49 protein-coding genes, 1 pseudogene and 1 riboswitch (1 of these 51 running past the window's edge) are annotated in these 57,671 nt (G+C 60.6%); of the genes and pseudogenes, 24 read left to right on the forward strand and 26 right to left on the reverse strand.

What is annotated here, in order from left to right; genetic code table 11:
* Positions 1–916: the 5' portion of a LacI family DNA-binding transcriptional regulator gene (locus tag PO860_RS17920; RefSeq protein WP_183609405.1), read on the reverse strand. 110 nt of this gene lie to the left of the window's left edge; only the first 916 of its 1,026 coding nucleotides appear in the window; the start codon lies at positions 914–916; the stop codon falls past the left edge of the window.
* A 96-nt stretch (positions 917–1,012) separates the two neighbouring features.
* On the opposite strand from PO860_RS17920, the gene PO860_RS17925 reads away from it, so the two are divergent.
* From PO860_RS17925 to PO860_RS17935, 3 genes are all read left to right on the forward strand, one after another.
* Positions 1,013–2,200, forward strand: a complete 1,188-nt coding sequence (locus tag PO860_RS17925; protein ID WP_273885706.1) for a phytanoyl-CoA dioxygenase family protein — start codon at positions 1,013–1,015, stop codon at positions 2,198–2,200.
* Between the two features lie 88 nt (positions 2,201–2,288).
* Positions 2,289–3,110, forward strand: coding sequence for an SDR family oxidoreductase (locus tag PO860_RS17930; RefSeq protein WP_273885705.1), 822 nt, complete (start codon positions 2,289–2,291; stop codon positions 3,108–3,110).
* Positions 3,111–3,202: 92 nt separating this feature from the next.
* The gene (locus tag PO860_RS17935; RefSeq protein ID WP_273885704.1) at positions 3,203–4,114 is read left to right on the forward strand and encodes an SMP-30/gluconolactonase/LRE family protein; all 912 of its coding nucleotides are present in this window, start codon (positions 3,203–3,205) and stop codon (positions 4,112–4,114) included.
* A 1-nt stretch (position 4,115) separates the two neighbouring features.
* Here the strand turns inward: PO860_RS17935 and PO860_RS17940 are convergent, their stop codons facing one another.
* The 5 genes from PO860_RS17940 to PO860_RS17960 all read right to left on the reverse strand — a co-directional run bounded on the left by PO860_RS17940 (position 4,116) and on the right by PO860_RS17960 (position 9,200).
* Positions 4,116–4,865: a ThuA domain-containing protein gene (locus PO860_RS17940; protein WP_273885703.1), complete on the reverse strand. Its 750-nt coding sequence runs from the start codon at positions 4,863–4,865 to the stop codon at positions 4,116–4,118.
* Positions 4,866–4,908: 43 nt separating this feature from the next.
* Positions 4,909–5,991, reverse strand: a complete 1,083-nt coding sequence (locus PO860_RS17945; RefSeq protein WP_183609400.1) for an ABC transporter ATP-binding protein — start codon at positions 5,989–5,991, stop codon at positions 4,909–4,911.
* A gap of 19 nt (positions 5,992–6,010) precedes the next feature.
* Positions 6,011–6,922 (reverse strand): carbohydrate ABC transporter permease, encoded by a 912-nt coding sequence (locus PO860_RS17950; protein ID WP_183609399.1) that lies wholly within the window; start codon positions 6,920–6,922, stop codon positions 6,011–6,013.
* A 1-nt stretch (position 6,923) separates the two neighbouring features.
* A complete protein-coding gene (locus PO860_RS17955; protein WP_183609398.1) occupies positions 6,924–7,811 on the reverse strand; it encodes a carbohydrate ABC transporter permease in 888 nt (295 codons plus the stop codon).
* A gap of 96 nt (positions 7,812–7,907) precedes the next feature.
* Positions 7,908–9,200 (reverse strand): ABC transporter substrate-binding protein, encoded by a 1,293-nt coding sequence (locus tag PO860_RS17960; RefSeq protein ID WP_183609397.1) that lies wholly within the window; start codon positions 9,198–9,200, stop codon positions 7,908–7,910.
* Positions 9,201–9,403: 203 nt separating this feature from the next.
* On the opposite strand from PO860_RS17960, the gene PO860_RS17965 reads away from it, so the two are divergent.
* From PO860_RS17965 to PO860_RS17975, 3 genes are all read left to right on the forward strand, one after another.
* The gene (locus PO860_RS17965; protein WP_183609396.1) at positions 9,404–10,408 is read left to right on the forward strand and encodes a Gfo/Idh/MocA family protein; all 1,005 of its coding nucleotides are present in this window, start codon (positions 9,404–9,406) and stop codon (positions 10,406–10,408) included.
* Positions 10,409–10,420: 12 nt separating this feature from the next.
* Complete coding sequence (locus tag PO860_RS17970) at positions 10,421–11,419, forward strand: LacI family DNA-binding transcriptional regulator (RefSeq protein WP_183609395.1); 999 nt, start codon at positions 10,421–10,423, stop codon at positions 11,417–11,419.
* Between the two features lie 101 nt (positions 11,420–11,520).
* Positions 11,521–13,764: a glycoside hydrolase family 2 protein gene (locus tag PO860_RS17975; protein WP_183609394.1), complete on the forward strand. Its 2,244-nt coding sequence runs from the start codon at positions 11,521–11,523 to the stop codon at positions 13,762–13,764.
* A 6-nt stretch (positions 13,765–13,770) separates the two neighbouring features.
* Here PO860_RS17975 and PO860_RS17980 read toward each other — a convergent pair whose 3' ends face one another.
* The 4 genes from PO860_RS17980 to PO860_RS17995 all read right to left on the reverse strand — a co-directional run bounded on the left by PO860_RS17980 (position 13,771) and on the right by PO860_RS17995 (position 18,176).
* Positions 13,771–14,886 carry an ABC transporter ATP-binding protein gene (locus PO860_RS17980; protein ID WP_275037923.1) on the reverse strand — a complete coding sequence of 372 codons (1,116 nt, stop codon included), beginning with the start codon at positions 14,884–14,886 and terminating at the stop codon, positions 13,771–13,773.
* Positions 14,887–14,889: 3 nt separating this feature from the next.
* On the reverse strand, positions 14,890–15,870 hold the full coding sequence (locus PO860_RS17985) for a carbohydrate ABC transporter permease (protein ID WP_272785006.1): 981 nt from the start codon (positions 15,868–15,870) through the stop codon (positions 14,890–14,892).
* The gene (locus PO860_RS17990) at positions 15,867–16,820 is read right to left on the reverse strand and encodes a carbohydrate ABC transporter permease (protein WP_275037924.1); all 954 of its coding nucleotides are present in this window, start codon (positions 16,818–16,820) and stop codon (positions 15,867–15,869) included. Before PO860_RS17990 ends, PO860_RS17985 begins: the two co-directional genes overlap by 4 nt.
* Positions 16,821–16,916: 96 nt before the next feature.
* Positions 16,917–18,176, reverse strand: a complete 1,260-nt coding sequence (locus PO860_RS17995; RefSeq protein WP_275037925.1) for an ABC transporter substrate-binding protein — start codon at positions 18,174–18,176, stop codon at positions 16,917–16,919.
* Between the two features lie 305 nt (positions 18,177–18,481).
* On the opposite strand from PO860_RS17995, the gene PO860_RS18000 reads away from it, so the two are divergent.
* The 4 genes from PO860_RS18000 (at position 18,482) to queE (ending at position 21,435) form a co-directional block, all read left to right on the forward strand.
* Positions 18,482–19,534 carry a LacI family transcriptional regulator gene (locus PO860_RS18000; protein ID WP_183610633.1) on the forward strand — a complete coding sequence of 351 codons (1,053 nt, stop codon included), beginning with the start codon at positions 18,482–18,484 and terminating at the stop codon, positions 19,532–19,534.
* Between the two features lie 109 nt (positions 19,535–19,643).
* Entirely contained in the window at positions 19,644–20,354 is a 711-nt protein-coding gene (gene queC / locus PO860_RS18005) for a 7-cyano-7-deazaguanine synthase QueC (protein WP_183610632.1), read from the forward strand.
* Entirely contained in the window at positions 20,354–20,710 is a 357-nt protein-coding gene (gene queD / locus PO860_RS18010; RefSeq protein ID WP_183610631.1) for a 6-carboxytetrahydropterin synthase QueD, read from the forward strand. Before queC ends, queD begins: the two co-directional genes overlap by 1 nt.
* Complete coding sequence (queE, locus tag PO860_RS18015; RefSeq protein ID WP_183610630.1) at positions 20,707–21,435, forward strand: 7-carboxy-7-deazaguanine synthase QueE; 729 nt, start codon at positions 20,707–20,709, stop codon at positions 21,433–21,435. Before queD ends, queE begins: the two co-directional genes overlap by 4 nt.
* Positions 21,436–21,511: 76 nt before the next feature.
* Here queE and PO860_RS18020 read toward each other — a convergent pair whose 3' ends face one another.
* From PO860_RS18020 to PO860_RS18075, 12 genes are all read right to left on the reverse strand, one after another.
* Positions 21,512–22,753, reverse strand: coding sequence for an adenylate/guanylate cyclase domain-containing protein (locus PO860_RS18020; protein ID WP_183610629.1), 1,242 nt, complete (start codon positions 22,751–22,753; stop codon positions 21,512–21,514).
* A 548-nt stretch (positions 22,754–23,301) separates the two neighbouring features.
* Positions 23,302–25,176 (reverse strand): ATP-dependent DNA helicase, encoded by a 1,875-nt coding sequence (locus PO860_RS18025; protein ID WP_275037926.1) that lies wholly within the window; start codon positions 25,174–25,176, stop codon positions 23,302–23,304.
* Complete coding sequence (locus PO860_RS18030; protein ID WP_275037927.1) at positions 25,173–25,556, reverse strand: hypothetical protein; 384 nt, start codon at positions 25,554–25,556, stop codon at positions 25,173–25,175. The genes PO860_RS18025 and PO860_RS18030 overlap by 4 nt, the downstream gene beginning before the upstream one ends.
* Entirely contained in the window at positions 25,553–25,981 is a 429-nt protein-coding gene (locus tag PO860_RS18035; RefSeq protein ID WP_275037928.1) for a hypothetical protein, read from the reverse strand. Before PO860_RS18035 ends, PO860_RS18030 begins: the two co-directional genes overlap by 4 nt.
* A 2-nt stretch (positions 25,982–25,983) precedes the next feature.
* The gene (locus tag PO860_RS18040) at positions 25,984–28,086 is read right to left on the reverse strand and encodes a hypothetical protein (RefSeq protein ID WP_275037929.1); all 2,103 of its coding nucleotides are present in this window, start codon (positions 28,084–28,086) and stop codon (positions 25,984–25,986) included.
* The gene (locus tag PO860_RS18045; protein WP_275037930.1) at positions 28,079–29,590 is read right to left on the reverse strand and encodes a site-specific integrase; all 1,512 of its coding nucleotides are present in this window, start codon (positions 29,588–29,590) and stop codon (positions 28,079–28,081) included. The genes PO860_RS18040 and PO860_RS18045 overlap by 8 nt, the downstream gene beginning before the upstream one ends.
* 1 nt (position 29,591) lies before the next feature.
* Positions 29,592–30,848: a tyrosine-type recombinase/integrase gene (locus PO860_RS18050; protein ID WP_275037931.1), complete on the reverse strand. Its 1,257-nt coding sequence runs from the start codon at positions 30,846–30,848 to the stop codon at positions 29,592–29,594.
* A 120-nt stretch (positions 30,849–30,968) separates the two neighbouring features.
* A complete protein-coding gene (gene nrdF / locus PO860_RS18055) occupies positions 30,969–31,946 on the reverse strand; it encodes a class 1b ribonucleoside-diphosphate reductase subunit beta (protein WP_275037932.1) in 978 nt (325 codons plus the stop codon).
* A gap of 154 nt (positions 31,947–32,100) precedes the next feature.
* Positions 32,101–34,305, reverse strand: coding sequence for a class 1b ribonucleoside-diphosphate reductase subunit alpha (nrdE, locus tag PO860_RS18060; protein WP_275037933.1), 2,205 nt, complete (start codon positions 34,303–34,305; stop codon positions 32,101–32,103).
* Complete coding sequence (gene nrdI, locus PO860_RS18065) at positions 34,284–34,688, reverse strand: class Ib ribonucleoside-diphosphate reductase assembly flavoprotein NrdI (protein WP_183610626.1); 405 nt, start codon at positions 34,686–34,688, stop codon at positions 34,284–34,286. Before nrdI ends, nrdE begins: the two co-directional genes overlap by 22 nt.
* An 11-nt stretch (positions 34,689–34,699) precedes the next feature.
* Positions 34,700–34,921 (reverse strand): glutaredoxin-like protein NrdH, encoded by a 222-nt coding sequence (gene nrdH / locus PO860_RS18070; protein WP_018243700.1) that lies wholly within the window; start codon positions 34,919–34,921, stop codon positions 34,700–34,702.
* A 281-nt stretch (positions 34,922–35,202) separates the two neighbouring features.
* Positions 35,203–35,425: riboswitch (cobalamin riboswitch) on the reverse strand.
* A 216-nt stretch (positions 35,426–35,641) separates the two neighbouring features.
* Positions 35,642–37,903: a heavy metal translocating P-type ATPase gene (locus PO860_RS18075; RefSeq protein WP_275038338.1), complete on the reverse strand. Its 2,262-nt coding sequence runs from the start codon at positions 37,901–37,903 to the stop codon at positions 35,642–35,644.
* Positions 37,904–37,974: 71 nt separating this feature from the next.
* Between PO860_RS18075 and PO860_RS18080 the strand changes: the two genes are divergently transcribed.
* From PO860_RS18080 to PO860_RS18135, 12 genes are all read left to right on the forward strand, one after another.
* The gene (locus PO860_RS18080; protein ID WP_183610624.1) at positions 37,975–38,397 is read left to right on the forward strand and encodes a MerR family transcriptional regulator; all 423 of its coding nucleotides are present in this window, start codon (positions 37,975–37,977) and stop codon (positions 38,395–38,397) included.
* Positions 38,398–38,465: 68 nt separating this feature from the next.
* Positions 38,466–39,674 carry a TIGR03862 family flavoprotein gene (locus tag PO860_RS18085; RefSeq protein WP_275037934.1) on the forward strand — a complete coding sequence of 403 codons (1,209 nt, stop codon included), beginning with the start codon at positions 38,466–38,468 and terminating at the stop codon, positions 39,672–39,674.
* Between the two features lie 115 nt (positions 39,675–39,789).
* Positions 39,790–40,749, forward strand: coding sequence for a helix-turn-helix domain-containing protein (locus PO860_RS18090; protein ID WP_183610622.1), 960 nt, complete (start codon positions 39,790–39,792; stop codon positions 40,747–40,749).
* 166 nt (positions 40,750–40,915) lie between these two features.
* Positions 40,916–42,424, forward strand: a complete 1,509-nt coding sequence (gene adh, locus PO860_RS18095) for an aldehyde dehydrogenase (RefSeq protein ID WP_183610621.1) — start codon at positions 40,916–40,918, stop codon at positions 42,422–42,424.
* A 165-nt stretch (positions 42,425–42,589) separates the two neighbouring features.
* Entirely contained in the window at positions 42,590–42,982 is a 393-nt protein-coding gene (locus tag PO860_RS18100) for a DUF779 domain-containing protein (protein ID WP_183610620.1), read from the forward strand.
* A gap of 106 nt (positions 42,983–43,088) precedes the next feature.
* Entirely contained in the window at positions 43,089–43,685 is a 597-nt protein-coding gene (locus tag PO860_RS18105) for a DJ-1/PfpI family protein (RefSeq protein ID WP_020051778.1), read from the forward strand.
* Positions 43,686–43,709: 24 nt separating this feature from the next.
* Positions 43,710–44,060, forward strand: a complete 351-nt coding sequence (locus tag PO860_RS18110; RefSeq protein WP_105007475.1) for a ribbon-helix-helix domain-containing protein — start codon at positions 43,710–43,712, stop codon at positions 44,058–44,060.
* A 177-nt stretch (positions 44,061–44,237) separates the two neighbouring features.
* Entirely contained in the window at positions 44,238–44,945 is a 708-nt protein-coding gene (locus PO860_RS18115) for an SDR family NAD(P)-dependent oxidoreductase (RefSeq protein WP_183610577.1), read from the forward strand.
* A gap of 295 nt (positions 44,946–45,240) precedes the next feature.
* Positions 45,241–46,374: a calcium:cation antiporter gene (locus tag PO860_RS18120; protein WP_183610578.1), complete on the forward strand. Its 1,134-nt coding sequence runs from the start codon at positions 45,241–45,243 to the stop codon at positions 46,372–46,374.
* Between the two features lie 131 nt (positions 46,375–46,505).
* Complete coding sequence (locus PO860_RS18125; RefSeq protein WP_272784983.1) at positions 46,506–47,270, forward strand: bestrophin-like domain; 765 nt, start codon at positions 46,506–46,508, stop codon at positions 47,268–47,270.
* 288 nt (positions 47,271–47,558) lie between these two features.
* Entirely contained in the window at positions 47,559–48,755 is a 1,197-nt protein-coding gene (locus tag PO860_RS18130) for an efflux RND transporter periplasmic adaptor subunit (protein WP_275037935.1), read from the forward strand.
* A gap of 41 nt (positions 48,756–48,796) precedes the next feature.
* Complete coding sequence (locus PO860_RS18135; protein WP_275037936.1) at positions 48,797–51,979, forward strand: efflux RND transporter permease subunit; 3,183 nt, start codon at positions 48,797–48,799, stop codon at positions 51,977–51,979.
* A 13-nt stretch (positions 51,980–51,992) separates the two neighbouring features.
* Here the strand turns inward: PO860_RS18135 and PO860_RS18140 are convergent, their stop codons facing one another.
* From PO860_RS18140 to PO860_RS18150, 3 genes are all read right to left on the reverse strand, one after another.
* Complete coding sequence (locus PO860_RS18140) at positions 51,993–52,322, reverse strand: hypothetical protein (protein WP_273885826.1); 330 nt, start codon at positions 52,320–52,322, stop codon at positions 51,993–51,995.
* A complete protein-coding gene (locus PO860_RS18145) occupies positions 52,319–53,107 on the reverse strand; it encodes a DUF2092 domain-containing protein (RefSeq protein WP_275035614.1) in 789 nt (262 codons plus the stop codon). Before PO860_RS18145 ends, PO860_RS18140 begins: the two co-directional genes overlap by 4 nt.
* Before the next feature lie 204 nt (positions 53,108–53,311).
* Positions 53,312–54,106: a RodZ family helix-turn-helix domain-containing protein gene (locus tag PO860_RS18150; protein ID WP_273885860.1), complete on the reverse strand. Its 795-nt coding sequence runs from the start codon at positions 54,104–54,106 to the stop codon at positions 53,312–53,314.
* 618 nt (positions 54,107–54,724) lie between these two features.
* On the opposite strand from PO860_RS18150, the pseudogene PO860_RS18155 reads away from it, so the two are divergent.
* A pseudogene (locus tag PO860_RS18155) lies at positions 54,725–54,951 on the forward strand (SMP-30/gluconolactonase/LRE family protein); the annotation flags it as partial.
* Between the two features lie 274 nt (positions 54,952–55,225).
* The gene (locus PO860_RS18160; RefSeq protein WP_273885861.1) at positions 55,226–55,573 is read left to right on the forward strand and encodes a hypothetical protein; all 348 of its coding nucleotides are present in this window, start codon (positions 55,226–55,228) and stop codon (positions 55,571–55,573) included.
* 73 nt (positions 55,574–55,646) lie between these two features.
* On the opposite strand, the gene htpG is transcribed toward PO860_RS18160, so the two are convergent.
* The gene (htpG, locus tag PO860_RS18165; protein WP_272784979.1) at positions 55,647–57,533 is read right to left on the reverse strand and encodes a molecular chaperone HtpG; all 1,887 of its coding nucleotides are present in this window, start codon (positions 57,531–57,533) and stop codon (positions 55,647–55,649) included.
* Between the last annotated feature and the right edge of the window lie 138 nt (positions 57,534–57,671).

The raw sequence follows: 57,671 nt of genomic DNA on the forward strand, positions 1-57,671 counted from the left end.
AGCGCGCATCGGTTCTGAGATCGTGATGCAGCACGAAGCCGATCCGGCGCGCCGCAAGCAGGGCACGATTATCTGCATCGAGATCATGGGCGACGAAGACGCCGACGGCACGTTTGGCCGCATCGAAGGCCGCAAGCACCGCCCGGTTGCCGCCGCCGATCGAATAGACCGCGTTGATGGCCGGATCGGCGGCAAGCGCTGCCGACGCAAGCGTTCCCGTCGCGGCATCCGTGCCGTGCCCCTCGCTGATTTCGGTGATGCCGATGTTGGGATACTGAGCGCGAATGCTGCGGCGAAAGCCGATTTCGCGCTCCTCCTCGCCGCGGAACCGGCCGCTCGACAACGTCACCAGCACCTTGCCGCCATGGTCCCCAAGGAATTCGCCGATCAGATAGGCGGCGGTCTCTCCGGCCGCCCGGTTGTCGGCGCCGGCATAGGCGATGCGCGCCGAATTCGGCAGGTCGGTCACCAGCGTCACCACGGGAATGCCGGCCGCATCCGCCCGCGCAACCGCCGCCGCCACCTCGGCAACGTCAGGCGCCTTGAGCACGATGCCGTGCGTGCCGCGCAGCCGGATGCGATCGAGAAGCTGCACCAGTTCGGCCGGCTTCATCACCTCGGCGAAATGAAACCGGCAGCGGAAGATCCCGGGCAGGAAGGTCGCCATCTCAGCCTCGAAGGCGGCGCGCACCGCGTCGCTGAAACGCTGTGGCGTCTCCATGACGATATCGATCGCCAGCACCCGCCCGCTGCCCATCGCCCCCGCCTGCTGCTTCTCCAGCTCCGCGATTGCCGCCTTCACCCGCATCTCGGTTTGCCGGCGCACGCCCGGCCTGCCGTTCAGCACCCGGTCGACGGTCGCGGTGCTGAGCCCCGCCTGGAAGGCGATGTCCTTGACGAGAAAGAGATGTGCCATGGGGCTCGAGCTGATGGTTTTTTGATGGTTTCCTGATCTATATCACTCGGCATCGCGGCGTATAGTGCCTCCATCGGAATGAGGGAGGAGCCCGCCATGAAAACCGACAACTGGCAGAAACTGCGTGCCGACCGCGTCTGGCTGAGCGAAGAGGCCTGCGATCTCGACGATTTCCGCAGGCTTGCGGAAAAAACGACTGCGCTTGCCGATTATCCCTCGGCGTCTGCGGTCGAAAAAAACGTGCTGATCTATGACAGCCGTAAGGTGATGGCGGCGGCCGCAACGCCGGAAGGCCGGCGCGCCGTGCTGGCGGAAATCTGCGAAGCCTTCGGCGAAGGTCCCGGTGTCGTCGTCTTCAAGCACGCTTACGAAGACCCCCGCACCATCGATCGCGCCAGCGCGATCTTCGACGCGATCATCGAGGAACAGCACCGCACCGCGACCGGCGGCGGCGATCACTTCGCCAAGCCTGGCGCCAACGACCGCATCTGGAATTCGCTGGAGAAGCATTGTCTCGCCGATCCGGCAAATTTCGCCGAATATTACGGCAACGCCATTATCGCGCTGGCCAGCGAAGCTTGGCTCGGTCCGAGCTACCAGATGACGGCGCAGGTCAACCGCGTCAATCCGGGCGGCGCGGCGCAGTCGGCCCACCGCGATTACCATCTCGGCTTCCAATCGTCAGAGGTGATCGAACAGTTCCCGGCGCATGTGCACCGGCTCTCGCCGGTGCTGACGCTCCAGGGCGCGGTCGCCCATTGCGACATGCCGCTCGAAAGCGGCCCGACACTCTTCCTGCCGCACAGCCAGACCTATGTGCCTGGCTATCTCGCGCTGAAACGGCAGGAGTTCCGGGATTATTTCGAGAAGAACCATGTCCAGCTGCCGCTCGAAAAAGGCGACGTCGTCTTTTTCAATCCCGCCCTCTTCCATGCCGCCGGCACCAACCGCTCGGCCGGCATCAAGCGTGTCGCCAACCTCCTGCAAGTCTCCTCCGCCTTCGGCCGGGCGATGGAAACCGTCAACCGCGAGAAGATGAGCGCCAGATTGTTTCCCGCACTAAAGACGTTGCGGGGCAGGCTCTCACCAGCCGAAATCGCCAACGCCGTCGCCGCCTGCGCCGAAGGTTATTCGTTCCCGACCAATCTCGACCGCGACCCGCCGCTCGGCGGACTGGCGCCGAAGACCCAGGCGCAACTGATGCACGAGGCGCTGAAGGAAGGCTGGAGCGACGAGGCCTTTACGGCAGCACTTGCGGAGCAGGCGCAGAAGAAGCTGAGCTGATTGGAAGCGTAAGTCTTCTCGTATCCGCACTGACACAAGCCTCCCGCACCCGCGGGAGGCCATTCGCACATCACCAAGGAGGAACCACATGAGCACAGACCACGGCCGCCTCGACGGCAAGATCGCCATCGTCACCGGCGGCACGCAAGGATTAGGTGCCACCATCGCCCGTCTCTTCGCCGAGCGCGGTGCAAAGGGCATCGTCATCTGCGGCCGCAACGAAGCCAAGGGTAAGGCGAAGGCCGCGGAGATTTCGGACGTGACCGGCGCCAGGGTCGTTTATGTGAAGGCCGACCTCGGCAAGGTCGAGGAGGCGCAGAATGTCGTGCGCGCCTGCGACGAGATCTTCGGCCGTGTCGACGCGCTGGTCAATGCCGCCGCCATCACCGATCGCGGCACCATTCTCGATACCAGCCCGGAGCTCTTCGACGCCATGTTCGCCGTCAATGTGCGCGCGCCGTTTTTCCTGATGCAGGAGGCGGTAAAGGTCATGCGCCGCGAAAAGATCGAGGGTACCATCGTCAACATCGGCTCGATGTCGGCCAAAGCAGGTCAGCCCTTCATCGCCGCCTATTGCGCCTCCAAAGGCGCGTTGGAAACGCTGACGAAGAACACCGCTTATGCGCTCCTGCGCAACCGCATCCGCGTCAATGGCCTTAACATCGGCTGGATGGCCTCCGAAGGTGAGGATCGCATCCAGCGCGAATATCACCATGCGCCTGCCGACTGGCTGGAGAAGGCGGCGGCAAGCCAGCCCTTCGGCCGCCTCGTCGATCCGCACGAGGTGGCGCGCGCCTGCGCTTACCTATCCTCTTCCGAATCCGGCCTGATGACCGGCTCGGTCATCTGCTTCGATCAGTCGATCTGGGGCGCTTATGACGGCTCGCCGCATCCTGTCGCAGCCCTCTGAAAGGCGGAGCCCGGCAATTCTTCGCCGGGCTCTGGCACCTCCAGGTTTTTGCCGCTAGGAAAAGAACGGCAGCATTCAGGGAGGAAACTGGCATGGGCGACAATCCGATTTATGAGATCCGCGACGAACGCTTCGGTGCAATGATCATCGGCAGCGCCGCCCTCGAGGAGCTTCATTCCGGCTGCCGCTGGACGGAAGGTCCGGTCTGGTTTTCCGATCTGAACTGCCTTCTCTGGAGCGATATCCCGAATGAACGCATGATGCGCTGGACGCCCGATGGGACGGTCTCCGTCTTCCGCTCACCGTCCAACTACGTCAACGGCAACACCCGTGACCGGCAGGGCCGGCTGGTCTCCTGCGAACATGGCGGCCGCCGCGTCACCCGCACCGAGACGGACGGCACGATCACCGTTCTCGCCGACAGCTACCAGGGCAAGCGGCTGAACTCGCCGAACGACGTCGTTGTGCACTCCGACGGCGGAGTCTGGTTCACCGATCCGACTTACGGCATCCTGTCGGATTACGAGGGTCATAAGGCCGAGCCCGAGCAGCCCAAGCGCAACGTCTACCGGATCGATCCGGCAAGCGGCGCGATCGACGCCGTCGTCGAAGATTTCATCCAGCCGAACGGCCTTGCCTTCTCGCCCGATGAGACGAAGCTTTATATTGCCGATTCCGGCTCCGCAAAACACGACGTGCCGCGCCATATCCGCGTTTTCGACGTCATCAACGGCAGGGCGCTTGCCAACAGCCGCTATTTCTGCAGCCTCGATGTCGGCCATCCCGATGGCTTCCGCTTCGATATCGCCGGCAATCTCTGGACGAGTGCCTCCGACGGCGTGCACTGCTTTTCGCCCGAGGGAACCTTGCTCGGCAAGATCAGGGTGCCGCAGACGGTGTCCAACCTCACCTTCGGCGGCCCCAAGAAAAACCGGCTCTTCATCACCGCAACGCGTTCGGTCTATTCGATCTATCTCAAGACGACCGGCGCACAATATCCATAGATCAGGCCTTCGGTCTATCGGAGCGGCCGTGCAGCGGCTCGGCCCGATGCCAGTTTTCCAGGATGCGGCCGTCGATATGTTTCTGCTGTGCCCAGCGGATGCCGTTCGAGATCACCTTGTGCACGGTCTTGTCGTGATAGATCGGGTAGGTCTCGTGGCCGGGGCTGAAGAAGAAGATGCGCCCGCGCCCGCGCTGGAAGGTGCAGCCGCTGCGGAACACCTCGCCGCCGGAATACCAGGAGATGAAGACAAGCTCGTCCGGCTGCGGAATATCGAAGGGCTCGCCGTACATTTCCGAGGCATTGACCTCGAAATAGGGCGGCAGCCCCTCGGCGATCGGATGCGAAGGATTGACCACCCAGACACGCTCTAGATCGCCATCCGGCGTCTCACGCCAGGAGAGGTTGGCATTGGTGCCCATCAGCCGCCGGAAGAGCTTGGAATGGTGGCCGGAATGCAGCACCAGCAGGCCCATGCCCTTCAGCACGCGCTGCTGCACGCGGTCGATCAGCCCGTCGCTGACCTCGTCATGCGCCATATGTCCCCACCAGAGCAGCACGTCGGTATCATCGAGCACGCTGTTCGGCAGGCCTTCATCAGGATCATCCAGCGTGCCGCGGCGGATTTCGAAATCCGGATGGGCGATGCCTGACGCGATCGCTCCGTCGATACGATCAGGATAGATCTCCTGAACCTCCTTATGGAGCTGCTCGTGGCGTCCCTCGTTCCAGATGGTGACCTTGATTGTCATGGCATTCCTCGATGTCTAGGCTTTGATGTTTCAGGCGAAATTGTCAGGCGGTTGCCGGACGGATCACCCGGCCGGCGGAATCGAACAGATGGCAGGCGGCGGGATCGGCCGTCAGCGCCACGCGGTCACCCGGGCGCACGGCGATATCGCCCTCGGCGCGCACGACGATCGGCTGCTGCTGCGAGCCGACGGTCAGGTAGGTCTCGACGCCGAGGCGCTCGACGATGACGACTTCGGCCGTAAAGTGGTCCTGGCCCGCGGCGGCGATCTTCAGATGCTCCGGCCGGATGCCGAGCTTGGCATCGCCCTGCGGCATCGCGCCGTTGGCATCGGCGAGATCAAGCGAAAGCCCGATCGGGCTGTTGAGATGCACCTTGCCGGCCGCCGGCCGCGTTATAGTGACGGGAATGACGTTCATCTTCGGCGAGCCGATGAAGGTCGCGACGAATTCGTTGTCCGGCTCATGATAGAGCGACATCGGCGCACCCTCCTGCGCCACCACACCCTTGTTCAGCACGACGATGCGGTCGGCCATCGTCATCGCTTCCACCTGGTCGTGAGTGACGTAGACGACCGTCGCCTTCAGCTCGCGGTGCAGGCGTTGCAGCTCAGCGCGCATCTGCACGCGCAGCGCCGAATCGAGGTTCGACAGCGGCTCGTCGAACAGGATCAGCGCCGGCTTCTTGATGATGGCGCGGCCAATCGCGACGCGCTGGCGCTGGCCGCCGGAAAGAGCGGCCGGGCGGCGGTCGAGATAGTCGGTGAGCTGCAGGATCTCGGCGACAGCTTCGACCTGCCGGCGGATTTCCGCCTCCGGCACTTTCTTCAGGCTGAGCGAGAAACCGATATTTTCGGCAACGCTCATATGCGGATAGAGCGCATAGGACTGGAACACCATGGCGATGCCACGTTTGTCCGGCGGCACATCGTTGATGCGCTTGCCGTTGAGGATGAGGTCGCCCTCGTCGATGCCTTCGAGGCCGGCGATCATCCGCAGCAGCGTCGACTTGCCGCAGCCGGACGGGCCGACGAAGACCGCGAATTCGCCGTCTTCGACGGTGATGTCGACGCCCTTGATGACCTCGAGCGCACCGTAGAACTTGCGAACGTTTCTGAGATTGATCATCTGTTTCTCTTTCTTGATCTCAGCCCTTCACGCCGCCCGAGAATGTCTGGACGAGGAAGCGCCGCGCAAAGCCGAAAGCGACGACGGCAGGCAGCAGGTAGATGAAGGCCAGCGCTGTCAGCAGGCCGTAATCGATCTCGTTGATGCGCAGGAAGGCGCGGAAGAGACCGAGCGGCAGCGTCTGCAGCTCCGGTGACGACAGGAAGATCAGTGGCAGGAGAAAGTCACCCCAGGCCGACATGAACGCGAAGAGCCCGGCGGCCGCAAGCCCCGGCAGCGCCAGCGGTATCAGCACCCGGCGGATGCGCTGGATGAGTGTCGCCCCATCCATCAGCGCCGCCTCCTCGTAGTCCCGCGGCAGCCCATCGAAGAAGGTCTTCATGATCCAGAGCGCCAGCGGCAATTGCATCGTCGCCAGCACCAGGATTAGCCCAAGATAACCGTCGATGAAGCCGGTCCAGCGCATGATGTCGCGGGCATAGCTGCCGAAGATCGGCCTGAGCACCGCCGCCTCCGCATTGTTCAGCGTCAGCAGGAACTTGTAGAGCGGCACGACCAGCGCCGTCGGCGGCAGCACCCGGATGAGCAGGATCGCGTAGAGGAAGGGCAGCTTCCACCAGGCCCGGGTGCGCGACAGCGCATAACCACCAAGCCCGGAAAGCACCATGACGAGCAGCGTGGCGCCGCCGACCACGAAAAGCGAGTTGAACAGCCACTTCGCCCCGTCCTCCTTGGTGAAGACCCTGATGTAATTGGCGAAAGTCCACTGCTCCGGCCAGTGCAGGAAGAGCTGCGCATTGCCGTCGAACGAGGCGAGCAGCACCCAGAAGAAAGGCACGGCGCAGAAGATCGAAATCAGCGACAGCGTCGCATAGGCGATGAGGTCGGAGCGCACCTTGTTTGCGGTCTCGCTCGGGGAAACGACGGCCATGTCAGACCTCCACCTTCATCGCTCGGACATAGGCGATGCCCAACATCAGCGAGATGACGAGTGCGACGACGGCGACCGCAGCACCATAGCCCAGCTGGAACGCCGTGAAGGACTGGTTGTAGATATAGATGCTGACCACCTCCGTCGCCCCGCCCGGCCCGCCACGCGTCAGCGCATAGACGAGGCCGAACACGGCGATGGTGGAGACGGCCGAGATCAACATATAGAGCAGGATCGTCGGCATCATCAGCGGCAGGGTGATGCGGCGGAACATCTGCGATGGAGTGGCGCCGTCCATGCGCGCTGCCTCATAAATCTCCGCCGGAATGGTACTGAGGCCGGCCGTCAACAGGATCATCGCCGTGGCGATGCCGCGCCAGGTGTTGACGACAATGATCATCGACAGCGGGAAGACCTGCAGCCAGTCGGCCGGCGTGATGCCGAAGAAGCTGACGATGCGGCTGAGTGTGGCATTGTCGCCACCCGCCAGCATCGATATCCACATGAAACCGGCGACGACTTCAGGGGCTGCGTTCGGCAACAGGATGATCGACGAGAACACCCGCCGAAAGCGGATCGGGCGGCGCAGCGCAATTGCCGAGATCAGGCCGAGCACGAACTGGCCGATCACCGCCGAACCGATGACGAAAACGAAGGTGACGAACAGCGAATTCCAGAACTTCGCGTCGTTGAAGAGCCTGACATAGTTCCTGAAGCCAACGAAGCGGGGCCGAAGGGCCGCCGCCCCGGTCAGCGCCTCGTTGGTGAAGCTCAGATAGATGGAATAGAGGGCCGGATAGATGACGAAGGCCAGAAGCAACACCAGCGAGGGCAGCAGGATCAGCAGCCATTGCCGCTCGGCGCGCTTTTCATGAGAGTTTCGGGCCATGGAAGCTCACAACCTTATCGGCTTATCGAATGAAAGCGGGAAGACGCGGGCGATGGTGCCGCGTCCCCGTCCTGGCGGAAGAGCGGGTGTCGGCGCTTACTTGACCATGTCGTCGCCGAGCGTTTCCTTGACATAGTCGACGAGGATCTTCTGGGCGCCGGCGGCATCGGTTTCCTTGCGCAGCAGCGCTTCGGTGGCCCGCGCCACACCTTCCGAAACCGTGCCGAAACCGGAGGCCTGTTTCAGGAACACGCCGTTTCCGGCCGCTGCATGGATCGGAACCAGTTCCGTTAGCTTCTGGAAGTCAGCATTGTCAGCCGCATCCTTGCTGGCCGGGATGTTGCCAATGCGGGCGGCGTAGGAAACCTGTGTCTCGATCGAGCCGATCTCCATCAGCGCCTTGATCGCCAGCTCGGTATTGGCCGACTTGGAATTGACCGCCCACGGTGCGGCGAGGTTGGCCAGCACATACTGGCCGCTGCTCTGACCCGGAACGGTCCAGGTGCCGACCACCTTCGTCACGTCAGGGATCGGGTTCTTGCTTTCACGGCCCCAGTCGAAAATATAACACCAGGAGCCGCAGGTGGTGGCGACGAGCTTGCCGGCCGGGAACATCTGATACTTCGGCACGACCCAGGGCTCGGGCCCGAGCAGCGGTTGGGTCGGCATCAGATCCTTGTCGATCAATTCCTTGTAAACGTTGAAGACATCCTTGATGCCTTCGCCATTGAGGTCGAGCTTGCCGTCGGCATCGACAAGCTGCGGCGTCTTGGAACCGACGAGCAGGTGTTGGAAGCCTTCATCGAAGGCACCGCTTCCCCAGGAAACGCCGGCCGGGAACAGCAGGCCGTAAGCGCCGGTCTTCTGTTTGATCTCGGCCGCACGATCGAGAAGCTCCTGCCAGGTCTTCGGCTGTTCGGTGGAGATGCCGGCTTTTTCGAGAACGTCCTTACGGTAATAGATTTCCTGGATGCCGAGCATGAACGGCATCACATAGGTTTCACCATCCGGGCTGACGGCAAGTTCCTTGGCGACCTCATAAAGGTTGGCGTAGCCATCCCAGGCCTTGAACTCCTTGGTAACAGGCGCGAGATAGCCGGCTTCCACCATGTCGGCGACGGCGGCCGTCGTCGGAATGGAGAACAGGTCGGGCGCGTTGCCGGCGCCGAGCTCGGTCAGGAGCTTGGTCAGGTAATCCTTGTCGGGTGCCGGATATTCGATGACCTCGACGGTGACGCCATATTTCTTTTCGATCCGCTCGACCGTCGACTTCATCGCGTCGATGCCGGCCTGACCATGATTTGCAATTCGGATTGTTTCTGCCTGCGCCAGCGTCGAAACCGCGCCGAGCAGAACGGCGCACAGGCCGCCAAGAATCATCTTCTTCAACGGAAGTCCTCCCTTTTGTAGAGACACGGCGCCCTCCAGCACCGGCTGCGAAAATGTACACGCATTCCTAACGCTGACAAGGCGGTTTTTGAAAGGATTTATATGTGAGTTTTAATATACTGATATTGCTTATCTATTTAGACATTGCCATCACCAAACCGTTTGTGTAATCGTGTGCACAATACATTCAGGGAGGAAATTTCATGACTGGGAAATTACGCCTTGGCGTCATCGGCGCCGGCTTGAAGGCGGCAGAATATGCCGAGAGCTGGGTCAAGATGCCGGAGATCGAATTTGCTGCACTCGCCGACACCACGGCGGCTTCGCGCCAGCGCCTGATCGACGTCTGCCTCGCCGCCGGCGCACCAGAACCGAAGAGCTTCGAGGATTATCGCCAGATGCTCGCGGAATGCCGGGGCGATCTCGACATCGTCTACGTCTCCACCCCGCATGCCTTCCATGCCGAGCAGGCAACCGCCGTTGCCGAGGCCGGCCTCGACCTCTTCCTGGAAAAGCCGATGGTGACGACGGTCGACGAGGCCGAGAGGCTGATCGCCGCGCAGAAAAAGAGCGGCGTCACCATCGTTACCGCCTTCCAGGGCGGCCTCTCGCCGCTGGTGCTCGACACACGCCGGCGGACTCTCGCCGGCGAATTCGGCGAGTTGATCGTCATATCCGGCATGATCTGGGAAAGCTGGTCGTCCAACTACGACGGCCATTGGAAGCAGCAGCCTGAGATATCAGGAGGCGGCTTCATGTTCGATACCGGCGCCCACATGATGAACACCGTCTGCCTGCTCGCCAATTCCGATTTCGACAGTGTTTCGGCCTATATGGCCAATCATGGCAAAAAGGTCGACATCGCCACCGCCGTCTCAGCGCGGCTGAAGAACGGCGCGCTGGCGACATTGACGGCCGCCGGCGAAGGCCCTCCGGGCTGCGCCTCCTACATCACCTTCTTCTATTCGAAGGCGATCGTGCGCATCGACGCCTGGGGCGGCTGGCGCGAGATCAGCGTCGGGCGCACCGCCGAGCCGCGCGAGGAGGCCGAGATTCTCGGCAATCCGATGAAGAATTTCCTCGCCATTCGCGAGGGAAAGATGGAAAACTCCGGCTCCGTTGAAATGGGCCTCAGATTCGCTAGGCTATGGGATGCAATCAAGGAATCGGCAGCGGCCGACGGCGCTTCCGTCAGGATCGTCGCCTAACAGGCGCTGAAGATGAGCGGTATGAGCAGACGGCGGATCACCTCGAAGGAACTGGCGAAACTCGCCGGCGTCTCCTCCGCCACCATTTCCCGCGCCTTTTCGCCGGATTCGCGCATCGGCAGCGCCACGCGCGACCGCATCCTCGCCGTCGCCCGTGAACATGGCTACCAGCCGAACGCGATCGCCCGCTCGCTGAACAACCAGCGCTCGCGCCTCGTCGCCCTTGTTGTCAATGCGATCGGCAACCCCTGCGAGGCCGAGGAGCAGCAGCTTCTCGTCCACCGCCTGCAGGCAAGACAATTGCTGCCGATCATCCTCTGCTGCGCCGATCATTCCGACCGGCTGCAGCTGATGCGCCTTGCCTCCACCTATCAGGTCGATCACGTCGTCGTCTTCTCCGACATGGTGTCGATGCAGGATGCCGTCGACATCTTCCACACGACCAAGCCGATCATCGTCTCCTTCGAGCCGCTCGACAACGGAAACGTCTCCAGCATCCGCATCGACGGCTCTGAGGCCGCCGACGAGATCATCGACAAGATCGTCCGTGACGGCAAGAAGCGTTTCGCCTACCTCTCCGGCACCAATTCCAGCTGGATCGACAAGCTCAGGCGCAAATGGTTCGCCGATGCGCTGGCCAAGCGCGGCCTCGCCTTCGAGGCGCAAGCCGTCGGCGATTATTCCTATGATTCCGGCTTCAAGGAAGCCGTGCTCCTGCTGCATCGAGACAAGGTCGACGCCGTCATCTGCGGCAACGACGTGATGGCGATCGGTGCGCGCGATGCCGCCCGCCGGGTGCTCGGCAAGAACACACCGGATGATATCGCCATCGTCGGTCAGGACGGCATCGCCATGGCTGCCTGGGACTGCAACGACCTCACCACGCTGAGCCTCGACCACGTCGCCTTCATCGATGCCGTCGTCGAACTGATCGAACGCCATGACGCCGAGATCGAAGGCCCGCACAGCATCACACTCACCTGCACCGCCCGCTGGGGCTCGACCGCATAGCGGCACACATCCATTGCATCGAGGAGGAATACCGATGACCAGATTTTCACGCGCTGAAAGGCGCCGCAGCGTTTCTGACGCCCTTGCCGGAGGAGCCTGAAATGCGTTCCGTCGTCTCCTTCAACGAAGGCTGGAGTTTCCATGAGGGCTTCGGCCAGCGATTGCTCGAAACTTTCGATGCCGCCAAGTCAGTCAGCCTGCCGCATACCGCCGTCGAATTGCCCTTCAACTATTTCGATGAGACCAGCTATCAGCGCGCCTTCACCTATCAGAAGATGCTGCGTTGGCTGCCGGAATTCGAGGGGCGCGAGGTCTCGCTCGTCTTCGACGCCGCCATGGCCGACAGCGTCGTCTATTTGAACGGCGAAGAGATCATCGCTCATAAGGACGGCTACACCCCTTTCGAGGCCCGCCTCACCGGCAGGCTCCTCAAGGGCGAGAATCTCGTCACCGTCAAGATCGACGGCAGCGAAAACCCCGCCATTCCGCCCTTCGGCGGCCGCATCGATTATCTCACCTATGCCGGCATCTACCGCGACGTCTGGCTGAAGGTCACCGACCCGGTGTCGATCGGCAATCTCAAGATCGAAACCACAGACGTTCTTCGTCCGGAAAAATCGGCGAGCGTGCGCGTCGACGTCGCCAATCCCGAGAGCCGTAGCTTCTCGGCGACCGTCACCGCCACGCTGAAGCAGGCAGACGGCACGGTGGTGGCCACCGCCGCCACCGAAACGATCGGCAGCCGCACGACCCTCTCCTTCGGCAGCCTTACCGGCATTGCCCTTTGGGACATCACCGATCCCACGCTCTACGAAGTCGCCGTCGAGCTCCGGACCGAACACGGCTCCGACCGTCTCTCCGCCCGCTTCGGCTTCCGCACCGCCGAGTTCACGCCGGAAGGCTTCCTCTTGAACGGCAAGCCGCTGAAGCTGCGTGGCCTCAACCGTCACCAGGCCTTCCCCTATGTCGGTTATGCCGCCGGCCGCTCCGCGCAGGAGCGCGACGCCGACATCATGAAGTCGGTGCTGAAATGCAATATCGTCCGCACCTCGCACTATCCGCAGTCGAAATGGTTCCTCGACCGCTGCGATGCGATCGGCCTGCTGGTTTTCGAGGAGATTCCCGGCTGGCAGCATATCGGCGATGCCGACTGGCAGCAGGAATCGATCGAAAACGTCCGCCGCATGATCGAGCGCGACTGGAACCATCCCTCGATCATCATCTGGGGCGTGCGCATCAACGAATCGCAGGACAATCACGATTTCTACGCCGAGACCAACCGGCTGGCTCGTGAACTCGACAGCACCCGCCAGACCGGCGGCGTGCGTTATATCACCGAGAGCGAGCTGCTCGAAGACGTCTATACGATGAACGACTTCATCCTCGGCAATGAAGAACTGCCGGGCGCCAACCGCCCGCGCACGGCGCTGCGCGCCCAGCTGGAAAACACCGGCCTGTCGCGCAAGGTGCCGTACCTCATCACCGAGTTCAACGGCCACATGCACCCGACGAAGATCTACGACCAGGAACAGCGCCAGGCCGAGCATGTGCGCCGGCACCTGGATGTGCTGAACGCCGCCTATGGCGACCCCGATATATCGGGCGCCATCGGCTGGTGCATGTTCGATTACAACACCCATAAGGATTTCGGCTCGGGCGATCGCATCTGCTATCACGGTGTCATGGACATGTTCCGCGAGCCGAAATTCGCGGCCTATGCCTATATCAGCCAGTGCGATCCGTCCGACGAGATCGTCATGAAGCCGGCAACCTTCTGGGCGCGCGGCGAACGCAATATCGGCGGCGTGCTGCCGCTGATCATCCTCACCAACTGCGACGAGGTGGAGCTGCGATATGGCGCGCTTTCGAAGCGCATCGGTCCGGACCGCGAGAATTATCCGCATTTGCCGCATCCGCCCGTCGTGCTCGACCATCGACACTTCACCGCCGACGAACTTGGCACCTGGGGTCTCGAATGGATCGACGGCACCTTGACCGGCTATATCGACGGCCAGCCGGTGACGAGCCTGACGCTGGCGGCCGATCCCTTGCCGACGACGCTGGAAATCATCGCCGACAGCTCGACGCTGAAAGCCCGCGAACGCGACAGCACCCGTGTCGTCATCCGCGCCCTCGATCAGTGCGGCCAGCGCCTGCCCTTCATGAATGACAGCATATCGCTGAAGGTGCATGGCCCGGCGAAAGTCATCGGCCCGACCAATGTACCCTTGCAGGGTGGCACGGCCGGTTTCTGGCTGGAGGCGACGGGGTTCACTGGCGAGATCACCGTCGAAGCGGTCTCCTCGCGTTTCCCTCCGGTGACAACAATCGTGACGGCCGCCTAACGGCCGTCACCCGATCCGCGCCTGGCTCTCGGGATCGAAGAAGACGGCCTTGTCGAGATTGAAGGCGAGGCGGGTGTTTTGTCCTGGAGCGATGCCGGTATCGGCGCGCAGGCGGGCGATGACGGATTTGCCGCCGAGCTTGGTGACGGCGAAGGTGTCGGAGCCGGCCGGTTCGACCACCTCGATCAGGCAGTCGCCCTCGCTCAGCATGCGCGCCTTGCGGTCGGCGCCATCGGGATCGGTCAGCGCCTCCGGCCGGATGCCGAAGATCACCTGCCTGCCGGTATAGCCGCTCAGGCCATTATTGCCCGAGATGACCGGGAGCCTCAGCGGGGCGGCATTCGGCCGCTCCAGCGAGACCTCAAGCCCGCCGGCGCCGGTCTCGACGGTGGCGGTGAGCAGGTTCATCGCCGGCGAGCCCATGAAGTCGGCGACGAAGATATTGGCGGGGCTGTTATAGATCTCGGCCGGCGTGCCGAACTGCTGCAGCACGCCGTCCTTCAGCACGGCGATCTTGGTCGCCAGCGTCATCGCCTCGATCTGGTCATGGGTGACATAGACGAAGGTGGTGCCCATGCGCTGGTGCAGCCGCTTGATCTCGGTGCGCATGTCGACGCGCAGCTTGGCATCGAGATTGGAGAGCGGCTCGTCGAACAGGAAGACCTGCGGATTGCGCACCAAGGCTCTCCCCATGGCGACACGCTGGCGCTGGCCGCCCGACAGCTGGCTCGGCTTGCGGTCGAGCAGATGGCCGATCTGCAGCATGTCGGAGACCTGTTTGATCGCCTTTTCCCGTTCCTCCTTGGGAACGCCGCGGATCTCCATGCCGAAAGCGATGTTTCCCGCCACCGTCATGTTCGGATAGAGCGCATAGGACTGGAACACCATGGCGATGTCGCGCTTGGAGGGGTGCAGACCGCTGATGTCGCGCCCGTCGATCCTGATATCGCCAGAGGTGATCGTCTCCAGCCCGGCAATGGTGTTGAGCAGGGTCGACTTGCCGCAGCCGGACGGGCCGACCAGCACGAGAAAGCCGCCCTTGTCGAGTTCGAGGTCGATCCCCTTGAGAATGTCGACGGCGCCGAAGCGTTTTTTAAGACCGGAGATTTCGAGGAAGGCCATGGATTACCCTTTGACAGCGCCCGCCATCAGGCCACGCACGAAGTAGCGGCCGGCGAGGATATAGACGATGAGCGTCGGCACGGCGGCGATCATCGCCGCCGCCATGTTGACATTGTATTCGACCACCCCGGTCGAGGTGTTGACGACATTGTTGAGCGCCACCGTCATCGGCATGGAGTCACCGGTGCCGGCGTAAGCCGAGGCAAACAGGAAGTCGTTCCAGATATTGGTGAACTGGTAGATGACGGTGACGACGATGATCGGCAGCGAGTTCGGCAGCATGATGCGGCGGAAGATCTGGAAGAAGCTGGCGCCATCGACCTGGGCGGCCCGCACCAGTTCGGTCGGGAAGGCCTCGTAGAAATTGCGGAAGAACAGGGTGGTGAAGCCCAAGCCATAGACGACATGGACGAAGACCAGATTGACCGTCGGATTGCCGAAGCCGAAGTTCCAGCCGGTGGCATTCTGCAGCGTCATGCCGAAGCGGCCGAGGCTGCCGAGGATCGTCGCCATCGGCAGCAGCACCGACTGGAACGGGATGAAGCAGGCAAACAGCATCAGCCCGAACACCAGCGTGTGGCCGGGAAAGCGCCATTTGGTCAGGATATAGCCGTTCAGCGCCCCCATGATGGTGGAGATCGCGACAGCCGGCACCACCATCTTGATCGAGTTCCAGAAGTAGCCCTTGATGCCGGCGCAGGTGAGCCCCACACAGGTCTCGCCCCAGGCCTTGATCCAGGGGTCGAAGGTCGGCGCCTGCGGCAGCGCCAGCATGTTGCCGTTCTGGATCTCGTCCATGGTCTTGAACGAGGTCGTCAGCATGACGAAAAGCGGCATCAGGTAGAGGATCGCGAAGATCACCAGCAGGCCGTAGATGACGATGCGGCCGATCCAGCGGGCATTATTGTTGCTGTCGTTCCTGTCGTCGCTGGCCTGCGAAAGCGTTGCTGCCGAGGTTACTGTTGAAGAGGTCAGACTGCTCATCGGGCCTTCTCCTTCAGTTCGGAATAGAGATAGGGAACGATGATTGCCGAGATGGTCATCAGCATGATGATGGCGCTGGCCGAGCCGACGGCCATCTCGTTGCGCTTGAAAGTGTATTCGTACATGAAGTTGGACGGCAGCCAGGCCGAGCCGCCGGGGCCGCCCGAGGTCAGCGCCACCACCAGGTCATAAGACTTGATCGCCATATGGGCGAGCACGATGAAGGCGGAGAGAAAGATCGGCCGCAACAGCGGAATGACGATGCGGCGGTAGAGCTGGAAGGGCGAGGCGCCGTCGATCTGGGCGGCCTTCATGATCTCACCGTCGATGCCGCGCAGGCCCGCCAGGAACATCGCCATGACGAAGCCCGACGCCTGCCAGACGCCGGCGATGACGACGGTGTAGATGACGAAGTCCTTGTTCTTGATCCAGTCGAAGTGGAAGCTCGTCCAGCCGAAGTGGTGCAGCGTCTGTTCCAGCCCGAGGCCGGGATCGAGGAACCATTTCCAGGCAACCCCGGTGACGATGAAGGAGAGCGCCATCGGATAGAGGAAGATCGGCCTGAGCAGCCCCTCGCCGCGGATCTTCTGGTCGAGCAGGATGGCAAGCAGCAGGCCGAGGCCTAAGCAGGCGCCGACATAGAGGAAGCCGAAGATCGCCATATTGGTGATCGAGGTGTACCAGGAGGACGGCGGATCGCTCTCGAAGGTCCAGCGCCACAGCCGCTGATAGGCGCGCGCGCCCGTCAGCGCATAAGACGGAAAGGTCTTGGAATTGGTGAACGACAGATAGGCCGTCCAGACGATGAAGCCGTAGACGAAGATGATGGTGATGACGAAGCTCGGCGCCAAGACGATCTTCGGCAGCGCATCCTGCAGTCGGCCCCGCAGCGAGATCCCCGTCGATTGCCGCGGCGTCAGAACCGGATCGGTGGTCGCAACTGTGCTCATGGAATGTCATCTCCCCTACATTCTCGGCCCCACATGATCGGCGCGGCGCCTGAAGCTTCCCCGCGACGATGCGGGGAAGCGTTTGTCACAATGGTCTCAGCGGGCGTCGTCGATCGCCTGGACGAGCTGCTTGACGGCCTCGTCGGAGGTCTTGATCTGGCCGTGGACGAACTTCGAGACGACATCCTTATAGGCATTGGCGATGGCCGGAGGAGCGCCGTAGCCTTGCGCCAACGAGCCGAACAGCGTGCCGCCCTCATTGGCGGCCTTCAGGTCGGCGATGCCCTTCTTGCCGCAGGCGTCGAAGTCGGTGTCGGGAACGTCGGTACGAGCCGGCACCGAACCCTTGACGACGTTGAAGGCCGACTGGAAGCTCTTCGACAGCGTCGCCGTCGCCAGCGCCACCTGCGCCGCCTTGCGGTCGTCGGGGACGTTGAACATGCCGAACATGTCGGAGTTGTAGATCACGCTGCCGTCGGTGCCGGGGAAGCGGTAGCACAGGAAGTCGGTGTCCGGCGTCTTCTTGGCGGCGACGAATTCGCCCTTGGCCCAGTCGCCCATCACCTGCACCAGCGCGTCACCCTTGATGACCATGGCGGTGGCGAGGTTCCAGTCGCGGCCCGAGAAGTTCGGGTCGACATATTTGATGATCGTCGCCAGATTGTCGAAGGACTTCTTCATCGTGTCGGACTTCAGCGATTCCTCGTCGAGGTCGTTGAAGGCCTTCTTGTAGAACTCCGGACCGCCGGTCGACAGTACGATGGAATCGAACATCGTCGCTTCCTGCCAGTTCTGGCCGCCAAGGGCGAGCGGGATGACACCGGCGGCCTTGGCCTTGTCGAGCAGGGCGATCAGATCCTCGAAGGTCTTCGGCTGCGTGCCGCCGATCTTGTCCATCACAGCCTTGTTGATCCACAGCCAGTTGACCGAATGCACGTTGACCGGGGCTGCAACCCATTTGCCGTCATAGACCGAGAACTTCTGCAGCGCTGCCGGCACCGACTTGTCCCAGCCTTCCTTCTTCGCCGTCTCCGTCAGATCGCCCATGACGCCGGCCTGGGCATAATCGAGCACGGTATAACCCAGCATCTGCGAGGCTGTCGGATAGGTGCCGGCCGCAACCATCGCCTTCAGCGCCGTCATCGCCGCGTCACCGCCACCGCCGGCAACAGGAACGTCCTTCCAGGCAAAACCTTCCTTCGACAGATCCTGCTTCAAGACGTTCAGCGCCGCTGCCTCACCGCCAGACGTCCACCAGTGCAGCATCTGCACTTCCTTCACGTCGGCAGCCTGCGCCGCACCGAGGCCAGCCATCATCACGACGGCAACAGCCGCCGAGCTCAAAAACTTGCGCATGAATTTCCTCCCATTTGAAGATCGGCGGCGGGCCCTCCCTGCCGCCCGATGTTTTCCGCCCGTTGGCGGTCGACATACAGCCGCGCTCCTCCGCGCGGTTGCTAATTTAAAACGTTATAAGTCACGGATCGTCAAGCCCTTTCTCGACTCCCGAGAAAATATAGTCATTTCGATATCCGATTGAATTTTATAGTAATTATCATACTAGCTAACAGGTGGTGAAAATTTAAAACGTTTTCATTCCTCGATTGCGCGCCTGAGTCATCGTGTTATTGTATCGCCAATTCCAGCACGGAAAGCCGAGAGTGACCGAACCGTCCCGGCCGCGACGCGGCGAAAATCTCGATATCACCCACAAGCGCGACAAGCCGACCTTGCGAACGATCGCGACGATCGCCGGCCTGGCCGTGACGACGGTGTCACGGGCGCTCTCCGATGCACCGCAGATTTCGCTGGAGACCCGCCAGCGTGTGCACCGTATCGCCCGTGAGATCGGCTATCTCCCTGATCGGGCCGCGCAGCGCCTGAAGACCGGCCGCACCAACGTCATCGCCATCCTGCTGGATTCGCACGAAGAAGTGGTCGGTTTCAGCACCTCGATCATGTACGGCATCGCCAAGGCATTGAAGGAGACCTCCTACCATCTCGTCGTCGCCCCGAACTTCCTGTCGACGACCGATGTCGAGGCGGCCGAATACATCATCCGCAACCACCTCGCCGACGGGCTGATCTTTACTCGGACCGAACCGCTCGACGCCCGCGTCCGCCTGCTGCTCGAAACCGGCTTTCCCTTCATCTGTCATGGCCGCACGGAATTTTCGACGCCGCACCCCTATGTCGACTACGACAATTTCAGCTTTGCCTATGAGGCCACACGCCGGCTGATCGCCAAGCAGCGCAGAAAGGTGGCGGTGATCCTGCCACCGAAACGGCTGACCTTCTGCCAGCATATCCTGCACGGCTTCATGACGGCGGTGCGGGAGGCAGGCATTGCCTATGAGATCCCCGAAACCGTCGATCTCGATACGCCGGCGGATGTGCTGCGCGATTTCATCTGCAGCCGCGCCGCCGCTCCGGATGCGCCCGATGGCTTCATCTGTCCCGGCGAAGTCTCCGCACTCGCCGTCATCAGCGGCATGAGCGACGCCGGCCGGACACTCGGGGTCGATTACGATATCGTCGCCAAGGAAACGTCCCGCCTTCTCACCCAGTTGCAGCCGAAGGTCGATACGATCCACGAGGACCTGACGGCGGCGGGCGAGGATCTCGGACGTATGCTGCTGCAGCGCATCAACAATGTTGACCTCGAAGATTTGCATCTGCTGCTGCCGCCGCAGATCAATTTCCCGATCGGTTAACCCCTCTGAAGGCTCGTGCCTCAAGGCTATTCCCAACAGGCGTGATTTGTCCTAGAAGCACGCCGTAATCCGGTCGCAGCCCACCCGGTCAAAACAAGGGATCCAAAATATGAAAACCATCGTCGTCTGCTCCGGCGGACTCGACTCCGTTTCGCTTGCCAACAAAATAGCGGCGGAACAACAGCTTATCGGCCTCGTCTCCTTTGACTACGGCCAGCGGCATCGCAAGGAACTCGACTTCGCCGCCCGGTGCGCCGCACGCCTTGCCGTCCCCCACCATATCATCGACATCGCCGCCATCGGCGGCCATCTCAGCGGATCGGCCCTGACCGATAATGTCGAGGTTCCGGACGGCCATTATGCCGAGGAGACCATGAAGGCCACGGTGGTGCCGAACCGCAATGCCATCATGCTGGCGATCGCATTCGGCCTGGCGGCTGCCCAGAAAGCGGATGCCGTCGCCGTCGCCGTGCACGGCGGCGACCACTTCATTTACCCGGACTGCCGGCCCGGCTTCATCGACGCCTTCCAGCGCATGCAGAACGAAGCGCTGGACGGTTATGCCAGCGTCAAACTGCTTGCACCCTATGTCGAGGTTTCCAAAGCGGCGATCGTGATCGACGGCGCGAAACACAGCACACCCTTCGCAGAGACTTGGTCCTGCTACAAAGGCGGCAGGCTCCATTGCGGACGCTGCGGAACCTGCGTGGAGCGCCGCGAAGCGTTCCATCTTGCCGGCATTCCCGATCCCACCGAATACGAAGACCGCGATTTCTGGAAAGCGGCGGTGTCGCAATATTCTGCCACGGAGGTGCGTTGATGTACCGCATCACCAAGGAGTTTCATCTCTCCGCCTCGCACCAGCTGGATCACCTGCCGGCCGATCATCAATGTGCCAGGCTCCACGGCCACAACTATGTCGTGGTCGTCGAGCTCGCTGCCGAAAGCCTGAATGATGACGGCTTCGTTCGCGACTATCACGACCTCTCGCCGCTCAAACGCTATATCGACGAAACCTTCGATCATCGCCACCTGAACGACGTCTTCGGCCACTCGAAAGTCACCTCCGAATTCCTGGCAAAGCACTTTTACGACTGGTGCAAGCAGCGTTTCCCGGAAACATCGTCCGTCCGCGTCAGCGAGACGCCGAAGACCTGGGCGGAGTACCGGCCATGAGCGGCGAGACCATTCGCGTCAGCGAGATCTTCGGCCCGACCATCCAGGGCGAAGGCGCTCTGATCGGGTTGCCGACCGTGTTCGTCAGGACAGGCGGCTGTGACTATCGCTGTTCCTGGTGCGACAGTCTTCACGCGGTCGACAGCGCGTTCCGGGATCAATGGATTCCGATGGCGGCCGATGCAATCTGGCAGGAGGTCACGAAGCTCTCCGGAGGTAAGCCGATGACGGTTACCCTTTCCGGAGGCAATCCGGCGATCCAACCTCTGGGGCCGCTGATCGAGCTCGGCCATTCCCAGGGATACCGCTTCGCGCTGGAAACGCAGGGAAGTGTGGCCCGGAACTGGTTTCGCGATCTCGACATGCTGGTCTTGAGCCCCAAGCCGCCGTCAAGCGGAATGCTGACCGATTGGGACCAAATCGATAACTGTCTTCGGCTCAGCGCCGGCGGGCCGGAGATCGCATTGAAAATCGTCGTCTTCGACGATGCCGACTATGCGTTCGCTCAAGAGGTGGGTAAGCGTTATCCCTATATTCCCTTGTTCCTCCAACCGGGAAACCACACGCCGCCGCCACCCGATGACGACGACGCCCGCATCGATATCGACGGCGTGATGGATCGGATGCACTGGCTTGTCGACAAGGTAACGGCCGACCGATGGTTTAAGGCCCGCGTGCTGCCGCAACTGCACGTGCTGTTGTGGGGAAACAAGCGAGGGGTCTGAGCTACCTGCCCTGAAAACCTTTCGTTTTACGCAATTCCCGGCAAAAGCGCTTCGTGCTTTGCCTGGGAAAACCGCTTCACACTTTTCCTGGAATTGCTTGCTCCGGAAAGGCGAAGACATCGACAGGCTCTCCGAGCCCGCGCAGCGGGAAGGTGCCGAGACTGTCCATGTCTTCCGCACAGCCCGCCATTTCGACGAAGGCCCGCGACAGCAGCACCGGACGCTTGACCTCCTTGGTCAGGCTTTCCAGCCGCGAGGCGACATTGACCGCCGGGCCGATGACGGTGAAATCCAGCCGCCGGCGCGAGCCGATATTGCCGTACATGACGTCGCCGACATGTACGCCGACGCCGTAGCGCAGCGGCTCGCGTCCGTTGCCCGCATACTGCTGGTTCAATTGCGCCATCAACGCCTGCCCTTCGCGGATCGCCTGCAGCAGATCGTGACAGGCCGTGTCCTTGCTCAGCGGGAAGATCGCCAGCAATCCGTCGCCCATGAATTTCAGGATCTCTCCGCCATAGCGTTCGATCGGGTCGGACATGGCGTCGAAATAATCATTGAGCAGATGGATGACATCGTCACGCGGCCAGAGATCGGAGATCGCCGTAAAGTCGCGCAGGTCGCAGATCATGATTGCCGCGCCGACGGTGGCGCCGCTGCCGCGCGTCGTGACGCCCGACAGGATCTGTTCGCTCGCATGCGGACCGACATAGGTCTGCAGCAGCGTGCGCGCCATGATGTTCTTCAGGCGGATTTCGCTGACAAGGGTCAGGGCCGGCAGGAGATCGCGCAGGAAATCGACATAGTCGCTCGTAAAACCGCCCGGCCGGCTGGTGGAAAATGTCACAACATGCCGTTTGCCGAAGGTGTGCTCGACCGGCCAGGCGATATACTCGGTCAGGCCGTCATCATGCAGTTCCTGATAGAATGAATCCAGCTCGCCGTCGGCCTTGCCTTCCAACTGTTTGCGGACCTCCTCCGCACCCTGATGGATCGCGTTGACGGGACTGTTCAGGAACTCCGGCGTGTTTTCGACACCATAGGCGAATGTGTTGATCTTGGCCTCCGCCAGGCCTTCCTTCCAGAGGATGCGGGCACCGATCCATTGCGGATGGTTCGTCCGGAAATGCAACGTCGCCCGCGCCACCGGCACCCCTGCCGAAAGCAGCTTCTCGCACATCTCCACCAGGATGTTGTCGATGAACCGCTCGCCGCGCGTCTCGTTCACCAGCCAATCGAGGATACGTCTCCTGCGGATCGGCCAGACGCCCCCCTCCGCGTCGACGGCAGTCCCGGCTTTGTTTGGAAAAGACGACATTAAAAACTCCGCTGCGCCACATCATCGGCGGGTGCCGAATTCGGTTTCGCTGAATGTGGGCGATAGGGAAGCAAATGATAAGGGGCAGACCGCAATCAAGTCTCAGAAATTTAAAGCAGAGCGAATTTGTAAAGTGAGAGAGAGAACACATTATCTTTCAGAGCCTTACGCCCACCTTATTTACGGCACTTCGATTACTTTGTAAATTACAACCAGCTCATTTCACCTAATGGGGCACCAAGTTTACGTTTCTGCCAGTATCATGAGCAAGACGCCCGGCCGGGGTTTCCCTCAGCTACCCCGCGACGAATCTCAGCGCTTTCGAAACGAGCCGACGGTCTCGTTTCGATTGCCTGCGGCAACCAGCGCTTCCGATTAGTCACGTGGCCCCGCGCTTCGGTGACGTCCGCCCGGCGCGCTTTTCTCACGCGCCTTCGTCGCTGCGGGCATCCCCCTTGCGGGGCATGCCCTTCGAAAGAGCCTATGCGCGCCGGGCGGACGTCAACCCCGACCTCCCAACGAACCAACGAAGCCTTTTCACGGCAGTCTTATGCCCGGGCATCGTGCCACAAACCAAGTGCCACTTCCCGGCTCAGGGAACTGGGGTATGGTTCCACTGCTCTGATTAGGTCGGCGGCTGCCCCCACTAAAATGACGCGGTCCGTCGCGCGGGTTAGCGCAGTGTAGATCATTGCCCGATCCATGTTTGCGGTTCGCTGTAGGGACACCACTACGTTTTTGAACTGACTACCCTGCGCCTTGTGTACACTTACGCAGTATGCCAAGGCGAGCTTGTCGATCTCATTCGTCGCGATCCGATGCCGCCCGTCTTCAAAGTCGACGACCACTAGGTCACCCTCAAATGTTGCTACACGGCCCATCGATCCATTCCATAGGTTCCGATCATAGTCATTGACCGTCCAGATACACGGGTCGCCCTCTGCGAAGCCGAGTCTCGCTCGTGCTCCAGTGGCAACACGAGCATTGTGGAAGTAGGCATTTATCGCATCGATCCCGGCGGGGCCCGCGTAGACAGAGCCGAGAACCTGAACCTCTTCGCCCCGCAGGTCGTGAAGAACATCCTCTATGGCATCGATGGCCTTCGGTCCCGCCGCGTGGATGAAGCTGCAGCCGGATTCACCTGATGCGTACGTCGGCAGATTTGGCACTTGCCCATTCCTTACGGCGACCGAGACCTTCGGAATCCCCGATTCCTCTGACGCCCTCAAGATGCGGGTCAGCTCTGTTTTGGGGATCATGTTTTCCCGGACGAGCCGATGAAGCGTCAGACCAAATCCGATCGGCGGAAGCTGCGCTGTGTCGCCAACCAAGAGGCAACGAGCATCCTCAGGCAAGAAGAAGAGGATGCGGTATAACGTTGGCAGGTCGACCATCGACGCCTCGTCAATGATGACGAAGCTATGTCGGCCGAGTTCGATCCGCCCATCAGCTACAACCCGAAGCCACGAGGCAATGGTTTGAGCTGGCTGGCCGGTTGTCTCTGTGATCCTCTTAGCAGCACGCCCCGCCACCGCGAGCTGGTACACCGTCATTCCGAAGTGGCGACCAGCCGCATTGATTGCCTTCAGGGCAGTGGTCTTCCCGACGCCTGCCCCGCCGATAAGGAGGGAGAACGAGCTAAGGATCGCCATTCTAACAGCGTCACCTTGCTCGGAGGTCAGGTTTTCGCTCGGGTCGAAGCGTTGGAGGAACGCCGCCACGTCGGCCGTAGCGATGCCATCGAGGAAGAGGTCGTTCCCTGACGAGCGCTCGACGTGCGCTCTAATCCGATCCTCGATGAAGCGCTCCATATAAGCCGCGCCGGCAGGCTGGTATCCGCCATCCACAATGATCGCAGCCCCGTCTGCAACCGCCGCCTGGACTGCCTGCTCCGCTCGCGCCGGATTGACACCCAGCCGCTTGCCTACCTGCTCAAGCAGGGTCTGACGGCTGCACCAGGTATGTTTCCGATCAATGCGGTCGTAGAGAACGGATTCCACCGCGGCGACCTTGCGGCGCAAGTCCTCAGCAGGAAGGCCAAGGTCAAAGGCAACTCGGTCCACCTGACGCCAAGCGCACACCGAGAGCAGGCGGTAAGGGTTATCCCGGATTTTCGAAAGGGCCTCGTCACCCCAGAAGTCGATCGCCTTGCGTGCGACCTTCGTATCGATCCCTTGTTCGTCGAAGAATACCACGCAGTCAGCCAGCGCGATCTGGTTACGCCAAGCCTCTGTGACGATGGCGGCTTGGTTGCGATCCAATACCTCTGCCAAGCGATCGACGTCGCCATTGCCGAGGATAGCATAGAGATCACTCCCGAAGGCGTCCCAAAGCCGCATTGCGGTCGCTTTCCCCACACCGACAAATTCCGGCCGGGACGCCAGGAATTCCACGATGTGCTTGCCACGCGGGACGGCGTTCAAGGAATCACCCTCCTGCCCGTCACGGTCGAGTGTTCGTATCGAGCTAGCTTGCGGCGCAGCTCGTAGTTTTCACCCCGCAAAGAGGCGAGCTGTTGCTCGAGAATCGTTATCCGCGCCTTGTCACCCGCGTCGCGTCGCGGGATTTCAGAAATGGTTCCTTCAAGGCCGAGTTCATCAACTGCGTCCGTCAGGGCCTTTTCAAATCGCGCGTTTTGATTAAACGTCTCGCGGTTGAACCCGCAGGCGGTGGCCACAGCAGTCTTGTTGACCCGACCGCCGCGACAGGGAAGCTTGAGGCCAGCCGACCGCATCCGCTCGATATAAGCTTCGAGCTTGCCGAAGTTCTCTTCGCTGATTTGCTGGAAGGTATTGAGTGTCACGTCGTTTTCTCGCTGTGACGGCGATCTATCAACGGCAGCTTCGCGTTGAGATCACGTTCAGATATCCCACGACTACGGGCGTTGTAGGTCCAAGTCGCGAAGCGTTCCATAAACAGAGCCTTCTCGGCTTTCAGAACTTTTATTTCAGCGCGAAGGTTCGCGATCGTCCGAAGTGCCGAGGCTAGTTCAGGCGACGTATCCGGGTCTGTCTCTCGCTTGCTACGACGCTGGCTTGATCGCTTCTTGGCCTGCTTGAAGGCTATGCGGATGGATTCGTGTTTGTCGAGCCCTTGCCTTGTAAAGCTTCTCTTGAGCAGGGCTTCCACTCTATCGACAACTTTTTCCCATCTTAACACCCCAGACCAACTGGTCAGCAGAGCGACAATCGTTTCAATTTCTTGCTGGGACAGGCGCGATTTTGCCATGCCTAGTTCTCCCAAATATCCAAATCGTCGCTGTTGAACGTCTTGAGCGATCTTATCTTCGAGCCCGGAAACGAGGTTCCTGTCGCCTCCCGATCACGGAAAGCCATAGCGATTGGATTATCCTGACGGCCAACATCCATATTCACCACGGTTCCATCTACGATCATTGGATCACCGTGAACGGCCAGCATGCGTCGCATCAAATCGATGCTCCGAGCGTGCAAGGTCAACCAACGATCAGCTCCTCTGAAAGATTCGTTTACAGCGGCCTCGGCCTCCAATTGCTGTGACTCCGCGATAGATAGTCGTTTTTCGATTTTATCTCGGTGGCTTGTGTCCCCTTTTATGAACACATTTTCAGAGCAGCCGAGGCAGTCAGCGTAGTTCTGACAGGGGAGGAGTGAGTAGTCATGTACGCAAAATCCGGCGTCCGTTAACAATGCGGAGCCGATCTGAGTCTGAAGGAATTCCTGTTTCGTTACGGGCGAGCGAACTTCCCGCTGTATCTCACCTTCGAAGAGGGGGCCGACCACATTGCCTCCATCCACCGCGTCCCTAATCTGCGTCAGAATCTCCTCGGAGGTAACGTGGTTGTAAGCCTCGTTTTGTGACGGATCGCGACCGCTCCATTTAGCGATATCCAAATCACTGAGGCCTTTCAGTTGTGCGATTGTGTTTAGCCAGTGCCTGAAGGCGTGGGTGTTGACCTGCATTCGATTGCCGTCCGGTTCTTCAAAGCCCCAGCGATCAAACACGTTGGCCTTACCTTCACCGCCGTTTAGCCACAACTGCATCAGGCTGACGGTGCAGGTCTCGATCATGCATTGATACGTCGCGCGGGTGGCGTGGAACTCATTGTATTTGACGAGGATCAGGGAGTTAGAGAAGAGCTGGTCGTCGTAGCCGTTAAAGTAAGGAAACCCGCGGGGCAATAAGCCTAGTATTTCGCGTTCAATGTCGGCGAAATTGACCAAATCCAGCCGGGAATCGGCAGTCGAAGATTTCCGTCGAATGAGAGGACGCTTCTTAACCCAGTTATCGACAGAGTCGCGCGAATTTATCCCGAGGATTTTAGCCAGGTCCATCCGGTGTATCCACTCTAGCTCGCGGAGGTGGGCTACTTCGGCCGGCAGGAAAATCTTCGTTGGATGCTGCTCGTACCACAGCGCCATCTCTCGGCCGGCTCTACCCATGTCGACGAGGGTCCTGATCGCCTCTTGAACGATGGAAACCATCGCCGTTGGCACCCATTTCACCTGCGGAGGATTTCCCTTTCCGGGCCAGACACGTAGTCCATAGGTTTCGATGTCTTCGTCACGTTTCGACTTAGTCGTTCCGTAGACTTCGCAATCCAGTCGCAGCTGCAGGACCTCGTGCACGCGTATCGGCACCGAGATCATGATCGCGCAGACCGAAGACATCAATCGATCGGGAACCGTAATTGCATGACGGAATATGTGCCCGAGAGCCTGAAAGGAGCTTACGCTGGGTAACCTGTTTTCTCGCCACGTCTTTGCCCCTTTGTCTAGCCTCTGGGCTCTTGGCTCGGGACGTTGGATGGGCTGACGCCATTCAAACGGCCCGTTTAAGAACATTCGCTCTCTACAGAACTGGTAAACTTGCTGGATGCAGACCGCCAAACTGTATTGCCTGCTAGCGCCACCGATAGAGCGCACGGCATCAATAGTGTGGTTCAAAACCCCAACGCTGAGATTTTCGATCCTTGGAGTAAATCCCAGCGCTCGAAACGAGTGCTCGATCACACGTAGGGCTTCAAGCCTTACCTTCGTCGAATCCCACGTAACCGGAGCGGTTGAGTGCAAATAACGCACGTAAGCTTTCGCAAACTGCGCGAACGTCTCATCTAACGGTTCCCCGGCGACCACCTTTCCTAAGCGAAGCTTGGCAAAGAATTCGTGAAAGTAGAGGTTGAAGGTCGTACGGTTCTGACCTTTTACGACAAAGCCTTCGCACGCCCAGACTTTTTCATCCCACTTATCGGAATGTATGAGCACATCTGAAAATTTTCTTGCGAGAGAGACGAATGCCTCGACACGCTCATGCGGAAGAGGTTCCGTATCAAGCTGATCCGCTGCCTTAGCCATGAACGTACGCGAGCCCCGATCGTCTTTCTGCACACATCTGAATAACCTGCGCTATCGCGAGAATGGTTCTGTCTCTGATCGAATAGATTTTCGCAGAAAGGCCTTCGTCCAGCATTCGCTCACGTTCGACGAGAAGAACCGCAAGGAGCGCCTCATGGGGACCGTCAATCCACGGCTGGAAATGACGACAGGTGTAGCAAGCATAGGGCACAACGAGGCCGCAGAAACTCATCTGCCCGCAGTTGCCGAGCCTCGCGTCAACATTGTCACGGAGTGATCGATCATAGATGCGGCTGCCTAAATCGTCGCCTCGCTTGGCCTCCCTTTCGTCCTCGACAAGAACGCCCGCAAACGCCTGTGCGACGGGTGCCAATTCAAGGGCGAGGTGCTTATCCAGTCGGGCTACCAGAGCAGGGCTCGCTTCGTAATAAGCTTTGACTGTCTGGGTGTCTGAATGGTCCAACAAGTCGGCAACAGTGAACCTGTCCTTCCCGTCGTCCACGGCCCGCTGCCCCAATGTGATGCGGAACCGACGAGGGTTGGTCTTGAAGCCCATCACCGCGCCAAGAGCGCCGCCGACCAACGACGAGATCGCTTTGGAGTCCAAGTGAAAACCGATTTCGGGTTTTGCTTCAACAGTCATGAACATTGGCCAGTCTTCCCCAGCGAGGCCGTGTTCGGCTCGAATTTGGCGGTTGTGCTCGATAACTCGCTCCAACAGTCCGCCGATCTGCCTGCTGCAGTATCGAACTTTAAACTCGTCTCGAAAGCTCTTGCCTTTCTGTTTCGCCCTCGGAACTCGCAATGCGTACGCGGTTGTCTCCCCCTCTCTCGAGATCAATAGGTCATGTTCTTTAAGTGACGCGATCTGGACGGAGCGTGATCCATACCCCAGCAGAAGCCATACAATGGCGTAGGCATAAAGGCTGATTTCGCCCTCAGCAAACTTATCATTTAGAACCGCTTGTATCTCGATGAGTTCAAGATCGTTGAATGCTCCCGAGTTGGGGTCGCGCGTCCTGATAGACGTTCCCATGGGATTCTTGGGGATAGACATGCTCTCCAAGTAAAGCAGCGCCTCAGCTGAGGTTATTCCATAGCCAAGGGAACTCATCATCCGTAGTAAAATCCGGAGAATGCCCAGCCTCCACATGGTCGCCTTGGACAGCTTGGATGCAAAATGTTGGATGTGGACAATTTCTATAACGTCGAGAGATGAATATTTCTCTTCCGATATCCGCAAGAAAAACCGTAGGCACTGGTTCAGATTAGCCGCGTGGGAAACTGAGTGATTTCTGATGAGCCAAAGGAACACCAGTCTAAGACAGTGGATATTGCGCTCCGGAAGTACTGCCAATTGGTCGAAACGGAGCTTGATTGTTCCAACAATGCTGGGGATAACCCACACGGCTTCGCGAGGATCGATCGTCGCGCCTTCTTTGGTGAGCACGGAACTGGGCAAGCCAGGTAAATCGGGAAACGGCCCGGATGCGACTACCTTCATCTTATTCCGCCTTGTCGGGTAGGGTCAGATTATCTTGTATCTCTCGCACTACCTCGTTTGAGCGCGCTCGAACTGTCCTGGCTAGGTAATGCTTTGCAGAGTCCTTATCGCGCCACCCCATAGAATGTGCTCTCCATGTAACCTCGTCGTCCGGCGAAAAACCCTTCCGATCTGCGGTTTCGGAGAATAGGTCGTTCCAGGTATGACGAAGCACGTGCGGCGTTACATGCGTTAGGCCGCTAACTTTGCGTCGGAGCGAGGCAAAGATTTTGTTCACGTTGTCTAATGACATCGGATCGCCATCTGGGGTGCTGACAATGAGGAAGTCGTGGCGACGTGCATTGGTGTAGGTCCGTCTATGCTCAACAATCCATCTGTGAAGAATGTCGGACAGACGGTCGCCGAGTTCGAGAAGCCTTGCTTCGGTTTTAGTCGAAGGCTTGTTATGGCGAGGATCGTCCGGGTCGTCGGGTCGTCGGTGAATCGTGATGAAAGCTGCTTCCGACCCGAATGAACAATCGGATACTTTCAATCCCAAAAGCTCACCGCGCCGCATCCCAAGCTCGATCAGCAGTCGCACAATTACAAAATTGCGAAAACGAACCTCTTTAATGAACGGATTATCGGGATGGTCGGGCTCGATCACTTCGAGCAACCGCCTCAAAACGGCTTTGGCTAACCCTTCTTTCCCGAAAATTTTCGCGCTCTTCGGAACCACCAAGGCGTCACGGTATCCAGCTAACGTATCCAGAAACTGCTTCCGCATGGCATTGTGGCGATCCCACGCGGGCGTTCCCTGCAGTTCAGACAAGCAGTCCGCGCTTGTGAACGAGAGGTATCGGTGGATGGCCGCGAGGCGGTTACGTCTTTCCCCGGCGCGAACTGATGCGGCCTCTGGTACAGGAAGTGCGACTACGTTCCCAGTTTCAACGTGAAGCTCTGTAAGGATCGCATCAACAAAACGCCCACACAGATTTACAAGATCGAGAATCTCGGAGAGCGTTAAGAATCTCCCGTTAAGAATTCTCTCCTGAACATTGATACCTCTGAGGTCGCTCCAAAGAAACAGATAGACAAGCGAACGAAGATCGTTCGCGAGGGTGTTTGGCTGAACACCCAACGGCCGCCGGCTGGCAACAACCCAAAAAGTGGGCTCCTGCAAAGGCAGACCTGTCTCGGCCTTGACCAGAAAAGGCATCCGCTCGCCGTTCTCGAACGAAGTCCATTCAATGCGGTAAGGATTGACATATTTTGACAAAACGAGACGCTCCGCCCTAGCCAAGAGGCAGGACTAGGGCAAAGCTCTCAATGTGTCAATGCTATCCCGTTGTTTTCACCGGCTGTTTCAGCACTTGGTTGACAAAATGGGGAGGCCTCTTCACTCGAAATCCCAATCCTCGTCCTCGGTCGCAACCGCCTTGCCGATGACATAGGAGGAACCGGAGCCGGAGAAGAAGTCGTGGTTTTCGTCGGCATTCGGCGAAAGCGCAGACAGGATCGCCGGATTGACCTTGCAGGCCTCGGAGGGGAAAAGCGCCTCGTAGCCGAGGTTCATCAGCGCCTTGTTGGCGTTGTAATGCAGGAACTTCTTGACGTCCTCGCTCAGCCCGACGCCGTCATAGAGCGCCTCGGTATATCTCGCCTCATTATCATAGAGCTCGAGCAGCAGGTCGAAGGCGAAATCCTTGATCTCCTGCCGTCTCTCCTCGGAAAGCCGCTCCAGCCCGCGCTGGAACTTGTAGCCGATATAATAGCCGTGCACCGCCTCGTCGCGGATGATCAGCCGGATCATGTCGGCCGTATTGGTGAGCTTGGCGCGGCTCGACCAGTACATGGGCAGGTAGAAGCCGGAATAAAACAGGAAGCTTTCGAGGAAGACGCTGGCGACCTTCTTCTTCAACGGATCACCGGAGCCGTACTGCTCCATGATCAGCGTCGATTTCCGCTGCAGGAATTCATTCTCCTCCGACCAGCGATAGGCATCGTCGACATCGGGTGTCGAGCAGAGCGTCGAAAAGATTGAGGAATAGGAGCGGGCATGCACCGCCTCCATGAAGGAGACGTTGGAAAGCACGGCCTCCTCATGCGGCGTCGCCGCATCCTCCATCAGCCTGACGGAACCGACACCGTTCTGGATCGTATCGAGCAGCGTCAGCCCGGTGAAGACGCGGATGGTCAGCTGCTGCTCGGCCGGCGTCAGCGTCGCCCAGGAGGGAATGTCGTTCGAGAGCGGCACTTTCTCCGGCAGCCAGAAATTGCCAGTGAGCCGGTTCCAGACTTCGAGATCCCTATCGTCCTCGATGCGGTTCCAGTTGACGGCGCGCACCCGGGAGGCGGGTTTGATTTGCATGTTCATAAGGTGGTCCTTCCTGAGAAGTCGGTGTGCGCAGCGCCCTCATCCGCCTGCCGGCACCTTCTACCCGCTGGGAGACTTGCGGCAGCGTCATCGCCTCTCCCCGGCGGGGAGAGGGTTAGGGTGAGGGGCCTCTGGCTCGAAGGCCGAATTCAAATCATAGCGTACAAGACACGCAGCCCTGCACCTCGGTGCCGGACAGCGCCATCTGGCGAAGGCGGATGTAGTAGATCGTCTTGATGCCCTTCTTCCAGGCGTAAATCTGCGCCTTGTTGATATCGCGCGTCGTTGCCGTATCGCGGAAAAACAAGGTCAGCGACAGGCCCTGGTCGACATGCTGGGTCGCCGCCGCATAAGTATCGATGATCTTCTCCGGCCCGATCTCGTAGGCGTCCTGGTAATAATCGAGATTGTCGTTGGTCATGAACGGCGCCGGATAATAGACGCGGCCGATCTTGCCTTCCTTGCGGATCTCGATCTTCGAGACGATCGGATGGATCGAGGAGGTCGAGTGGTTGATGTAGGAGATAGAGCCTGTCGGTGGCACCGCCTGCAGGTTCTGGTTATAGAGGCCGGAGGCCATCACCGCCGTCTTCAACGCCACCCAGTCTTCCTGCGTCGGAACGAGGATTCCGGCATCGTCGAACAGCGCCTGCACCTTTTCGGTCGCAGGCTTCCATTCCTGCTCCGTATATTTGTCGAAATAGTCGCCGGAGGCATATTTCGAATTTTCGAAGCCCTTGAAGCTCTGGCCGCGTTCGACCGCCAAAAGGTTCGAGGCGCGGATCGCGTGATAGGTCACCGTATAGAAATAGATGTTGGTGAAATCGACGCCTTCCCTGGAGCCGTAGAAGATGCGTTCGCGGGCGAGGTAACCGTGCAGGTTCATCTGACCGAGGCCGATCGCATGGCTCTCGTCATTGCCCTTCTCGATCGAGGGAACCGAGGAGATGTGGCTCATGTCGGAAACGGCCGTCAAAGCCCGGATCGAAGTCTCGATCGTCTTGCCGAAATCGGCGGAATCCATCGCCGCGGCGATGTTCAGCGAGCCGAGATTGCAGGAAATGTCCTTGCCGAGATATTTGTAGGAGAGGTCGTCGTTGTATTCGCTCGCCTCGCTGACCTGCAGGATTTCCGAGCAGAGATTGCTCATCGAGATGCGCCCGGCGATCGGGTTCGCCCGATTCACCGTGTCCTCGAACATGATGTAAGGGTAGCCGCTCTCGAACTGGATTTCGGCGATCACCTGGAAGAATTCGCGCGCCTTGATCTTCTTCTTCGAGATGCGGGCGTCCGCGACCATCTCGCGATACTTTTCCGTCACCGAAATCTCGGTGAAAGGCACGCCATAGACGCGTTCCACGTCATAAGGTGAGAACAGGTACATGTCCTCATTATTCCTAGCGAGCTCGAAGGTGATGTCCGGCACGACGACGCCGAGCGACAGCGTCTTGATGCGGATCTTCTCGTCGGCATTTTCGCGCTTGGTATCGAGGAAGCGCATGATGTCGGGGTGGTGGGCGTTGAGATAGACGGCACCCGCCCCCTGGCGCGCGCCGAGCTGGTTGGCATAGGAGAAACTGTCTTCAAGCAGCTTCATCACCGGGATGATGCCCGACGACTGGTTTTCGATCTGCTTGATCGGCGCGCCCGCCTCACGGATGTTGGTCAGCGACAGCGCCACGCCGCCGCCGCGCTTCGACAATTGCAGCGCCGAATTGATCGATCGGCCGATCGATTCCATATTGTCTTCGACCCGCAGCAGAAAGCAGGAGACCAGTTCGCCACGCTGCTTCTTGCCGGCATTGAGGAAGGTCGGCGTCGCCGGCTGGAAACGGCCGGAAATGATCTCGTCCACTAGGTCGCGGGCAAGTGCCTCGTCGCCGCGCGCCAAGGCCAGCGCCACCATGCAGATGCGGTCCTCATATCGCTCGAGATAGCGCTTTCCGTCGAAGGTCTTCAGCGTGTAGCTGGTGTAATATTTGAAAGCGCCGAGGAAGGTCGGGAAACGGAATTTCCTGGCATAGGCCTCGTCGAACAGATCGCGGACGAAATTGAAGGAATACTGGTCGAGAACCTCCTGCTCGTAATAGCCCTCGGTCACGAGGTAATCGAGCTTTTCCCTGAGATTGTGGAAAAACACCGTGTTCTGGTTCACATGCTGCAGGAAATATTGCTTGGCTGCCAAACGATCCTTGTCGAGCTGGATCCGCCCCTCATCGTCATAGAGGTTCAGCATCGCGTTCAGCGCGTGGTAGTCGACCGCATCAGCCGCTTTCAAAGGGCGTTCGCCGGCGGGATGAGCAAAAGTGTTATGCGGTTTTGCGCCCGCATCCCGCGTCAGAGTTGTTCCCGTGTCCAAAACCGTTCCATTCCGTGTTTGACGTTGGCGAGGTCGTCTTCGGTGCCCAGCAGCTCGAACCTGTAGAGGTAAGGTACCTGGCATTTCCGCGAGATCACGTCGCCGGCGAGCCCGTATGTCTCGCCGAAATTGCTGTTGCCCGCGGCAATCACGCCGCGGATGTGTCCTCGGTTTTCCGCATCGTTCAAGAAACGGATCACCTGCTTGGGAACGGCCCCCTTGCCGCCGTCGCCGCTATAGGTCGGCACGATCAGCACGAAGGGTTCGCGGATATGGAACGCGTCTGCGCCGCTTGAGGGAATGCGCGCCGCGCGCAGTCCGAGCTTGGCGACGAACCGATGGGTATTCTCGGACCGGCTGGAATAATAGACGATCAGCCCCATCGCTTTTCCGATCAGGAAAGTGCGCTGATCATGTCGGGACGGAAGCCCGCCCAATGCTGCTCGCCGGCGATGACGACCGGAGCCTGCATGTAGCCAAGGCTGCGGACGCGATCGAGCGCTTCGGCATCCTGCGAGATATCGACGATGTCATAGTCGACGCCCAGCCGGTCGAGGGCGCGGTAGGTGGCGGTGCATTGGACGCAGGCAGGCTTGCTGTAGACGGTAATGGTCATGATATTCCTCGTGACGACGCGATTGGGACGCAGGACATCGATCGGAAATCTCTTGATATCCGTCGAAAAACACTCTGATGTTTTGCAGCTATGCGGCTTGTTCAGCCGCCGGGCGTGATCCGCCCTCTTGGTGCGGGTGGCGGCCTGGACTGAGATACTGACATGACTTCACCCCGAAGTGGCTCAATGCGAAGGTTTCGGGGGCGAAGGTTCGGGCCTGCGAAACGCGATGCGGAGACATCCCCGCAGCCATGCAACGCGACCATCCGGACACCCCGCCCGTGGACGTTTTGTTCGAGGCAGGTCTCCTGGCTCACGGGTCAAAGCACCCTGCCCCAGCCTTCCCGGAGCATCATGCTCCAGTGACCTGAAATCGGACAGTTGCTCACCGCTTACAGTTGCGGGGGCAGCTCCGGCATTGCCGCGCCATGATGGCGAAGCGCACCGACCCGTCTTAGCCGCCGATCCTCACGAATCGACGGAACCTCGAACACTAGATATAGTACCTCAATCCAAATTCGCGTCAACGGATGGTTTTTGCCTTGCGTTACGACAGGTTTGAAATTGCTGCATTCCTGTGAAAAACAGGGATAACCAAAGCTTAAAGAAAGCGGGCTGTGGAGAAAGCCTTGATGAGAGCCGGCTATGGCCGGCGCCAAGATTTCGATTCGAGATCACGCCCGAATCGTCGATGGGACATCCCGCCGGTGACCCGCGATGTTATATCTTTATCCGAAGCAGCCTGAGCGCATTGATCGTCACCAGCACGGTGGCGCCGGTATCGGCGAGGATCGCCGGCCAGAGTCCGGTGATACCGGCGATCGTCGTCACCAGGAACACCGCCTTCAGCCCGAGCGCGATGGTGATATTCTGCAGGATGTTGCGCATCGTGCGTTTGGACAGTTCGATCATCCGCGCCACGTCGCCGACGCGTCCGTGCAGCACTGCGGCATCCGCCGTCTCCAGCGCCACATCGGTGCCGCCGCCCATGGCGATGCCGATATCGGCAGCCGCCAGCGCCGGCGCGTCGTTGATGCCGTCGCCGACCTTGGCGACGACAAAGCCCTCGCGCTTCAATTCGCCGACGACCCGCTGCTTGTCCTCCGGCATCATCTCGCCGCGCCAGTCGATGCCGAGCATGACGGCGACGGCCGCCGCCGTCCGCTTGTTGTCGCCCGTCAGCATCATCGCCTTGACGCCGGCCGATTTGAGCGTGGAAAGCCCCGCCTGCGCATCCTCGCGCGGCTCGTCGCGCATGGCGATCAGGCCGGCCGTGGCACCGTTGACGAGCAGCACCGATACGCTCTTGCCCTCGTCGTTCAACGTCGTGATGCGTGCATCCTGTTCGACGCTGAGCACCCCGCGCTCGCGGCCGGCCGGCGGTGACAACAGGTCCAGCGTCTCGCCGCCGACCTTGCCGCTGACACCCTTGCCCGGCAGCGCTTCCAGCTCGAAGGCCGGCGGCACGGGAACGCCGTCGGCCTTGGCACGGTTGAGGATCGCCAACGCCAAGGGATGGCTGGAACCCTGCTCCAGCACCGCCGCCCGTGACAGCAGCTGCGCCTCGCTCAGGCCAAAGGAAATGATGTCAGTCACCTGAGGCTTGCCTTCCGTCAGCGTGCCGGTCTTGTCGAAGGCGACCATCGTCACCTTGCCGAGCGTTTCCAGCACCGCTCCGCCCTTCATCAGCAGCCCGCGCTGGGCACCTGCCGAAAGCGACGCGGCGATCGCCGCCGGCGTCGAAATGACAAGCGCGCAGGGGCAGCCGATCAAAAGGATGGCAAGGCCCTTATAGACCCATTCATTCCAGAAGCCGCCGAGCAACAGCGGCGGAGCGACCGCAACGAGTGCGGCGACCACCACCACGCCGGGCGTGTAATAGCGCGAGAAGCGATCGATGAAACGTTCCGTCGGCGCCTTGGATTCCTGCGCCTCCTCCACCAGCTTGACGACACGGGCAATGGTATTATCGGCAGCGGCCGCCGTGACGCGAACCCTGAGTACCGCATCGCCATTCACCGTGCCGGCAAAAACGACGGCATCGACACCCTTGCGCACCGGCGTGCTTTCGCCGGTCACCGGCGCCTCGTCGATCGCGCTCTCGCCCGAGACGATGATGCCGTCCGCCGAGATCCGGTCGCCCGGACGCACCATGATGATGGCGCCGACGGCGAGGCTTTCCGCCGGCACGTCGCGCGTCTGGCCATTGTCTTCGAGCAATGCGTTCTTCGGCACCAGGGCCGTCAGCGACTGGATGCTTTCGCGCGCCTTGCCCGCCGCCACGCCCTCCAGCAGCTCGCCGACGAGGAACAGGAACACGACGGTTGCCGCTTCCTCGCCGGCATTGATGATGACGGCGCCGACGGCGGCGATCGTCATCAGCATCTCGATTGAAAACGGCGTTCCCGAGAAGGCAGCCATGACCGCGCGCCGCGCGATCGGCACCAGGCCGACCAGCATGGCGATGATGAAGGCGTAGGAGGCGATCGCAGGCACCAGATGGCCGATGGCATAGGCGGCAATCAGCGCCGCACCTGAAAGGATGGTCAGTCTGCCCTTCTTGCTCTGCCACCAGGGACCGGCCATCAGCGCATGGTCGTGCCCATGCAGACCTTCGATTTCCTTCCCGCCGCGGGCATGGCCATGATCATGGCCCGCATGATCGTGATTATGACCTTCGTGATCGTGATGGTCATGGCCCGCGTGATCGCCGTGGTCGTGATGATCGTGCGCGCCACGGTCATGCGCGGGTGCTGCGTTTCCGGCAAAGGGCGAGACCGAATAACCGAGCCCCGTCACCTTCTTCTCGATCGCCTTGAGGTCGCTGCTGCCGTCATGCCGGACGGTCATCGTGCCTGCCATCACCGAGACGGAAACATCGGCGACACCGGCAACGCGTCTGACCGCGGTATCGATCTTGGTCGCACAGGAGGCGCAATCCATGCCGCCGACCCGGTATCGTGTCTCGCTCGTCTCAACCATCATCCGCTTCCTTGTCAAACAGAAGCATCCCTCCTACATCCTCTAGCGACTAGAGGTGCAAGAGAGAAATCATGAAAAAGATCACGATCGGTGAAGCTGCGCGCCGGAGCGGCGTCAAGGTGCCGACGGTGCGTTACTATGAAAGCATCGGCCTGCTCGCGGCCCCGAGCCGCAGCGAAGGCAACCAGCGCTCCTTCGAGCCCACCGATATCAACCGCCTCGCCTTCATCCGCCATGCCCGTGAACTCGGCTTCGAGATCGAGGCGATCCGCACGCTGCTCACCCTGCAGGACGATCCGCACCAATCCTGCGCCTCGGCCGACGCCATCGCCAAGGCCCGCCTCATCGAGGTCGAGCAGCGCATCCGCAGCCTGATGGCGCTGAAGGCCGAGCTCGAAACCATGGTGGAAGGCTGCGGCCACGGCCGCGTCGACCAATGCCGCGTCATCGAGGTGCTCGCCGATCACGGCCAGTGCACGCATCCGCACCACTGATCCCTGCCCTTGCAGGCAATCCCAGCCCGCGCCAAAACTGCATGCAGACAGAATCGGGCGAGATATCAATGAACCAGAAGCAGATTGCCATCATTGGCGGCGGCCCGGCGGGCCTTGCGGCCGCCGAACTGCTCTCGCTCTCCGGTCATGCGGTGACGGTCTACGACGCCATGCCGACCCTCGCCCGCAAATTCCTGCTGGCCGGCAAGTCGGGTCTCAATATCACCCATTCCGAGGATTATGCCCGCTTCACCACACGCTTCGGCACCTCCGCCGCCCCTCTGCGCCCCGCGCTCGATGCCTTTACCCCTGACGATATCAGGGATTGGGCCACGGGCCTCGGGACCGAGACCTTCGTCGGCTCGTCCGGCCGGGTCTTTCCGACGGTGATGAAGGCGTCTCCCTTGCTGCGCGCCTGGCTCAGGCGATTGGAGGCGCAGGGCGCCACGCTGCGCACTCGCCATCGCTGGATCGGTTTTGCCGACGAGGGTTACACTTTCGAAACGCCCGAAGGGCGCAGCATCGTCTATTGCGACGCAGCCCTGCTGGCGCTCGGCGGCGCAAGCTGGCCGCGCCTCGGCTCCGATGCAAGCTGGCTGCCCTGGCTCTCGGAGAGGGGCGTGGAGATCGATGCCTTCCAGCCCGCCAATTGCGGCTTCGTCGTCGACTGGAGTCAAAACTTCAGCGATCGTTTCGCCGGCGAGCCGGTGAAGTCGGTCACCGCCACATCGGAAACCGGCACCTTTCCCGGCGAATTCGTCATCACTGCAAGCGGCATCGAGGGCAGCCTGGTCTATGCCCATGCGGCGAGCCTCCGCGACCAACTGCTGAACCGTGGCTGCGCTGTCCTGACGCTCGACCTCGCCCCGGGCCGAACGATCGAAAGGCTGACCCACGACCTCAAGCGGCAGGACGCCAAATCGAGCTTTTCAAACCGCCTGCGCAAGGGAGCCGGCCTCGACGGCGTCAAGGCGGCGTTGCTGCGCGAACACGCTCCCGAGCGCGACCGGACCGATCCGGAACGTCTTGCCGGCATGATCAAGGCCCTGCCGGTGCCGGTGATCGAAACCCGGCCGATCGCCGAGGCGATCTCGTCGGCGGGTGGCATCCGCTGGAGCGGCGTCAACGAAGACTACATGTTGAAGGCACTGCCGGGCACTTTCGCCGCCGGCGAGATGCTCGACTGGGAAGCGCCGACAGGCGGCTATCTCCTCACCGCCTGCCTGGCGACCGGCCGGGCGGCCGCGCGCGGCATCGAGGCCTGGTTGCGGCGCTAGGTTCGGTGGTCGCAGCGCTTGGACAAGCTTGCTGCTCAATCGGCCGCCAGCGCCGGCCGATTGCCAACCAGCCGCTTTTCCATCAGACTATGCTGACGTTCGGTGGGAGGAGCCGATGCACGAACACTCAGCACACGCCGAGCACGTCTACACGTCTGCCCAGCGCGATTCCGCCGCAGCCAGTTCCCCGGTTGTTGCCTCATGGCGGCGATGCATGACCATGCATCAGCTCGCCCCCGAGGACGCACGGGCGCCGTTGCGCCTTACCGACCAGGAATTCCAGAGCGCGCGCGAGCAGTCCGAGCAGCTGATCGCCAGCGCGACGGAAGAGCTCGACCGTCTCTTTACGACAGTGGGCAAAGCCGGCTGCTGCCTGCTTCTAACCGACAAGAACGGCATTGCCCTGGAGCGCCGTGGGGCTGCCGGCGACGACAAGGAATTCCGCGAACTCGGCCTCTGGACCGGCTCGGTCTGGACCGAGGCGAGCATCGGCACCAATGGCATCGGCACCGCCCTTGCCGACGAGCGCGCCGTCGCCATCTTCCGCGATCAGCATTTCTTCTGCACAAATACCAGCCTCAGCTGCACGACGGCGCCGATCCGCGATCATTGTGGCCGGCTGGCCGCGGCTCTCGATATTTCCACCTGCCGCGACGACGTCAACGAGATGACGCTGGCGATCCTGACGCAGACCGTGCGGGATGCGGCGATGCGCATTGAGCTCAACCTCTTCCGCTCGGCCTTTACGGGCGCCCGCTTCCTGATGGTCCCGGCCGGCGCCAATTCCGCCGCCGCCCTGCTTGCCGTCGACAGGCACGATCTGGTGCTCGGGGCGACGCGCGCCGCCCGCATCGCGCTGCAGTTGGACGACAAGCGCATCGCCGCCGGCATTCCGGCCGCCGATGCCCTGCATGAGGCCGGCGTTTCCCAGCAGGACGAGATCGTCGAGGCGGAAAAGGCGGCGCTGCTGCGGGCTCTGTCGCGTGCCGGCGGCAATGTTTCGCAGGCAGCCATAGCACTCGGCATCAGCCGCGCCACGCTGCACCGGAAGATGAAGAAGCTCGATCTCCACTGATCGGGCTGAAGGTTCCGCTGCTGCGGCAATCGTGAGCCCCTCCTGTCGCAGGTCTGCGACAGTGTGCGCTGCGGTATTGATCCCCCACCCTGTTCCCTTCGACAAAACACGCACATTTTCCTCCCACTGGTTCGTTTGGGAACCTGGATCATCATGGGAGGATGACATGCTTCATCAGAAAATCGTCGAGTCGCCATTCAAGCTGAAATACGGCAACTATATCGGCGGCGAATGGCGCGAGCCGGTCGAGGGCAAATATTTCGAAAACCTGACACCCGTCACCGGCGGCAAGCTCTGCGACATTCCCCGCTCCAATGAAAAGGACATCAATCTTGCCCTCGACGCCGCCCATGCGGCTAAGGAAAAATGGGGCCGCACCTCCGCCGCCGAGCGCTCCAACATCCTCATGAAGATTGCCCAGCGCATGGAGGACAAGCTGGAATTGCTCGCCCAGGCCGAGACCTGGGACAACGGCAAGCCGATCCGCGAAACCATGGCCGCCGACATTCCGCTGGCGATCGACCACTTCCGCTACTTCGCCTCCTGCATCCGCGCCCAGGAAGGTTCGATCGGCGAGATCGACCACGATACCGTCGCCTATCACTTCCATGAGCCGCTCGGCGTCGTCGGTCAGATCATCCCGTGGAACTTCCCGATCCTGATGGCCACCTGGAAGCTGGCGCCGGCACTCGCCGCCGGCAACTGCGTCGTACTGAAGCCCGCGGAGCAGACACCCGCCTCGATCCTGCTGTGGGCCGAACTTGTCGGCGATCTCCTGCCGCCGGGCGTGCTCAACATCGTCAACGGCTTCGGCCTCGAAGCCGGCAAACCGCTGGCGACCAGCCCCCGCATCGCCAAGATCGCCTTCACCGGCGAAACGACGACCGGCCGGCTGATCATGCAATATGCCAGCCAGAACCTCATTCCGGTGACGCTGGAGCTCGGCGGCAAATCGCCGAACATCTTCTTCGCCGATGTGATGGCCGAAGACGACGATTTCCTCGACAAGGCGCTCGAAGGCTTTGCGATGTTTGCCCTCAACCAGGGCGAAGTCTGCACCTGCCCGAGCCGCGCCCTCGTCCAGGAATCGATCTATGACCGCTTCATGGAAAAGGCCGTCAAACGCGTCGAGGCGATCAAGCAGGGCAACCCGCTCGACAGCGCGACGATGATCGGCGCCCAGGCCTCGTCGGAGCAGCTGGAAAAGATCCTCGCCTATCTCGACATCGGCAAGCAGGAAGGCGCCGAGGTGCTGACCGGCGGCGCGCGCAACGATCTCGGCGGCGAACTGGCGAACGGCTACTACGTCAAGCCGACGATCTTCAAGGGCCACAACAAGATGCGTGTGTTCCAGGAGGAGATCTTCGGACCGGTGGTTTCGGTCACGACCTTCAAGAACGAGAAGGAAGCGCTCGAAATCGCCAATGACACGCTCTACGGCCTCGGCGCCGGTGTCTGGAGCCGCGACGCCAATCGTTGCTACCGTTTCGGCCGCGAGATCCAGGCCGGCCGCGTCTGGACCAACTGCTACCACGCCTACCCGGCTCATGCCGCCTTCGGCGGCTACAAGCAGTCCGGCATCGGCCGTGAAACCCACAAGATGATGCTCGAGCATTACCAGCAGACCAAGAATATGCTGGTGAGCTACAGCCCGAAAGCACTCGGCTTCTTCTGAGAGCAGCCAATGGTGATATGATGAAAGCCTTCTCCCCGACACGGGGAGAAGGCCTTATCTTTAGAGCACCACGCATTCCGTAGGACGCTCTAACACATTGAATTTGCCTACAATCTTTCCGAAAATCGATCCGATTTTCGGGGTTATGCGCTGGAGGAGACAGCCATGGAAACCACCGTCAACGGCGAAGAGCGTGTTCTGGCAACCGACACAGCCCTCGATTTGATCGCAGAAATCAAGCGGGATCATCCCGAGATCCTCTTCCACCAGTCCGGCGGCTGCTGCGACGGCTCCTCACCCATGTGTTATCCGGCCAACGAATTTACGATCGGCGACAGCGACGTCAAGCTCGGCGAGATCGGCGGCGTACCGGTCTATATCAGCGCCAGCCAGTTCGAGGCGTGGAAGCATACGCAGCTGATCATCGACGTCGTACCCGGCCGCGGCGGCATGTTCTCTCTCGACAATGGCCGGGAGAAGCGCTTCCTCACCCGTTCCCGCCTCTTCGGCGGCGGCGAGGCTTGCGCAGTACCTGACGTGAAGGTCAGGGCGGTTTAATGCCGTCGCCTTATCGAGTACGAATTTTGCCTGTAGTATTCCCATAGTACCTGCTCTCCACAGCTCTTTGCTACTCTCCGCCAGTTGGTTTCAAAGGGAGGAAACGATGCCAGCCTCAAAGATCCTGATGATAACAGGTGATTTCACCGAAGATTACGAAACGATGGTGCCGTTCCAGACGCTGCTCGCCTGCGGCTACACGGTCGACGCCGTGTGCCCCGGGAAGAAGGCCGGCGATACCGTCGCCACCGCCATCCACGATTTCGAGGGCGACCAGACCTATTCCGAAAAACGCGGTCATAATTTCGCGCTGAACGCCACCTTCGACAGCGTGCGCGCCGAAGATTACGATGCGCTCGTCATCCCCGGGGGCCGCGCACCCGAATATCTTCGCCTCAATGCCGACGTCATCAAATCCGTGCGGCACTTCTTCGACGCCGGAAAACCCGTCGCCGCTATATGCCACGGCGCGCAGCTGCTTGCCGCTGCCGGCGTTTTGAAGGGCCGCACCTGCTCGGCCTATCCCGCCTGCCGGCCGGAAGTCGAACTTGCCGGCGGCATTTATGCCGACATATCAATCAGCGATGCAGTCTCGGACGGCAATCTGGTCACGGCGCCCGCCTGGCCGGCGCATCCGTCGTGGCTGCGCCAGTTTATGGCCGTACTCGATGCCGCAGCCCTGCTGGAAACCAACGCCGCCTGAGAAGGGTGACACGGGGAGGACGACATGTGTGAACTGTTCATCAAGGCGGATGCGCGACTTTGGGAAAGCGCCACCCGGTCGCTGCGCATCGATGGCATGGTCACCAGCGTCAGGCTGGAGAACTTCTTCTGGTCGAAGCTGGAGGAGATCGCCCGGCGCGACGGTATGAATGTCGTCCAGCTGATCACCCGGCTCCATCATGAATCGATCGATGCCGGCCATGATCTCGGCAACTTCACGTCCTTCCTGCGAGTCTGCTGTGCCCGCTATCTCGACCTGCAGCTCACCGGCGACATTCCGGCAGACGTCAGCCGTCCAATCTCCGGCCTCGACGCACCTGTCATCCTCGGCCGCGAACGGGCGAAGTATCATTGAAAGCCAGGCCCGACAGGACTATCGGGCAATGAGAACGGAACTGCCCGCGGATAGCTTCGCCGGCAGTTCCGCAAGACGTCTCGACATTACCCCTGCGGTGGCCTTGCACTGCGGCGCAGGCTGGATCAACAATGCGCGGCATCGTCCAGCACCGGCACCATCAGGAGATCGATTGCCATGAATAGCCAGAAAGCGGTGATCGTCACCGGAGCCGGCGGCAACCTCGGCAGCGCCGTTGTCCGCGAGCTTGCGAGCGCCGGCGCGAAACTCGTCTGCATGAACCGTTCGAGTCAGGAACTGGAAGCCTTGGCCGTCGATCTTCCTGCCTCTACCGAGTTTCTGTCGATCGCGGGGACGGATCTCACCGACTATGCCTCCTGCGCTGCCGCCGTCGCCCGGGCCGTCAAGCGCTTCGGCGGCGTTGGCGCCTTGGTCAATACCGTCGGCGGCTTCCAGATGGGACCGGTCGGCCCGGATGCCCCCGCCCAATGGGACACGATGATGACCGCAAACGCCCGCACTGCGCTGACGATCAGCGCCGCAGTTCTCCCGACCATGAAGGCATCAGGCTACGGCCGCATCGTTCATGTCGCTGCCGCGCCCGGCCTGAAGGCCGGCGCCAATCAGGCCGCTTACGCCGCCTCGAAAGCCGCCGTCATCCGGCTGACGGAAGCGCTCGCCGCCGAATGCCGCGACGACCGCATCACCGCCAACTGCATCCTGCCCGGGACGATCGACACGCCTGAGAACCGCGCCGCCATGCCCAATGCGAAAACGGACGGCTGGGTATCGCCGCAATCGATCGCCCGCCTCATCGCCTTCCTGATTTCGCCGGCCGCAGCCGTCGTCACTGGCGCAGCAATCCCGGCGACCGGCCGCGAATAATAGAAGACGCGGCGTGAGCGGCAGCCGCAACGCGCTGCAACCGCCCGCGTCGAGCTTTGACCGGGTCTCACCTTACCCTCTGTTTCGGCGGCAGTCCCTTGTCGGGAGCAATGGGTGATAAGAATAGGGAGACCTGCAAGTTTTAGTCAGTGACACACGATCTGGCTTGAGCTTCGCTTCGCCTTGAGGCAGCCTCGTCTCCGCCTGCTCATGTGACGGGCACAAGACAGCAGGCGGACACAATGGTCTTGAGGATCGCATTGCGGCGGCATTTGCCAGAAGGCGGGTGGTTTCGATGACGGACGGTCCGGCATTGCGCGCTGTCGGCGCAAGCAGCCTGATACGCGAGGAATGGTTCCTCGGCGTCAGCGTCGCGACGAGCTTGGCGTTTCTTGTTTTCCAGGAGCAGCTCTTCGGGCAGCTTTCCGATCCGCTTTGGTTCACTGTCGTTTTCGCGTGGCTGTTCGCTGCCGTCCTTGGTTCCGCTCTGTCGGTTGTCCGGCACGCGGATCATTTGGCGGAGCGGCTGAAGGAGCCTTACGGCACGCTCATTCTGACACTTGCCATCACCTCAATCGAGGTGATGGCAATATCAGCCGTCATGCTTCACGGCGAAAACAATCCGACGCTTGCGCGCGACACCCTGTTTGCGGTCGTCATGATCATTCTGAACGGCATGGTCGGCCTGTCCTTGCTGCTCGGCGCCTGGCGGCGACCGGAACAGCAGCATAATTTGCAGGGCGCCAACGCCTATCTCGGAGTGATCGTGCCGCTGGCGACCTTGAGCCTGGTGATGCCGACATTTCTTGCAGGCCCGGACGGACAGCATCCGTCGGCAGCAAGACAACTGATACTGGGCGTCATATCGGTCGGCCTTTACGCCACGTTTCTGTTTCTGCAGACCGGCCGCCATCGGGACTATTTCGCTGACGACACCGACCGTCACGAACCTCGCGGCGGACATGTCCCTCACCATGGACCGGTTTGGCCTCATGCCATTCTGCTTGTCGCCTATATGGGGCCTGTCGTCTTCCTGGTCGAACAGCTTGCGCGGCCGATAGACTACATCATCGAAACCCTGCACGCGCCAACCGCATTTGGCGGTGTTGTCATGGCCGTCCTTGTCGCGACGCCCGAGGCAATCAGCGCCGTGCGTGCATCCATCGCCAACAATCTTCAGCGTTCCGTCAACATCTTCCTTGGTTCGGTATTGTCAACGATCGGGCTGACGGTGCCGGCGATGCTTGTTGTCAGTCAACTCTACGGACACCCCGTGACACTCGGCCTGGAGCATGGAGATCTGGTGATGCTGCTGCTCACTCTTGCGGTCAGCATCATCACCTTTGCCAGCGGCCGCACGCATCTGATGCAGGGTGCCGTCCACCTGGTGCTTTTCCTGGCTTACGTGCTGCTCATTTTCCAGCAATGACACCAGGCCGTGCAAGACCAGGAAGGCAAAGGGTTCCGCGCCACCGCTGTCTTCCGCTATGCTGACAAAGGCTATTGCACCGCTTGCAGGCATTGCACCGCGGGATAGACGTGACGATACGGAGACTGGACTTGAGCTCACTGTTGCTTGGCGGGCTTGTATTTGTTTTTCTGTCGGCGGCAACATCGATAGGAATGATGGTGCGCGGCCGCTTGCCCGATCATCATCTCAGCTCGGAATCCAAGGACGTCATCAGGCTGGCGACCGCGGTGGTGGGGACGCTGTCCGCCTTGGCGCTCGGCCTGCTGATCGCATCCGCCAAATCGGCCTATGACAATGCCGAGGTGGAAATGAGAACGGCGGCAGCGCGGGTTCTCCTGCTGGATCGCGTCATGGCGCAATACGGCCCGGAAACCGACGATGCGCGCCGGCTGCTGCGCCAACTCATCGAAAGACGGCTGAGCCGCGGCTGGACTGCCGAGACCACCGACGCGTCATCCGGCAAGGCACTTGGAGAATATCAGGATATCGAGGCCGTTCAGGGCGACCTTCGATCCTTGTCGCCCAGGGATGCCGTCCAGCGCTCTCTCCAGACGCGCGCTCTTGATGTCAGCGGCATGGTGGCGGAAACCCACTGGCTGCTGGTCGAATCCGGCAGCGAGGGCCTGCCCTGGGCATTTCTCGCCGTTCTCGTCTGTTGGCTCTCCCTGCTTTTTGCGACTTTCGGATTGCAGGCGCCACCGAACCCGACGGTGATGTCAATTCTCTTTGTTTGCGCTCTCTCTGTCGCCGGCGCGGTCTTCCTGGTCTCGGATATGGCCAATCCGTATATCGGGCTGGTCCGCGTTTCCGACGCACCCTTGCAGTCCGCCATAGAACGGCTCGGGAAACCGTAACCGCGGTACACGCCCCGGCCTCGGCTAGTCCGGCCCCAACACAGTTCAATTGTGCACCAAGGGCTATTGCAATTTTTAGCAATGCCGCGACATAATATCGCATGCCTAAAACCTTCGGCAGGTCGATTGGGGGCCGCCGTCGAGGCACGCATGAAGACGACAGCGCCGCGCGTCTTTCAGACATGCAAGGGACGCTGTCGCATTTTGAAATGCAGCATCATTTATCCTTCAATCGATTCCGATTGAAGGAATTATGCAGTGGGCTCTTGACCTGTCGAGGCGGCGGCAATGTGTGGGAGATTGCATCAGGATCTGCGACTTTTTTTGACATTTGCCGGCATGGCCATTCTCGCCGGCTGTGGGGAGAGCGGCAACAGCTATATTCCCCCACCGCCGCCTGCGGTTCGGGTCGCGCAGCCGGTCCAGCAAGCGGTGACGCTCTATTTCGAGCTCACCGGCAATACCGCACCGCTCAATGCCGTCGATATCGAGGCGCGCGTCCAGGGATATATCCAATCCATCGACTACCAGGACGGCATGATGGTGAAGAAGGGCACCAAGCTTTTCGGCATCGAGCGCGACACCTATCAGGCGCAACTGGATCAGGCGAAGGCGTCACTCGCCTCGCAGCAGGCCTCCCAGGTCGGCGCAAAACAGGAATATGACCGCCAGCTCAATCTGTCGAAGCAACAGGTCACCACACAGACCGCGGTCGACAGCGCCAAGGCGACCCTCGACGAGGCGAATGCGGCCATCCTCAACGCCCAGGCCAATGTCGAACTCGCGACGATCAATCTCGGCTATACCGAAGTGCTCGCCCCCTTCGACGGCATCGTCACCGATCACCTCGTCGATATCGGCACGCTGGTCGGCGTGTCCGGCCCCACCAAACTCGCCAGCATCGTCCAGACCGATCCGCTTTATGCCTATTTCAACGTCAGCGAAACGCAGGTGCTGATGATCAAGGAAGCCATGGCAAAACAAGGACATACTTTCAGGCAGACGGACCTTCCGAGCATACCGGCAGAGATCGGGCTGCAGACGGAAGAAGGTTACCCGCACAAGGGGCATCTCGACTACGCATCACCTCAGCTCGACGCCTCCACGGGCACGCTTCAGGTCCGTGCCCTGTTCGACAACAAGGATCACGCCATGTTGCCCGGCCTCTTCGTCAGAGTTCGCGTGCCGGTCGGCCACAACGACAAGGCTCTGCTGGTGCGTGACGATACGATCGGAACGAACCAGCTCGGCAGCTACGTGCTGGTTCTCGGCAAGGACGACGTCGTCGAGCAGAAGCAGATCAAGACGGGCCAGCGTGAAGGTCCGCTTCGGGTTATCCAGTCCGGGCTCGACCCGGCTGACTGGGTGGTGACCCAAGGTATCCAGCAGGCCATTCCCGGCAGCAAGGTCACGCCGGAGAAGATCGAAATGAACCCGACGGCCAATGCCGCCGGCGATGCCAAGGCCAAAACCACGACGCAATGAATTCGCCGCCATGCTTCATCTGAACGTCTGAGGACAACAGCATGATCTCGCGTTTCTTCATCGAGCGACCGGTACTCGCCAACGTCCTGGCATTGGTCTTCGTGCTCGTCGGCGCGGTCGCCCTGTTCCAGCTGCCTGTGGCGCAATATCCGAATGTCGTCCCGCCGACGGTGCAGGTGACGACGCGTTTTCCCGGCGCCAGCGCCCAGACCCTCGTCGACACCGTGGCGCTGCCGATCGAGCAGCAGGTCAACGGCGTGCAGGACATGCTCTACATGCAGTCGACCAGCGCCAGCGACGGCACCTATTCGCTGATCGTGACCTTTGCCATCGGAACGGATCCGGATCAGGCCCAGGTTCTGGTGCAGAATCGCGTCGCCATCGCAATGTCGTCGCTTCCCGAAGCGGTGCAGCTTCAGGGCGTCACGACGCAGAAGAAATCAACGGCGATCCTGGGCTTCGTCAGCCTGACCTCGCCCGACAGCCGCTATGACAGCCTGTTCCTGTCGAACTACGCCGTCATCAACCTGCAGAACGAACTCGCCCGCCTGCCGGGTGTCGGCAATGTCACCGTGTTCGGCGCCGGCCAGTATGCCATGCGGATCTGGATGGATCCGAACCTGCTGCAGGCACGCGGCCTGACGCCGCAGGACGTCGTCAATGTCGTGCAGCAGCAGAGCCAGGAGGTTGCCGCCGGCCAGATCGGCATTCCGCCGGTGCCGAAGGGGCAGGTCTTCCAATACACGCTGAACGTCAATGGCCGGCTGAACGAGGCCGCCGACTACGAGAACATCGTCGTCAAGGTCGAGAGCGGACAGGGCGGCCGCATCACCCGTGTCCGCGATATCGGCAGCGTCGAACTCGGCGCCCAGACCTACAGCCAGTCCTTCATGCAGAACGGCCGGCCGGCGGCCGGCATCGGTATTTTTCAATTGCCGGAGGCCAACGCCATCGCAGTGGCGCAGGCGGTCAGCGCAAAAATGGAAGAGCTCTCGAAGAGCTTCCCGGCGGGCCTTGAATATCACTTGCCGTTCGACACGACGAAATTCGTCGAGGCCTCCATCGACGAGGTTTACGTCACCTTGATCGAGGCCGGCATTCTCGTTCTCATTGTCATTCTCGTCTTCCTGCAGGATTGGCGGGCAATGCTGGTGCCGGCGACCACCGTTCCGGTCACCATCATCGGCGCCTTCGCGGCCATGGCCGCATTAGGCTTCACCGTCAATTTGTCGACGCTGTTTGCCATCGTCCTCGCCATCGGCATCGTCGTCGATGATGCCATCGTCATTGTCGAAGGTGTGGCCCGGCACATTGAGGCCGGCATGTCCGGCCGAAAGGCCGCCGAGAAGGCGATGGAGGAATTGCTCGGCCCGGTCATCGGTATCACGCTGGTGCTGATGGCGGTTTTCATTCCGGCCGCTTTCCTGCCCGGCCTGACCGGGCAGCTCTACCGGCAGTTCGCCCTCGTGATTGCCGCGACAGCGCTGATCAGCGCGGTCAATGCGGTCACCCTCAAACCGACGCAATGCGCCCTTTGGCTGCGCCCACCGGCGCCGCCCGAGAAACGCAACATCCTCTATCGCGGCTTCAACAGGGTCTACGACAAAGGCGAACGCGGCTATGCCGGGTTGATCGGATCGATGACCCGTCATGCCGGCATCATGGCGATCGCGGCACTTGTGCTGATCGCGGTCGCCGTCTGGGGCCTCGCCCGCCTGCCGACCGCATTCCTGCCCATCGAGGATCAGGGTTATGTGCTGATCAGTACGCAATTGCCCGACGGCGCCTCGAAGGAGCGGACCGATGCGGTCATGGAAGAGGTCGGCAAGATCGCCGAGGCCACCCCTGGCGTCGATCAGGTACTGACCATCAGCGGCCTCTCCGTTCTCGACAACAATGCCAGCCTGCAGAATGCCGGCGTCGCCTATGTCGTTCTCAAGGATTGGGACGAACGCGGCAAGGAGAAAGGACAGGACCTGCTGTCGATCTATCAGCATTTGAACGACGCGCTGCAGCATGTGCTGACCGCCAAAACGCTGGTGGTCGTTCCGCCTCCGATCCAGGGCGTCGGCAATGCCAACGGCTTTACCATGCAGGTGGAGCTCCGCAACGGCGTATCCGACTATCCGCTGCTGCAATCGCTTGCCGATACAATCGTCAAGAACGGCAATGCCCAATCATCGCTGCAGAGGCTGAGCACGCCGTTTCGCTCGAACGTGCCGCAGCTTGCAGTATCCGTCGATCGCATCAAGGCGGAGACGCTGGGAATTACCGTGGGGCAGGTCTTCTCCGCACTCTCCGGCTATGTCGGATCGAGCTATGTGACCCAGTTCAACAAATTCGGCCGCACCTTCCAGGTCTATGCACAAGCCGCTTCCGATTTCCGTGTCAGCCCTGACGACATCCGCAATCTGAAGGTCAAGGCGGGCGACGGGACGATGGTGCCGCTCGGCACCGTCGTCGATGTCACCGCGACGCGAGGCCCCTCGCTGATCAGCCTCTACAATCTCTATCCCACCGCCACCATCGTCGGTGGACCGGCCGCCGGTTTCAGCTCCGGCCAGTCGCTCGCGGTCATGGAGCAAATCGCCGATCAGACGCTGCCGACAGGGACGGGCTTCGAATGGACGGCGCTCTCCTATCAGGAGAAGGCCGTGGGCGGGCAGATCTACTTCATCTTCGCGCTCGCCATGCTGCTCGTTTATTTTGTGCTCGCCGGCCAATATGAAAGCTGGATCCTGCCGCTGGCGGTCATATCAGCCGTGCCGCTTGCTTTGCTCGGCACGGTGGCGGCACTCACGGCAGCCGGCGTCGCCAACAATCTCTACACGCAGATCGGCCTCATCCTGCTGATTGCGCTGGCAGCCAAGAATGCCATCCTCATCGTCGAATATGCGCGGGAAAAACGGGCAGAAGGCCTGGAAATCCTGGAGGCGGCGGTCGAGGCGGCCCGGCTGCGTTTCCGGCCGATTCTGATGACGTCCTTCGCCTTTATCCTCGGGGTCCTGCCGCTGGTGCTGGCGACGGGCGCCGGCGCATCGGCCCGTAAGTCGATCGGCATATCGGTCTTCAGCGGCATGATCGCCTCGACCTGTCTCGCCATCCTCTTCGTTCCCTCCTTCTACGTGCTGCTGCAGCGCCTCGAAGAATACTGGAAGCGGCGCGGCGCGACCGTAAACACGGCCGCGAGCGTGGCGGAGCCGGAGATATCGAACGTCCGGTAAGGCGATCGCAGCATTATTGCACGATCACCTGCACATAGACGTTGCCGCTCTTGGCGTAATAATACCCGCAGCATCGGTAATAATAGCCGCCGTAATAAGGACCATAGCGGCAGCCCGCCGGAAGCACGGCAATGGTCGTCGTCGTGCGTGTGACGACCCGCCGCGTCGTCCGGCGGGCCACGCCCGCATAAGAGAGCGGCGTCAGCGGCCTGCCGATGACGGCGCCCGCCGGCGTGGCCAAGCCGATCAACGCCGGCATGGATCCCTGCCCCTCGATGTGAAAGCCGGTGAATGTCAGAACTCCGGTCAGCCCGAGGGCGAAGAACAGCTTCCTATGGGTCATTTTACCTCTCCCGTATCGGCAGCCTCAGGCAGCTCATCTAGCGATTGCAGCTCACTGAGATCGACTGTCTTGGCGCTAGCCGGAACCTCGATGGTGTAGGAAACGGCCGCGACATCCGCTCCACTTTTGAAATCGCTGATTTCGAGCGTGTATTGCGGAGCCTGGACGACGTGTTTGCTGGTAATGACGTAACGGCGGGGTATCGGTTGCGGGCCACTCTGTATCCAGATCTGCCAGTCGATTTCAGCTGTCCGAAAGGCCAGATATTCGCATTCGACCCCGTCCACGAAAGCGCTGGAAATATGCTTGCCCTCGGTCACATCGGACATCAGCGTGTCGTAGACGTTGGTGGACAGCAGATCGGCGCCGGGAGCCTCGACGCCGGCGGTCATCAGCCTGTCGATCAACTCATCGAGCGAACCTTTGCCATCGATCTTGGCATAGGCGTCGAGATTCTTGCCATGCACCGTCAGCGACGAACCGTCGAAACTGACGTCGAGGTCGGCAAAGCCGCCGGTCCTGGTGACGCGCAGCTTGTCCGGACGCGTCAGGTTGGCCGTGCCCGAGCTTACGAACTGGAGTTTCTCGAAGGCAGGCGTTACCGCTTCGAGCGACGATTGGTAGGTGAAGGATATCGTCTTCTGCGCCGTCAGAAAATCGGATATCGTCTTGAGCAGGGCTTTCGCATCATCCGCCCATGCGTTGCCCGCCGGCGCGAGGCTGGCGGCAAGCGAAGTATAGAGGAGGATCCGCTTCAATCGCGGCAAAGAGAAAGTCGATGACATGGCAATGCCTTTCGTTGGTGTCGTCATTGATTTCATCGAATTGCAGATGGCGGCTGCCGGACCTGCCGCAGCCGGACATGAAATGTGAGAGATGCAATGCATGCATGCGGAAAAACGGCCGTCAGCCGGCCTTTGCAGGATCGCGCACCGAATTTCTCGCTGGCGCGCGATGAACTCTTTCAGAGTGCAAATTTCAAACGCGCACTACAATCCCGAGGTCAACACGCGATGGCAGGCCGGTGACACGCGTTGCAGATTGTCGCGCAGGCAGGCAATGCCCCGCCCTCCGCCTAAAGGCACCATGCGGCACAGGGCCTGGAAGTCCGCTCCGCAGGTTTCCCGCAGGATCATCACTTCCTCAGGTGGGGAGAAGGCCGGCATCATTGCCCGAGGGGCCGGCGTAATCGCACCGGTGGCAGCCGCATCGCCAGTCGTCGGCGCCGACGATCCCCCCAATGCTGCAACCGCTTGCTGACATGGCGTCGATAGAGCAGCGTTATGCTGTTGCAGACAGCTGAGCGCCGCTGCACCTCCCGGCGTGACACCGGAACATTGCGCCATGAAATCGCGCTGGCAGGCCGATTTGACCGCATTTCGCTGCGCCTGCGTCGGTTGAGCCGCCGGCGTGCCGGTCGCAGGCGCCGGGGCGGTCACTGCTGTATTTGCAGGTGCAGTCGGCGTTGGCTCCGCGGATGTCGATTTAGGTTTGACGTTCACCGCCGAAACTGCTTTCCGGCAGCCCGCCGAAAGCGTCGCGCTATGCTGCTGCAGACAGGTGAGTGCCTCGATGCCTCCCGGTGTCACCCCGGAGCATTTTGCGATGAAATCGGAGCGGCACTCTGCCCTGATGGCATCGCGCTGCTCTTCGGTCGGCGCTTGCGCTGAAGCAATCCCGGCGAAGAACACCACCGCGCAGGACGCGGACAACCCGGAGATTACCGATAGAAGACGACGCCTCCGATACGGAGAGGTCGGTAGAGAAGATCGCCATTTTCGCATGATTCCCCCCTATAAATCTCTGATCTACTTCATGAAATCGGAATGCCCTCTGAATAGGATAATAGGCGCCGCCGAATGGGCGGACGTTGCTTGCTTTCATGGAAATATAAGAAGCGCCTGATCTACGTATATTAGAATATTATCTCTTTAGCAACTATCTAGTCGCCGCGCGAAGATCGATCGCAACTCGGAGGACTATCGTTTCTGACGTCTAGCAACGCAAAAGCCCGCACGCGGCGGGCATTTGTGTAGCTTATCTTTGAAGGCATTTGGTTGCGGGGGCAGGATTTGTGGTTTTCTGTCCCGCCGCGTCGGCTTCGCCTTCTTGCGGGCCTCTGACGAGGCGTTAACTCCTCGACCCATTACCAAACAAAAAGCCCGCTTTGCAGCGGGCCTTTTTGTTTGGTTGCGGGGGCCTGATCGCACAGAGGCTTGTAAAATTGGTCGAGATTCGAGGGTGTCTCTGAGGCGTAACGCTTATTTATCGAACTCATGTCATTCGTGGCGGATTGCGGCTTCCCTGTCAGCACAGGGTGTCCGCGACTTGAATCGAAATCTCCCGGATGTGCTGACGGAAAACCTGTAGGAAGTCCCTGAAGTTATCGAACCCGAGCAGTTGGCAGCCGACTCGCAAACGGTCGCGTCTTCTGCCACTTCGACAACGGCATTCCGGACGGCATCCGCACCGATGTGAACGGAACTCTGGTCGAGCGCAGCCGATGGCGTCTTTTGCTTCGACACGACGGGGAAACTGATCGGCAAGATCCGTGTCCCCCTGACGGTTGCAAACCTCAGCCGCCACCCGCTCACTCTATTCGGTCTACGTCGCAGCAACCGGCGCCCAGACGCGTAGGCTGGCGAACTGGCGCCTATATCGGGCCACCCGGCGGACACGGCACGTTCCGACTTCCTGTATGACGGGATTCTCATCGAGGCGTGCCCCCGGCGGCCGTCGCCCTATCTGGCTATTGGCAGGGCACTGAAACAATGCGAGCGCCGGCCCAAGCGCGACAGTTTAATAAGACTCCACTAACTTACGCTTAAGTTTTAGTTAAAATGCGATTCACTATGTTTGCAGATGATGGGCGACGTTTTCGGCAACTGACGCGTTAAGACGCCATGCAACAGATTTACCGCCAATGGCAGCTCTCTTCCCAGAACGCGATGAGCTACCGCGCCAAATTCATCCTGGCGACGGAGATCCTGAAATCCGATATGTCTTCTCGTGAAATCCGCCGAGCTGCCCGCCGTGTCGTTCGTGCGCTCGAAGCCGTCATCGATCTTCCTATTGCCGGCGCTGATGTACTGCGGACGGCGCGGGAGCATTTTGGAGCATTGACGGAACTCCTCGCAGCCACCGAACCCCAGCCAGCCGATGATGATGCGCATTGTCCCGAGCGGCGAGGGCCGCGACAGCAAGCTGATGCAACCCTTGGCCATGGGAGCCGGGAAGACTTCGGCTCCTGACATGGCGCCGAGCGGGTTTGAGCTGACCCAGCAAGATCGCCACGTCGGTCAGCAAAGCGTGAACAGGCTAACCCTACGTCCGAACTGACCTCTCCAAAACCCTTGCCAGCCGTTGCGCGAATTTTCGGGGATCTTGTGGCCGCTCCCCGTCGAGAATGCGCGCTTGGTCGAGCAACAGGAACGTTGCGTCCTCTTGATAGGGCGCATCGTCCTCGACGGCCGCGATGGCTTTAATCACGGGATGTGCCAGGTTGATTTCGAGGATCGGTTTGGTGGCTCCCTGGAGACGGCCTGCGTTTTGCAGGATCTTTTCCATCTGCCTGTCATAGCCGTCCTCCGGCGCAACCAGGCAGACCGCGCTCTCCGTCAAGCGGTCGGATGCCCGAACATCGGCGACTTGACCGGCCAGTTTTTCTCTAGCGAAGCCAATAAATGTCGCCAAACCGGCGCTGTCCTGTTCGGGCGGCGTTTGATTGTCGAGCCTTGGAAATTGCGCCAGATCCGCAGTTCCCTGCGTGATCGATTTGAACGCCTTTCCTTCGAATTCCGGCGCGTTCACCACCCAGAAGCTGTCGACCGAGTCTGTTAGCAGCAGCACTTCGATGCCTCGCGCCCGGAAACCTTCGAGCTGCGGCGACGCCTTCAGCTGGTCAAGGCTGCCACCCGCAAGATAGTAGATGGCATTCTGGCCTTCTTTGGCGTCTTTGACGTATTCGGCAAGTGAACGGTGCCCTTCCGGCGAAGCCGACGTGTGAAATCGTGCAAGCGCCATCAATTGCGCGCGCCGCTCGTAATCCTCGTAAATACCCTCCTTCAAGACGGGTCCGAAATTCTCCCAGAACTTGAGATAGGTCTCCGGCTCGCTGTCAGCCAGTTTCTCGACCGCTGTGATAACCCTGTTGGTGACACCCTTGCGGATTGCCGCCAGGATGGGGCTCTCCTGGATCATCTCGCGGGAAACGTTGAGCGGCAGATCAGCCGTGTCGATCAGCCCTCGCACGAAGCGCAGATATCGGGGCATCAGTTCCGCATCGTCGGTGATGAAGACCCGCTTGACGTAAAGCTTCATCCTTCCTTTGCGTTCCGGATCAAACATGTCGAACGGCTGCGTTCCCGGTACAAACGCCAGGGCTGTGTATTCGTGCCGCCCCTCGGCACGAAAGTGCACGGTCAGGGCCGGTTCGTCGTATTGCCCAGAGAGGCCGCGGTAGAAGTCGGTGTAGTCTTCCTTGCTGACTTCGCTCTTCGATTTGGTCCACAGCGCAGTCCCGTCCGTTATCTGGACCGGCTCGCCACCGGGTTTGTCGATAATGCGGATCGCGACCGGGACGTGACCGGATTGTTCTTTGACGATTCTTTCGACGGTCCACCTTGAGGTGTACGTCTTGGCATCTTCCATCAGATGCAGGACGATGCGCGTACCGCGGGGTGGCGCTTCGACGAGGTTTGCCGCCTCGACACTATAGCTCCCCTTCCCGTCCGAGGACCATTTCCAGGCCTCCTCTGAGCCGGCGCGACGGGAAATCACATCGACATGCTCGGCGACCATAAAGCAGGAATAGAAGCCGACGCCGAACTGTCCGATCAATTGTGCGCCTTCAGCGGCCTTGTTTTCTGCGATCCGCTCCATGAACGCCCGCGTCCCCGACCTCGCGATCGTACCGAGCGCCTCAATCATCTCGTCACGCCGCATCCCGATGCCGTTGTCCTCCACGACAAGCTGCCGGCGCTCTTCATCAAGCCGCAGCGTGATGCGGCTCTCGGGATCGGCCGCCAGCAGCGACGGCGTCTCGATCGACTCATAGCGCAGCTTCTCGCAGGCATCGGCGCCATTCGAGATCAATTCGCGGAGGAAAACGCCCTTGTCCGAGTAAACGGAGTGGACCATCATCTGCAAAAGGCGGGCAACATCGGCCTCAAAGACGTGGCTTTCAGCGGTCTGTTCGACAGTTGTCGTCATGTGCTCGGATTCTCCAAAGAAATGCAATTTGCGCCGATCAATTGGCGAAACCAGGCTCAAAATTCAAGATCCAAAAACAGGTAGTCGCGGGCCGAAATATACCCTCGCGCAGTGCGATTTTCGTTGCAACGGCTGAAT

The sequence above is a fragment of the Rhizobium binxianense genome (assembly GCF_028994275.1).
Classification (GTDB): Bacteria; Pseudomonadota; Alphaproteobacteria; order Rhizobiales; family Rhizobiaceae; genus Rhizobium; species Rhizobium binxianense.

Excerpts from the sequence above, each read along its gene's own strand:
- PO860_RS17925 (WP_273885706.1), top strand. The coding sequence starts at position 1,013 with ATGAAAACCGACAACTGGCAGAAACTGCGTGCCGACCGCGTCTGGCTG.
- PO860_RS17930 (WP_273885705.1), top strand. The coding sequence starts at position 2,289 with ATGAGCACAGACCACGGCCGCCTCGACGGCAAGATCGCCATCGTCACC.
- PO860_RS17935 (WP_273885704.1), top strand. The coding sequence starts at position 3,203 with ATGGGCGACAATCCGATTTATGAGATCCGCGACGAACGCTTCGGTGCA.
- PO860_RS17940 (WP_273885703.1), bottom strand. The coding sequence starts at position 4,865 with ATGACAATCAAGGTCACCATCTGGAACGAGGGACGCCACGAGCAGCTC.
- PO860_RS17945 (WP_183609400.1), bottom strand. The coding sequence starts at position 5,991 with ATGATCAATCTCAGAAACGTTCGCAAGTTCTACGGTGCGCTCGAGGTC.
- PO860_RS17950 (WP_183609399.1), bottom strand. The coding sequence starts at position 6,922 with ATGGCCGTCGTTTCCCCGAGCGAGACCGCAAACAAGGTGCGCTCCGAC.
- PO860_RS17955 (WP_183609398.1), bottom strand. The coding sequence starts at position 7,811 with ATGGCCCGAAACTCTCATGAAAAGCGCGCCGAGCGGCAATGGCTGCTG.
- PO860_RS17965 (WP_183609396.1), top strand. The coding sequence starts at position 9,404 with ATGACTGGGAAATTACGCCTTGGCGTCATCGGCGCCGGCTTGAAGGCG.
- PO860_RS17970 (WP_183609395.1), top strand. The coding sequence starts at position 10,421 with ATGAGCGGTATGAGCAGACGGCGGATCACCTCGAAGGAACTGGCGAAA.
- PO860_RS17975 (WP_183609394.1), top strand. The coding sequence starts at position 11,521 with ATGCGTTCCGTCGTCTCCTTCAACGAAGGCTGGAGTTTCCATGAGGGC.
- PO860_RS17980 (WP_275037923.1), bottom strand. The coding sequence starts at position 14,886 with ATGGCCTTCCTCGAAATCTCCGGTCTTAAAAAACGCTTCGGCGCCGTC.
- PO860_RS17985 (WP_272785006.1), bottom strand. The coding sequence starts at position 15,870 with ATGAGCAGTCTGACCTCTTCAACAGTAACCTCGGCAGCAACGCTTTCG.
- PO860_RS17990 (WP_275037924.1), bottom strand. The coding sequence starts at position 16,820 with ATGAGCACAGTTGCGACCACCGATCCGGTTCTGACGCCGCGGCAATCG.
- PO860_RS17995 (WP_275037925.1), bottom strand. The coding sequence starts at position 18,176 with ATGCGCAAGTTTTTGAGCTCGGCGGCTGTTGCCGTCGTGATGATGGCT.
- queC (WP_183610632.1), top strand. The coding sequence starts at position 19,644 with ATGAAAACCATCGTCGTCTGCTCCGGCGGACTCGACTCCGTTTCGCTT.
- queD (WP_183610631.1), top strand. The coding sequence starts at position 20,354 with ATGTACCGCATCACCAAGGAGTTTCATCTCTCCGCCTCGCACCAGCTG.
- queE (WP_183610630.1), top strand. The coding sequence starts at position 20,707 with ATGAGCGGCGAGACCATTCGCGTCAGCGAGATCTTCGGCCCGACCATC.
- PO860_RS18020 (WP_183610629.1), bottom strand. The coding sequence starts at position 22,753 with ATGTCGTCTTTTCCAAACAAAGCCGGGACTGCCGTCGACGCGGAGGGG.
- PO860_RS18035 (WP_275037928.1), bottom strand. The coding sequence starts at position 25,981 with ATGGCAAAATCGCGCCTGTCCCAGCAAGAAATTGAAACGATTGTCGCT.
- PO860_RS18040 (WP_275037929.1), bottom strand. The coding sequence starts at position 28,086 with ATGGCTAAGGCAGCGGATCAGCTTGATACGGAACCTCTTCCGCATGAG.
- PO860_RS18045 (WP_275037930.1), bottom strand. The coding sequence starts at position 29,590 with ATGAAGGTAGTCGCATCCGGGCCGTTTCCCGATTTACCTGGCTTGCCC.
- nrdF (WP_275037932.1), bottom strand. The coding sequence starts at position 31,946 with ATGAACATGCAAATCAAACCCGCCTCCCGGGTGCGCGCCGTCAACTGG.
- nrdI (WP_183610626.1), bottom strand. The coding sequence starts at position 34,688 with ATGGGGCTGATCGTCTATTATTCCAGCCGGTCCGAGAATACCCATCGG.
- nrdH (WP_018243700.1), bottom strand. The coding sequence starts at position 34,921 with ATGACCATTACCGTCTACAGCAAGCCTGCCTGCGTCCAATGCACCGCC.
- PO860_RS18075 (WP_275038338.1), bottom strand. The coding sequence starts at position 37,903 with ATGGTTGAGACGAGCGAGACACGATACCGGGTCGGCGGCATGGATTGC.
- PO860_RS18080 (WP_183610624.1), top strand. The coding sequence starts at position 37,975 with ATGAAAAAGATCACGATCGGTGAAGCTGCGCGCCGGAGCGGCGTCAAG.
- PO860_RS18085 (WP_275037934.1), top strand. The coding sequence starts at position 38,466 with ATGAACCAGAAGCAGATTGCCATCATTGGCGGCGGCCCGGCGGGCCTT.
- PO860_RS18090 (WP_183610622.1), top strand. The coding sequence starts at position 39,790 with ATGCACGAACACTCAGCACACGCCGAGCACGTCTACACGTCTGCCCAG.
- adh (WP_183610621.1), top strand. The coding sequence starts at position 40,916 with ATGCTTCATCAGAAAATCGTCGAGTCGCCATTCAAGCTGAAATACGGC.
- PO860_RS18100 (WP_183610620.1), top strand. The coding sequence starts at position 42,590 with ATGGAAACCACCGTCAACGGCGAAGAGCGTGTTCTGGCAACCGACACA.
- PO860_RS18105 (WP_020051778.1), top strand. The coding sequence starts at position 43,089 with ATGCCAGCCTCAAAGATCCTGATGATAACAGGTGATTTCACCGAAGAT.
- PO860_RS18110 (WP_105007475.1), top strand. The coding sequence starts at position 43,710 with ATGTGTGAACTGTTCATCAAGGCGGATGCGCGACTTTGGGAAAGCGCC.
- PO860_RS18115 (WP_183610577.1), top strand. The coding sequence starts at position 44,238 with ATGAATAGCCAGAAAGCGGTGATCGTCACCGGAGCCGGCGGCAACCTC.
- PO860_RS18120 (WP_183610578.1), top strand. The coding sequence starts at position 45,241 with ATGACGGACGGTCCGGCATTGCGCGCTGTCGGCGCAAGCAGCCTGATA.
- PO860_RS18130 (WP_275037935.1), top strand. The coding sequence starts at position 47,559 with ATGTGTGGGAGATTGCATCAGGATCTGCGACTTTTTTTGACATTTGCC.
- PO860_RS18135 (WP_275037936.1), top strand. The coding sequence starts at position 48,797 with ATGATCTCGCGTTTCTTCATCGAGCGACCGGTACTCGCCAACGTCCTG.
- PO860_RS18140 (WP_273885826.1), bottom strand. The coding sequence starts at position 52,322 with ATGACCCATAGGAAGCTGTTCTTCGCCCTCGGGCTGACCGGAGTTCTG.
- PO860_RS18145 (WP_275035614.1), bottom strand. The coding sequence starts at position 53,107 with ATGTCATCGACTTTCTCTTTGCCGCGATTGAAGCGGATCCTCCTCTAT.
- PO860_RS18150 (WP_273885860.1), bottom strand. The coding sequence starts at position 54,106 with ATGCGAAAATGGCGATCTTCTCTACCGACCTCTCCGTATCGGAGGCGT.
- PO860_RS18160 (WP_273885861.1), top strand. The coding sequence starts at position 55,226 with ATGCAACAGATTTACCGCCAATGGCAGCTCTCTTCCCAGAACGCGATG.
- htpG (WP_272784979.1), bottom strand. The coding sequence starts at position 57,533 with ATGACGACAACTGTCGAACAGACCGCTGAAAGCCACGTCTTTGAGGCC.